This is a genomic window from Agarivorans sp. Z349TD_8, assembly GCF_050870825.2.
GTDB lineage: Bacteria > Pseudomonadota > Gammaproteobacteria > Enterobacterales > Celerinatantimonadaceae > Agarivorans.
In genome coordinates, this window is sequence record NZ_CP194037.2 from 288,358 (window position 1) to 346,028 (window position 57,671).

The 57,671-nt window shown below is 45.8% G+C and carries 50 protein-coding genes (2 of these 50 only partly in view); 26 read left to right on the forward strand and 24 right to left on the reverse strand.

Annotated elements, in window-relative coordinates; genetic code table 11:
- A protein-coding gene (locus tag ACRRS1_RS01260; RefSeq protein ID WP_432468554.1) for a DUF4124 domain-containing protein crosses the window boundary here: on the reverse strand, nt 1–337 show its 5' portion. Its footprint begins 206 nt before the window's first position; the window shows 337 of its 543 coding nt (coding positions 1–337); its start codon is at nt 335–337; its stop codon lies off the left edge, out of view.
- A gap of 104 nt (nt 338–441) precedes the next feature.
- Nucleotides 442–1,848, reverse strand: coding sequence for a glutamate--ammonia ligase (gene glnA, locus ACRRS1_RS01265; protein ID WP_432455007.1), 1,407 nt, complete (start codon nt 1,846–1,848; stop codon nt 442–444).
- Nucleotides 1,849–2,188: 340 nt separating this feature from the next.
- Between glnA and typA the strand changes: the two genes are divergently transcribed.
- Nucleotides 2,189–4,012, forward strand: coding sequence for a translational GTPase TypA (gene typA / locus ACRRS1_RS01270; protein ID WP_432468553.1), 1,824 nt, complete (start codon nt 2,189–2,191; stop codon nt 4,010–4,012).
- A gap of 252 nt (nt 4,013–4,264) precedes the next feature.
- Here typA and cls read toward each other — a convergent pair whose 3' ends face one another.
- Nucleotides 4,265–5,713 carry a cardiolipin synthase gene (gene cls / locus ACRRS1_RS01275; RefSeq protein WP_432468552.1) on the reverse strand — a complete coding sequence of 483 codons (1,449 nt, stop codon included), beginning with the start codon at nt 5,711–5,713 and terminating at the stop codon, nt 4,265–4,267.
- Between the two features lie 105 nt (nt 5,714–5,818).
- Nucleotides 5,819–7,375 carry a SulP family inorganic anion transporter gene (locus ACRRS1_RS01280; RefSeq protein ID WP_432464221.1) on the reverse strand — a complete coding sequence of 519 codons (1,557 nt, stop codon included), beginning with the start codon at nt 7,373–7,375 and terminating at the stop codon, nt 5,819–5,821.
- A gap of 194 nt (nt 7,376–7,569) precedes the next feature.
- Here ACRRS1_RS01280 and ACRRS1_RS01285 point away from each other — a divergent pair, with 194 nt between their 5' ends.
- Nucleotides 7,570–8,454: a virulence factor BrkB family protein gene (locus tag ACRRS1_RS01285; RefSeq protein ID WP_432464222.1), complete on the forward strand. Its 885-nt coding sequence runs from the start codon at nt 7,570–7,572 to the stop codon at nt 8,452–8,454.
- Nucleotides 8,451–8,888 carry a D-aminoacyl-tRNA deacylase gene (gene dtd, locus ACRRS1_RS01290; RefSeq protein WP_432455002.1) on the forward strand — a complete coding sequence of 146 codons (438 nt, stop codon included), beginning with the start codon at nt 8,451–8,453 and terminating at the stop codon, nt 8,886–8,888. The genes ACRRS1_RS01285 and dtd overlap by 4 nt, the downstream gene beginning before the upstream one ends.
- Before the next feature lie 32 nt (nt 8,889–8,920).
- On the opposite strand, the gene ACRRS1_RS01295 is transcribed toward dtd, so the two are convergent.
- The gene (locus tag ACRRS1_RS01295) at nt 8,921–10,189 is read right to left on the reverse strand and encodes a hypothetical protein (protein WP_432468551.1); all 1,269 of its coding nucleotides are present in this window, start codon (nt 10,187–10,189) and stop codon (nt 8,921–8,923) included.
- Nucleotides 10,190–10,299: 110 nt separating this feature from the next.
- Here ACRRS1_RS01295 and ACRRS1_RS01300 point away from each other — a divergent pair, with 110 nt between their 5' ends.
- The 3 genes from ACRRS1_RS01300 (at nt 10,300) to ACRRS1_RS01310 (ending at nt 12,765) form a co-directional block, all read left to right on the forward strand.
- Entirely contained in the window at nt 10,300–10,725 is a 426-nt protein-coding gene (locus ACRRS1_RS01300) for a hypothetical protein (RefSeq protein ID WP_432468550.1), read from the forward strand.
- Between the two features lie 81 nt (nt 10,726–10,806).
- Nucleotides 10,807–11,739, forward strand: a complete 933-nt coding sequence (locus ACRRS1_RS01305; protein ID WP_432454999.1) for a YiiD C-terminal domain-containing protein — start codon at nt 10,807–10,809, stop codon at nt 11,737–11,739.
- A 90-nt stretch (nt 11,740–11,829) separates the two neighbouring features.
- Nucleotides 11,830–12,765, forward strand: a complete 936-nt coding sequence (locus ACRRS1_RS01310; protein WP_432468549.1) for a LysR substrate-binding domain-containing protein — start codon at nt 11,830–11,832, stop codon at nt 12,763–12,765.
- A gap of 404 nt (nt 12,766–13,169) precedes the next feature.
- On the opposite strand, the gene ACRRS1_RS01315 is transcribed toward ACRRS1_RS01310, so the two are convergent.
- The 10 genes from ACRRS1_RS01315 to ACRRS1_RS01360 form a co-directional block, all read right to left on the reverse strand.
- Nucleotides 13,170–15,434: a hypothetical protein gene (locus ACRRS1_RS01315; RefSeq protein WP_432468548.1), complete on the reverse strand. Its 2,265-nt coding sequence runs from the start codon at nt 15,432–15,434 to the stop codon at nt 13,170–13,172.
- A 128-nt stretch (nt 15,435–15,562) separates the two neighbouring features.
- The gene (gene arnF / locus ACRRS1_RS01320) at nt 15,563–15,997 is read right to left on the reverse strand and encodes a 4-amino-4-deoxy-L-arabinose-phosphoundecaprenol flippase subunit ArnF (RefSeq protein WP_432454996.1); all 435 of its coding nucleotides are present in this window, start codon (nt 15,995–15,997) and stop codon (nt 15,563–15,565) included.
- A complete protein-coding gene (locus tag ACRRS1_RS01325) occupies nt 15,988–16,344 on the reverse strand; it encodes an EamA family transporter (protein ID WP_432468547.1) in 357 nt (118 codons plus the stop codon). The genes arnF and ACRRS1_RS01325 overlap by 10 nt, the downstream gene beginning before the upstream one ends.
- Nucleotides 16,341–17,996, reverse strand: a complete 1,656-nt coding sequence (gene arnT, locus ACRRS1_RS01330) for a lipid IV(A) 4-amino-4-deoxy-L-arabinosyltransferase (RefSeq protein WP_432454994.1) — start codon at nt 17,994–17,996, stop codon at nt 16,341–16,343. Before arnT ends, ACRRS1_RS01325 begins: the two co-directional genes overlap by 4 nt.
- A 13-nt stretch (nt 17,997–18,009) precedes the next feature.
- Complete coding sequence (gene arnD / locus ACRRS1_RS01335) at nt 18,010–18,924, reverse strand: 4-deoxy-4-formamido-L-arabinose-phosphoundecaprenol deformylase (protein WP_432454993.1); 915 nt, start codon at nt 18,922–18,924, stop codon at nt 18,010–18,012.
- Nucleotides 18,925–18,926: 2 nt separating this feature from the next.
- Nucleotides 18,927–20,903: a bifunctional UDP-4-amino-4-deoxy-L-arabinose formyltransferase/UDP-glucuronic acid oxidase ArnA gene (gene arnA, locus ACRRS1_RS01340; protein ID WP_432468546.1), complete on the reverse strand. Its 1,977-nt coding sequence runs from the start codon at nt 20,901–20,903 to the stop codon at nt 18,927–18,929.
- Nucleotides 20,904–20,942: 39 nt separating this feature from the next.
- Nucleotides 20,943–21,941 (reverse strand): undecaprenyl-phosphate 4-deoxy-4-formamido-L-arabinose transferase, encoded by a 999-nt coding sequence (gene arnC / locus ACRRS1_RS01345; RefSeq protein WP_432464229.1) that lies wholly within the window; start codon nt 21,939–21,941, stop codon nt 20,943–20,945.
- The gene (gene arnB / locus ACRRS1_RS01350; protein ID WP_432468545.1) at nt 21,931–23,106 is read right to left on the reverse strand and encodes a UDP-4-amino-4-deoxy-L-arabinose aminotransferase; all 1,176 of its coding nucleotides are present in this window, start codon (nt 23,104–23,106) and stop codon (nt 21,931–21,933) included. The genes arnC and arnB overlap by 11 nt, the downstream gene beginning before the upstream one ends.
- A gap of 221 nt (nt 23,107–23,327) precedes the next feature.
- A complete protein-coding gene (gene glpD / locus ACRRS1_RS01355) occupies nt 23,328–24,863 on the reverse strand; it encodes a glycerol-3-phosphate dehydrogenase (RefSeq protein ID WP_432468544.1) in 1,536 nt (511 codons plus the stop codon).
- 291 nt (nt 24,864–25,154) lie between these two features.
- The gene (locus ACRRS1_RS01360; RefSeq protein WP_432468543.1) at nt 25,155–25,946 is read right to left on the reverse strand and encodes a DeoR/GlpR family transcriptional regulator; all 792 of its coding nucleotides are present in this window, start codon (nt 25,944–25,946) and stop codon (nt 25,155–25,157) included.
- Nucleotides 25,947–26,149: 203 nt separating this feature from the next.
- Here ACRRS1_RS01360 and glpK point away from each other — a divergent pair, with 203 nt between their 5' ends.
- On the forward strand, nt 26,150–27,670 hold the full coding sequence (glpK, locus tag ACRRS1_RS01365) for a glycerol kinase GlpK (RefSeq protein WP_432454987.1): 1,521 nt from the start codon (nt 26,150–26,152) through the stop codon (nt 27,668–27,670).
- A 59-nt stretch (nt 27,671–27,729) separates the two neighbouring features.
- On the opposite strand, the gene recG is transcribed toward glpK, so the two are convergent.
- A complete protein-coding gene (recG, locus tag ACRRS1_RS01370; RefSeq protein ID WP_432454986.1) occupies nt 27,730–29,811 on the reverse strand; it encodes an ATP-dependent DNA helicase RecG in 2,082 nt (693 codons plus the stop codon).
- 183 nt (nt 29,812–29,994) lie between these two features.
- Between recG and ACRRS1_RS01375 the strand changes: the two genes are divergently transcribed.
- The 3 genes from ACRRS1_RS01375 (at nt 29,995) to ACRRS1_RS01385 (ending at nt 31,435) form a co-directional block, all read left to right on the forward strand.
- Nucleotides 29,995–30,228, forward strand: coding sequence for a zinc ribbon domain-containing protein (locus tag ACRRS1_RS01375; protein WP_432468542.1), 234 nt, complete (start codon nt 29,995–29,997; stop codon nt 30,226–30,228).
- A gap of 124 nt (nt 30,229–30,352) precedes the next feature.
- Nucleotides 30,353–30,874 carry a DUF2058 domain-containing protein gene (locus ACRRS1_RS01380; RefSeq protein WP_432464233.1) on the forward strand — a complete coding sequence of 174 codons (522 nt, stop codon included), beginning with the start codon at nt 30,353–30,355 and terminating at the stop codon, nt 30,872–30,874.
- Nucleotides 30,875–31,120: 246 nt separating this feature from the next.
- The gene (locus ACRRS1_RS01385; RefSeq protein WP_432454983.1) at nt 31,121–31,435 is read left to right on the forward strand and encodes a DUF496 family protein; all 315 of its coding nucleotides are present in this window, start codon (nt 31,121–31,123) and stop codon (nt 31,433–31,435) included.
- A 591-nt stretch (nt 31,436–32,026) separates the two neighbouring features.
- Here the strand turns inward: ACRRS1_RS01385 and pntB are convergent.
- Together pntB and ACRRS1_RS01395 are read right to left on the reverse strand one after the other, a co-directional pair.
- Complete coding sequence (gene pntB / locus ACRRS1_RS01390; protein WP_432460676.1) at nt 32,027–33,424, reverse strand: Re/Si-specific NAD(P)(+) transhydrogenase subunit beta; 1,398 nt, start codon at nt 33,422–33,424, stop codon at nt 32,027–32,029.
- Between the two features lie 14 nt (nt 33,425–33,438).
- A complete protein-coding gene (locus ACRRS1_RS01395; RefSeq protein WP_432468541.1) occupies nt 33,439–34,995 on the reverse strand; it encodes a Re/Si-specific NAD(P)(+) transhydrogenase subunit alpha in 1,557 nt (518 codons plus the stop codon).
- Nucleotides 34,996–35,395: 400 nt separating this feature from the next.
- Between ACRRS1_RS01395 and ACRRS1_RS01400 the strand changes: the two genes are divergently transcribed.
- The 8 genes from ACRRS1_RS01400 (at nt 35,396) to ACRRS1_RS01435 (ending at nt 42,338) form a co-directional block, all read left to right on the forward strand.
- Nucleotides 35,396–35,839: a hypothetical protein gene (locus ACRRS1_RS01400; protein ID WP_432454980.1), complete on the forward strand. Its 444-nt coding sequence runs from the start codon at nt 35,396–35,398 to the stop codon at nt 35,837–35,839.
- Between the two features lie 56 nt (nt 35,840–35,895).
- Nucleotides 35,896–36,057, forward strand: coding sequence for a hypothetical protein (locus ACRRS1_RS01405; RefSeq protein ID WP_432454979.1), 162 nt, complete (start codon nt 35,896–35,898; stop codon nt 36,055–36,057).
- 510 nt (nt 36,058–36,567) lie between these two features.
- Nucleotides 36,568–36,693 carry a hypothetical protein gene (locus ACRRS1_RS01410; protein WP_432454978.1) on the forward strand — a complete coding sequence of 42 codons (126 nt, stop codon included), beginning with the start codon at nt 36,568–36,570 and terminating at the stop codon, nt 36,691–36,693.
- 294 nt (nt 36,694–36,987) lie between these two features.
- Nucleotides 36,988–37,407: an Hsp20/alpha crystallin family protein gene (locus ACRRS1_RS01415; protein WP_432454977.1), complete on the forward strand. Its 420-nt coding sequence runs from the start codon at nt 36,988–36,990 to the stop codon at nt 37,405–37,407.
- Between the two features lie 323 nt (nt 37,408–37,730).
- Nucleotides 37,731–37,988 carry a GrxA family glutaredoxin gene (locus ACRRS1_RS01420; protein ID WP_432464236.1) on the forward strand — a complete coding sequence of 86 codons (258 nt, stop codon included), beginning with the start codon at nt 37,731–37,733 and terminating at the stop codon, nt 37,986–37,988.
- A gap of 253 nt (nt 37,989–38,241) precedes the next feature.
- Complete coding sequence (locus ACRRS1_RS01425; RefSeq protein WP_432454975.1) at nt 38,242–38,439, forward strand: DUF4250 domain-containing protein; 198 nt, start codon at nt 38,242–38,244, stop codon at nt 38,437–38,439.
- A gap of 425 nt (nt 38,440–38,864) precedes the next feature.
- Entirely contained in the window at nt 38,865–39,845 is a 981-nt protein-coding gene (locus ACRRS1_RS01430; protein ID WP_432464237.1) for a porin, read from the forward strand.
- Between the two features lie 180 nt (nt 39,846–40,025).
- Nucleotides 40,026–42,338 (forward strand): putative bifunctional diguanylate cyclase/phosphodiesterase, encoded by a 2,313-nt coding sequence (locus ACRRS1_RS01435; protein WP_432468540.1) that lies wholly within the window; start codon nt 40,026–40,028, stop codon nt 42,336–42,338.
- 139 nt (nt 42,339–42,477) lie between these two features.
- On the opposite strand, the gene argA is transcribed toward ACRRS1_RS01435, so the two are convergent.
- Entirely contained in the window at nt 42,478–43,809 is a 1,332-nt protein-coding gene (gene argA, locus ACRRS1_RS01440) for an amino-acid N-acetyltransferase (protein WP_432454972.1), read from the reverse strand.
- Nucleotides 43,810–44,066: 257 nt separating this feature from the next.
- On the opposite strand from argA, the gene ACRRS1_RS01445 reads away from it, so the two are divergent.
- Together ACRRS1_RS01445 and ACRRS1_RS01450 are read left to right on the forward strand one after the other, a co-directional pair.
- Complete coding sequence (locus tag ACRRS1_RS01445; RefSeq protein ID WP_432454971.1) at nt 44,067–44,723, forward strand: TetR/AcrR family transcriptional regulator; 657 nt, start codon at nt 44,067–44,069, stop codon at nt 44,721–44,723.
- Nucleotides 44,724–45,100: 377 nt separating this feature from the next.
- Nucleotides 45,101–45,925 (forward strand): HDOD domain-containing protein, encoded by an 825-nt coding sequence (locus ACRRS1_RS01450; protein ID WP_432464240.1) that lies wholly within the window; start codon nt 45,101–45,103, stop codon nt 45,923–45,925.
- A 70-nt stretch (nt 45,926–45,995) separates the two neighbouring features.
- On the opposite strand, the gene ACRRS1_RS01455 is transcribed toward ACRRS1_RS01450, so the two are convergent.
- From ACRRS1_RS01455 to ACRRS1_RS01470, 4 genes are all read right to left on the reverse strand, one after another.
- The gene (locus ACRRS1_RS01455) at nt 45,996–49,142 is read right to left on the reverse strand and encodes an efflux RND transporter permease subunit (protein WP_432460677.1); all 3,147 of its coding nucleotides are present in this window, start codon (nt 49,140–49,142) and stop codon (nt 45,996–45,998) included.
- A 3-nt stretch (nt 49,143–49,145) separates the two neighbouring features.
- Nucleotides 49,146–50,309 carry an efflux RND transporter periplasmic adaptor subunit gene (locus ACRRS1_RS01460; RefSeq protein WP_432460678.1) on the reverse strand — a complete coding sequence of 388 codons (1,164 nt, stop codon included), beginning with the start codon at nt 50,307–50,309 and terminating at the stop codon, nt 49,146–49,148.
- 17 nt (nt 50,310–50,326) lie between these two features.
- Nucleotides 50,327–51,727: a TolC family protein gene (locus tag ACRRS1_RS01465; protein WP_432460679.1), complete on the reverse strand. Its 1,401-nt coding sequence runs from the start codon at nt 51,725–51,727 to the stop codon at nt 50,327–50,329.
- A gap of 100 nt (nt 51,728–51,827) precedes the next feature.
- Nucleotides 51,828–52,541, reverse strand: coding sequence for a glutamine amidotransferase-related protein (locus tag ACRRS1_RS01470; RefSeq protein WP_432454965.1), 714 nt, complete (start codon nt 52,539–52,541; stop codon nt 51,828–51,830).
- Between the two features lie 135 nt (nt 52,542–52,676).
- On the opposite strand from ACRRS1_RS01470, the gene ACRRS1_RS01475 reads away from it, so the two are divergent.
- Nucleotides 52,677–54,173 carry an aldehyde dehydrogenase gene (locus tag ACRRS1_RS01475; RefSeq protein WP_432460680.1) on the forward strand — a complete coding sequence of 499 codons (1,497 nt, stop codon included), beginning with the start codon at nt 52,677–52,679 and terminating at the stop codon, nt 54,171–54,173.
- Here ACRRS1_RS01475 and ACRRS1_RS01480 read toward each other — a convergent pair.
- Entirely contained in the window at nt 54,151–54,378 is a 228-nt protein-coding gene (locus tag ACRRS1_RS01480; RefSeq protein WP_432454963.1) for a hypothetical protein, read from the reverse strand. The two genes, ACRRS1_RS01475 and ACRRS1_RS01480, sit on opposite strands and share 23 nt — an antisense overlap.
- 690 nt (nt 54,379–55,068) lie before the next feature.
- On the opposite strand from ACRRS1_RS01480, the gene ACRRS1_RS01485 reads away from it, so the two are divergent.
- From ACRRS1_RS01485 to ACRRS1_RS01505, 5 genes are all read left to right on the forward strand, one after another.
- A complete protein-coding gene (locus tag ACRRS1_RS01485) occupies nt 55,069–55,611 on the forward strand; it encodes a hypothetical protein (protein ID WP_432460681.1) in 543 nt (180 codons plus the stop codon).
- Between the two features lie 184 nt (nt 55,612–55,795).
- The gene (locus ACRRS1_RS01490) at nt 55,796–56,764 is read left to right on the forward strand and encodes a CsgG/HfaB family protein (RefSeq protein ID WP_432454961.1); all 969 of its coding nucleotides are present in this window, start codon (nt 55,796–55,798) and stop codon (nt 56,762–56,764) included.
- On the forward strand, nt 56,761–57,087 hold the full coding sequence (locus ACRRS1_RS01495) for a hypothetical protein (RefSeq protein WP_432454960.1): 327 nt from the start codon (nt 56,761–56,763) through the stop codon (nt 57,085–57,087). Before ACRRS1_RS01490 ends, ACRRS1_RS01495 begins: the two co-directional genes overlap by 4 nt.
- The gene (locus ACRRS1_RS01500) at nt 57,084–57,443 is read left to right on the forward strand and encodes a DUF4810 domain-containing protein (protein ID WP_432454959.1); all 360 of its coding nucleotides are present in this window, start codon (nt 57,084–57,086) and stop codon (nt 57,441–57,443) included. Before ACRRS1_RS01495 ends, ACRRS1_RS01500 begins: the two co-directional genes overlap by 4 nt.
- Nucleotides 57,444–57,448: 5 nt before the next feature.
- Nucleotides 57,449–57,671, forward strand: the start of a protein-coding gene (locus tag ACRRS1_RS01505) for a DUF799 domain-containing protein (protein ID WP_432460682.1). 419 nt of this gene lie beyond the right edge of the window; only the first 223 of its 642 coding nucleotides appear in the window; it begins with the start codon at nt 57,449–57,451; the stop codon falls past the right edge of the window.

A 57,671-nucleotide genomic window follows, 5' to 3' on the forward strand; every position in this document is an offset into this window, starting at 1 on the left:
TGTAGCTCATGCTGTTATTTGGTGCGGGGGAGGTAGCGGCTTTGATGGTTATTTTACCTTGATTATCCCTGATTGTTTGTTCATTCAGTGGCTGGCTGATATTTAATTGATATTTGATGGTTTTTTCAGCTTTCTTGACGGCTGCCCGAGGGCTTACCAGTGGCCCTTGAGTTGCTGGAGGGACGGGGTTGACCTCTAATTGAGTGGCACCCGCTTGCGGCTGATCGGAGAAGTGAGTGACACCTTGTGCATCCACCCATTGGTAGACGGTGTTGTTTGCTTGGGCGCTGAACAATATGCAGTGCATCGCTAAAAAGATCGTTAAATATTTACCCATCTTTATTTCCTCTGAGCTAATTAATTAAGGTGGGCAAGATTTACATGAAAAGCAATAAAAAAACCCGCTTAAAAGCGGGTTTTTGAAGCGATTTAACGTTTTGTTTATACGCTGTAGTACAATTCGAACTCAACTGGGTGAGTTGTCATGTTAATGCGTTCAACGTCTGCAGCTTTCAATGCGATGTAAGAATCGATGTAATCATCACTGAATACGCCACCGGCAGTTAAGAATTCGCGGTCAGCATCTAGATTCTTCAGTGCGTCTTCTAACGAAGTTGCAACTTGTGGAATGGCTGCAGCTTCTTCTGCTGGTAGGTCGTACAAATCTTTATCCATAGCATCGCCAGGGTGGATCTTGTTCTTGATCCCGTCAAGGCCAGCCATCAACATTGCAGAGAATGCTAAGTATGGGTTGGCTGATGGGTCAGGGAAGCGAACTTCGATACGACGTGCTTTTGGAGATGGAACCACTGGGATACGAATTGACGCAGAACGGTTACGTGCTGAGTAAGCTAGCATTACAGGGGCTTCAAAACCAGGGACCAAACGTTTGTACGAGTTAGTCGAAGCGTTCGCAAAAGCATTGATTGCTTTCGCGTGTTTGATGATACCGCCAATGTAGAACAATGCAGTTTCAGATAGGCCACCGTATAGGTCACCAGCAAACAAGTTTTCGCCGTCTTTCCAAATAGATTGGTGAACGTGCATACCGCTACCGTTATCACCAACAACAGGCTTAGGCATAAAGGTTGCTGTTTTACCGTAAGCGTGAGCTACGTTGTGGACAACATATTTAAGAACTTGAGTTTCATCGGCTTTTTCAACAATTGAGTTGAATAAAGTTGCGATTTCGTTTTGACCCGCGGTTGCCACTTCGTGGTGATGCGCTTCAACAGTTTGGCCCATTTCTTCAAGTACTAAACACATTGCAGAACGTAGGTCTTGTGAAGAATCGACAGGGGCAACTGGGAAGTAACCGCCTTTCACTCCAGGACGGTGACCAGTGTTACCATCTTCGAAGTGCTTGTCTGAGTTCCAAGATGCTTCATCAGCATCAATTTTGTACATAGAACCTGACATGTCAGTTTTGTATTTAACATCATCAAACAAGAAGAACTCTGGTTCTGGACCAAAATAAGCTGCATCTGCAACGCCAGTAGAGCGCATGTAAGCTTCAGCGCGCTTAGCAACTGAACGTGGGTCACGGTCGTAACCTTGCATCGTTGCGGGTTCAAGAATGTCACAACGAAGGTTCAGAGTGTTTTCTTCAGTGAAAGGGTCTAATACGGCAGTAGATGCATCTGGCATCAAAACCATGTCAGATTCGTTAATGCCTTTCCAGCCAGAAATAGAAGAACCATCAAACATTTTACCGTCGGTGAAGAAATCTTCGTCAACCTGGTGAGATGGGATAGATACGTGTTGCTCTTTACCTTTAGTATCAGTAAAGCGTAAGTCAACGAATTTAACTTCTTGCTCTTTAAGCAAAGCTAAAACTTCTGCAGACATGTTTTTAACCTCCGGTGTCATCAAAATTGATGGTTCAAACGATTTAGTAGTATTTATGACGAATTAACGTTGTTGTGTTGCTTCAAGCTAAAATTGTGCCAACACATAAAGCCTTGATATATATGGTGGTACTACGACTAGGCATCAAATTAGTGCAAACTAACGCACCTTGTTGGTGCTATCTTTGTCCATATTGGTGCATGAGCTTTTGAGCAGATCAATCATACCCTAATTGCTAGTTAGAAAAACCGTGATCAACTTAAAACTATGAGAATTTGTCGTTTATATGTACAATAGCCCACTTTTTGATTTTACCTCATTATATAAAGGGCTAAACGCCGTGCTAGATAAGTTAAGAAACATCGCCATTATTGCTCACGTCGACCATGGGAAAACTACCCTGGTAGACAAGCTATTGCAGCAATCAGGAACTCTAACTACCCGTGGCGATGCTGAAGAGCGAGTCATGGACTCTAACGATATTGAAAAAGAGCGTGGTATTACGATTCTTGCAAAGAATACTGCTATCGAATGGCATGATTACCATATCAATATCGTAGATACTCCTGGACACGCCGACTTTGGCGGCGAAGTAGAACGTGTGATGTCAATGGCTGATTCGGTCTTGCTGTTGGTTGACGCACAAGAAGGCCCAATGCCGCAAACCCGCTTTGTGACTCAAAAAGCTTTTGCTCAAGGCCTGAAGCCAATTTTGGTGATCAATAAAATCGATAAGCCTGGCGCTCGTCCTGATTGGGTGATGGATCAAGTATTTGATTTATTCGATAACCTCGGTGCCACTGATGACCAATTAGACTTTAAAGTTGTTTACGCATCAGCTATCAATGGTTGGGCGACAATGGATTTAGATAATCCATCAGACAATATGGAACCACTGTTCCAAGCGATTGTAGATAACGTTGCACCCCCAGCCGCTGATCCAAACGGCGATTTCCAAATGCAAATCTCTCAGTTGGATTACAACTCTTATGTCGGTGTGATTGGTGTTGGCCGTATCACCCGCGGCAGTGTTGTGCCAAACCAGCAAGTGACCATTATTGGTGCTGATGGTAAGAAACGTAACGGTAAAATAGGCCTCGTGCTAAATTACCTCGGTCTTGAGCGTAAAGAAACTTCTCTCGCGGAAGCGGGTAACATTATTGCTATCACCGGTTTAGGCGAGTTAAAAATCTCTGACACCGTTTGTGATACCAATAATGTAGAAGCTTTAACACCTTTAAGCGTAGATGAACCAACGGTGAACATGACCTTCCAAGTGAACAACTCTCCGTTTGCTGGTAAAGAAGGTAAGTTTGTGACCTCTCGAAATATTTTAGAGCGTTTACAAAAAGAAATGGTGCATAACGTTGCATTACGTGTTGAAGAAATGGATGACCCCGATAAGTTCCGCGTATCAGGCCGTGGTGAGCTTCATCTTGGGATCTTGATCGAAAACATGCGTCGTGAAGGCTTTGAACTTGCAGTATCACGTCCAGAAGTAATTCTACGTACCGTTGACGGTAAACTGGAAGAACCCTATGAAACAGTGACCATTGATGTTGAAGAAGCGCATCAAGGCAGTGTTATGGAGCAAATGGGCATTCGTAAGGGTGACCTCACCGATATGGCTCCAGACGGTAAAGGTCGTGTTCGCATGGACTTCCTGATGCCAAGCCGTGGTTTGATGGGTTTCCAAACTGAATTCATGACTCTCACTTCGGGTTCTGGTTTGATTTACCATACTTTCGAGTGTTACGGTCCACACAAAGGCGGCACCATTGGTCAACGTCAAAATGGCGTATTAATCTCCAATGCTACCGGTAAAGCACTGACTTACTCGTTGTTTAACTTACAAGACCGTGGTCGTTTGTTTGCTAAACATGCTGACGAAGTATACGAAGGTCAGATTGTTGGGATCCATACCCGTGAAAACGACCTAACGGTAAACTGTTTGAAAGGTAAGCAGCTCACCAACGTTCGTTCTTCTGGTACCGATGAAGCTCAAACCCTTACGCCGCCGATTGTGTTAACTCTAGAGCAAGCTTTAGAATTTATTGATGATGATGAACTCGTTGAAGTAACGCCAGAGAGTATTCGTATTCGTAAGCGCCACCTTACTGAAAACGATCGTAAGCGTGCAGCTCGGCCACCAAAAGCGCCATAAGCTGTGCTTATGACTTAAAAATTAACAAAGGCAGCGCAAGCTGCCTTTGTTGTTTCTGGAGCCGATTAAATGCAAATGCCTGTTGTATACCAATCTAACTCATTATCTGTTCACTCTTACTGGCCTCAATCACCGCTAACTGCGTGATGTATTTTGTGATTAGAGCCATTAATTACTGCGCTTCATGCCTGGTTATCTGTGGATTTATTCAGCGCAATAAGTTGAGCATATAATTAATCAGCTTGGTATTACTCAAAGCAGGGGACTCACCACGTGTAATAAGTTTTCGATGAGGCGTCGGTAAAGAGGACGTTTACGCCAGGCGATAGGGTCAATTTGGCTGCTCTGATCTAGATAAGCTCGTACAGTCTGATATAAGTTTTGAGCATATTGATGATCATCGATGATGCTGGTGACTTCAAAGTTTAACCAAAGGCTGCGCATGTCTAAGTTAACGCTGCCCACCAGAGCCACTTGTTGGTCGATAAGCAAGCTTTTGGTATGTAACAATCCTCCTTTGAAGCGGTAAATTTTAACGCCAGCATCTAATAATTGCTGGTAAAATGAATGACTGGCATAGCGAACTAAGAAAGAATTATTTCGTGCAGGTAAAATTAGCACCACTTCTACACCGCGATTAGCTGCGCTAACCAAGGCCATTTGTAGACTTTCGTCGGGAACAAAATAGGGGCTGGTCAATATAATTTGCTGTTGTGCGACATACAAAGAAGTCAGCAGCAGTTGGATGATATGGTCTCCAAAGATGCCCGGTCCCGAAGGCATGATTTGCATTGACTGCTGCCCTTTAACTGCAAATGAGGCTTCAAAACTGATGGCCTCAATCAATGGCGTATCGGTTTCCATTTCAAGATCGTAGGCCACTACCGCTTGTAGGTTGATGGCAGCAGGGCCTTCGACGCGTAGCATCAAGTCGACCCATAGCCCAAAGCCACTGGTTTGCTGAAATAACCGAGGGTCCACCAAATTCATTGAACCGGTATAAGCGATTTTCTGATCGAAAGCGGCAATTTTTCGGTGCAAACGTAAGTCGACACGTTGCAGTAACATCCGTATCGGATTGGCGTGCAGCGCTTCCACAACATTGACCCCCGCTTGTGCCAGTTGTTGTCGTTTCACGGAACGCAGAAACTGCCGAGAGCCGACCGAGTCGGCGAGCAGGTAAACGCTGAGTCCTCGGCTTGCTGCAGCGGCTAATGCATCCAGTAAGGGGTCCACTAAACCGCCCTCCTGCACAATGTAAAATTCAAAATAAATACTTTGTTGTGCTTGAGAGGCATCTTCGGTGAGTCGTCGTAAAGTCTCCAGCGAGTCATCTAAATTGGTGAGTTGATTGCCGCCTAGGATCGGTAGGCCTAGCAGTCGTCGGGTGAGTCGATTGAGTGGCTCTGCTTGGGCAGAGCAGGCATGCTCCTGCACATAAGGAGAGCGACTAAATTGATGGATGCTTTGTTTATACTTTACTTCTATTAAGCGTGCGCGTTTCACGCGTAAGCGTCCTAGATAGCGCTCACCAAATAATTGGTAGCAAATAATACCGAGTAGCGGAATTGCGATAATAAGTAGCAGCCAGCTCAGAGTCACACCGACAGGGCGGCGTTTGATCACCACTTGAAAGATCACCGCAATGATCAGCAGGGAATAAATTAGTAGCGCTAAATCAGATAAGACGGTATCTAACAACAGCTTCTCACCCCAGTTCAAATGATAGAGTTTAAAATTAGCATGAATTCAATAAAAAAGCCGCGACCAGAGAGGCGCGGCTTCGGTGAGCGATAATGCTGAGCGTTAACCTAAGGTGTCACTCGCTACTTTATAGCTTGGATCTTCAATCAGATTCACTTCAACCATGCTTCCGGCTTTACTTAATAGCTTACGGCATTCAGGGCTAAGGTGTTTAAGATGCAGCGTTTTACCTGCTTTTTCATAACGTTCGGCCAAGGTATCGATAGCTTCGATAGCTGAGTGGTCACTCACTCGTGATTTAGCGAAATCAATCACGACATCTTTTGGGTCATTCTCGGGATTAAATAGCTCGAGAAAGTTGGCTGTCGAGCCAAAAAATAATGGACCATCTAACAGATAAACTTTGTGTTCTTCATCAACACTCTCGGTGGTGATATAGATGTGTTTGGCATGTTGCCATGCGAAGACCAGCGCCGATACGATCACGCCAATCACTACGGCGATGGCTAAGTCGGTGAATACGGTGACGACCGAGACCAAGACAATCACGAAAAAATCGGCCTTAGGAACTTTATTCATCATTCGTAGACTGGCCCATTCGAAGGTGCCTAATACCACCATGAACATCACCCCAACTAAGGCAGCTAAAGGGATCATTTCAATTAGAGAAGACCCAAATAAAATGAAACAAAGTAGGGCGAGTGCGGCTGTAATCCCAGAGAGACGACCGCGGCCGCCGGAACGAATGTTAATCATGCTTTGGCCTATCATCGCACAACCACCCATCCCGCCAAAGAAGCCTGTGGTCACGTTAGCAACCCCTTGGCCAATACATTCTTTATTACCGTGTCCTCGGGTGCTGGTCATCTCATCAACCACGGTCAGAGTTAATAGTGACTCAATCAGGCCGATCGCTGCGAGTACCACGGCATAGGGCAAGATGATGGTTAAAGTTTCAAGATTCAGCGGAACACTTGGAATGGCAAAGTTGGGTAGGCCACCAGCAATGGTCGCATCAGCGTGTCCGGTCATGCTACGCACAAAATCGACCACCGTACGGGCGTCTAAACCGAGCAGGTGAACCGCTACAGTTACGCCTACAATTGCAACCAGCGAGGCTGGCACTGCATTGCTAAGTTTGGGTAAAAAATGAATTATAGCCATGGTGGCTGCCACTAAAGCTAACATGGTCCACAATTGGGTTCCTTGCATCCATTCTAAGTCACCGAGGGCATTGCTAACTTTAAATTGGCTCAGTTGAGCTAAGAAAATCACAATGGCTAGGCCATTGACGAAGCCTAACATCACTGGATGGGGCACCATCCGGATAAATTTACCTAAATGACATATACCCGCCAGAATTTGCAGTATTCCCATTAATACTACCGTGGCAAACAAGTATTGCACGCCGTGGTCGGCGACCAGTGCAACCATCACCACTGCTAATGCACCTGTAGCACCAGAAATCATTCCGGGTCGGCCACCGATGATTGCAGTAATCAAACCTACCATAAAGGCCGCGTACAAGCCGACGAGGGGCTCGACGCCTGCAACAAAAGCGAAAGCGACCGCTTCGGGGACGAGTGCAAGTGCGACGGTTAAACCTGAGAGCAGGTCATTTTTAACCGTGGCTCCTCTAAATCTTGGAAATTCAAACATGTAGTTAGGATCCGGTGAACAACGAAACGAAATGGGGCAGGATTCTAGCATCAAATGTGATTTAGTTCAAAAAAACATCACCCAAATAAGTATCTATAGTGCTCGATAAAGATACATAAGCCCTTGTTAAACTTGAGTTGCGCCCTTAACTGAGTCATTCTTTGCAAGAATAATTATTTTTGGGGCAAGGGATCATGGCGCAATGGTTAACGGCAAGTCGCTGGCAAGGGCTGTGGGTTGAGGCGCAGGCCTTTAGCGGATTTCTGCTCGAACGGATTAAAGATGGCAAACTGACCATGATCGCCAGTTCTCTCGCCTATGTGACCTTACTCTCTTTAGTGCCTCTGGTTGCAGTGACTTTTTCCATCATCAGCGCCTTTCCGGTGTTTGCTGGTTTTCAACAATTGATCGAAGATTTTGTGTTTAATAATTTCGTTCCCGCCTCTGGCGATGTGGTGCGAGAGAATTTGCGTGGCTTTGTGGATAACGCGTCGAAAATGACCACCGTTGGGATTGTTGCCTTAGCAGTGATCGCACTGATGTTAATTTCCTCCATCGATAAAAGTTTAAATATGATTTGGCGAGTGACGGTTAAGCGTCGCTGGCGCAGCGCCTTTCCTATTTATTGGATGATTTTGACGCTGGGGCCTTTATTGATGGGGGGCAGTTTGGCGCTGAGTTCTTATATTTTCTCGATACAGTTATTTGCCGATGAGACTCTATTGGGGATCTGGAACCAATTGCTACGGGTGGTACCGTTGCTGTTTTCTATTGGAGCCTTTTGTTTGCTTTATTTATTAGTACCGAATAAGCAGATCCGCTTTGTGCACGGTTTTACTGGTGCGGTGGTTGCAGCCTTGTTGTTTGAAGTGTGTAAACGTGGCTTTGCCTTTTACGTTTCGTCTTTTCCTTCCTATCAAGTTATTTATGGCGCACTAGCCAGTATTCCTATCTTGTTTGTTTGGGTTTATTTAAGTTGGATTGTGGTGTTGTTTGGTGCTGAAATTACTGCCGCTTTAGGTGAATTTACTCAGTTGAAAAATTCATCGCCAAATTCTGTTATTGAGGAATCGTCATGATTGCATTGATTCAAAGAGTGCGCCAAGCTAGTGTTAGCATTGAGGGGGAAATGACCGCAAGTATTGGTGCTGGCTTATTAGTATTGCTCGGTGTAGAGCAAGCTGATGATCAGGCCAAAGCAATTAAACTTTGCGAGAAGGTGATTAAATATCGAGTCTTTCGTGACGCTCAGGGGAAAACCAACCTAAATCTACAACAGGCCGGCGGCAGTTTGTTGGTGGTATCGCAATTTACCTTGGTCGCAGAAACCGATAAAGGTTTACGACCGGGATTTTCTAAGGCGGCCACCCCGGATCAAGCTAAATTTCTTTACCAATTTTTCGTGGAGGCTTGCCGGGACCGAGGGCTGGCGACGGAAACGGGCACTTTTGCCGCCGATATGCAGGTTTCCTTGGTCAATGATGGGCCAATGACCTTCTGGTTGCAGGTGTAATTAGGCTGCCACTTGTTGACAGCCTAATCTACTTAATTCACTGCGATGTTATTCATGCTAAATTCACTGTCGTTGAACACTAGCTGACTCTGGTCTCGGCCTGCTTGATGCTCTAAGTAACCCGCCTGACGTAGTGCCAAAATATAGCCAGCCAAGGGGCTGTAGCTAAATAGCTGGTCACTCACATCGATGTTTAGTTTTAAGTCTAAATAACGTAACAGCTGTAAGGGCTTAGATATCTCGGTGAGCTCAAAGGGCAATAGCTTGGCCAGTCCAGAAAGTTGTAGATCGCCCTTTAGTACGGTTTGCGAGTAATTTGAATCGATGTTCACGGCGAGCTGATCAAGCTGCCAGTCGAGTCCCGCTGCGACGACTTGTTGTACCAGTGGATCCAGCGCGCTTGCTTGGGTCTGCTGCTGTTTGAGTTGGCTCAATTGAATTAAACTATCCATTGGCATCCCCCCTAATTGAGAACGTAAGCGCAGTTTCTCCATCGTGAGATGTTGTTCACCTTCTGAAAAATGGAGCTTACCGAGTTCGCCATTAATCCCCAAATAAGCCTTTTGTTGCTGTTCGCTAAATTGGTTGTTGACCTTCAGTTGCTGTAAATCGAAGCTCATATGAGCTTCGGCGAGTTGAAAGCTGAGGCTGGCGACCGACCAGTTAGCTTGCTCGACTAGTGTCCATTGCTGGTGTTGGGTAAAACGTTCACTGAGCTGTATTTGCCCAATCGAGATGAAATCGCCTTGCTGTTGGTGGTCAGTTAAATGCATTCCTTGCCAATCGAGATTCAACTCTCCTTGCTGCATGGCTAAGTCGCTGGTGAGATTAAGCTGTAAAGGGGCTACGTTTAGTTCGACTTGTTGCAAGGTTTGTTGAAAGGCCTCTAGCTTAAATTGCTGGGTCAGTCGTTGTCGGATAATATTTGCCTGCCAACGCCCTTGATGCGCGAAAGGTGCGAGTTGGTAATGTTGCAGTAGCGCTTGATAGTCAGCTTGCTGCGGGTCAAATTGCCATTCTCCAGTTAACCACAGCGGCCAAAAGGTCACTCGTTGTTGAATCACTAGGTTCACGGCTTGGGGAGCTAAACCCAATTGTTGCAAATCGCCTTGAAGTTGCCAGGTTTCGTTCTGCTGCCACCAGTTGCTGTTGTCGATTTGCCGACTCAGTTGCCATTGCTGTTGCTGTGCGAGTTGAGTGAGCCATTGGCTGACTTGCTGCTGATATTGATAATGGCCGAGGCCTTGAGCAAGTCCAAGTAAGCCGAGTAGTAACAGCGCGCAGAGCAATAATTTTTTCATTTCAGCAGGTCCATTGATGGTAACTAGCGATGCAAAGTCTGGTCATTCTATATGGATTTGCTAAGGAATGCTGTAGGCTGAGCTGTGCTTGGATTTGAGGAACTGAGAGTTTGGATGATTTATTTGCGGTGCTTGCTGATCTTTATAGCCCCCTCCAGGCATTACTGTTGCTTACCGCATTTTACGCTAGCCATCGCCTGAATAGGCATTCTTCGGGGGACGTTTGGTGGCGCTTAGGTTTGAGCCTGGGGATGACTTATGGGCTGATGTTGGCTGACAATTATTATTCGTGGTGGCCAAGTCTGGGTCTTGATTACAGTACCCATACCGCCTTGGCCTTTAGTCTTCAAATTGCGTTGGCGCAGCTGTACCCCCGTTGGCGGGGACTGAGTTGGCTGGCCTACGGGGCTTATCTTTGGTTAATGTATCACTTGGCTTACCACAGCCTGATGGATATGTTAACGAGTATGTTGATTGTTGGTTTACTGTTGTATTTAACTGTAAGATGTAAAGCTTGGCTTCATTTGACAAAATAGTTAATCATCAATAGTGGTTGGCGCGAGTCGCCGCCTGTGTTTAGCTTACTTGTTGGTTGATAAGCGATAAGGAATGAGTTTATGTATAAGGTCGTTTGCCCAGAAGCTCTCGGTGAAATGGACAAATACTACCAATTTCGCTGGGAAGTATTAAATAAACCCTTACAACTCCCTTTAGGGAGTGAACGTGATGCTTATGATGCGCATAGTATTCACCGGATGATCCATGATCGTAATGGTGAAGCGCTGGCTGTCGGGCGTTTATTTCTGAGCGACAATAAAGAAGCTCTAATTCGTCATGTGGCGGTTGCTCCTGAACAGCGGAAAACCGGTTTGGGAACACTATTGATGTTAGCCTTGGAAGCGGCGGCTCACGAAGAGGGAGTGCAGCGTATCGTGGTGAATGCTCGGGGTGAGTCGCAAGCATTCTTCCGTAGTTGTGGTTTTGAGCCCGCAGGGAGCCCAAATTTTGATAAGGTAAAAGTTAAAGTTCAGCAAATGGTGAAAGAGCTTTCTGCTGAGCATCGTTTTGTTCGTCAACCAAAGTTGTGTACAGCCTTACAGCAAATGTTTAATCAGCAGATCCCAATGAGTGAAAAAATGGGCTTGCGTTTACACCAGTATACCGGAAAGCAGCTTACCACCAGGCTCGCGCTGGCGGGTAATAGTAATCCGCATTCGACCATGTTTGCTGGCAGCATCTATAGCCAAGCGGTGTTGTCGGGTTGGGGAATGATTTGGTTAATGTTGGAAGAGCATGGTTTTGCTGGTGATATTGTTTTGGCAAAGGGGGAAATTAAACACCGTAAAGCGATTAGTGACGATGCTCTCGCAACCGTAAATAAGAGTCAAATGAAGGGTAGTTTACTGCCTTTGTTAGACGCTAAAAAATGTAAGATGACGGTCACTGTTGAAGTTTACTGTGAGAAAAAATTGGCCGCTGAATTCAAAGGATTTTACATCATTTTGCCTCGGACCGAGGCAAATCATGAAGCGTCGACGGCTGCGATTTGATGATTGTTCGCTGATTTATTTTTGCTTCGCGGAATTATTGTTATATTAGCTGCGTAAATAGATCTTCATCGATTCATCTGGAAAGCTTATATGCAACATCTTTATCGCTTTAGCCTCAAACAGTTATCGGTTTTTGTCACCATCGCTGAAACTCAAAGTGTGAGTGTGGCGGCACAGCAGCTTGCGATGAGCCAGTCAGCGGCCAGCATGGCATTAAGCCAATTAGAATCAGGTTTGGGGCAACGTTTATTTGAACGTCAAGGGAAGCGCTTACGCTTGAATCATTGGGGCCATTGGTTACGTCCCCGAGCGAAGCGGATATTGATGGAAAGTCAGCATGTGATGCAAGGATTTGCTGGCCAGCAAATTATTAGTGGAGAGTTGGCTGTGGGGGCCAGTCAAACCATTGCTGAGTATTTTCTCGCTCAGATCATTTCTCGTCTCGACCAAGACTATCCGGATTTAGTGATTAGCCCACAGATTAGTAATACCGAATCGGTGGTGGGGGGCTTACTCGATTATCGACTGCAGTTGGGCATGATAGAAGGCCACTGTGTGGATAGCCGGATTGTGCAACAAGTTTGGTGTGAAGATCATCTGGTGGTGGTGGCGGGTCAGCAACACCCACTAGCAACCAAGTCGCAGGTGAACTTAGCCAGCTTAAGTCGGGCCCGTTGGGTATTAAGAGAAGGCGGATCGGGGACTCGAGAGATCTTTAACGGTGCGATTCATGGCAAAATTACTCGACTGAAGGTATGGCGGGAATACAACCACGTCCCCAGCTTGATTGCATTGGTGGCAAATGGGGCTTACTTAAGTTGTTTGCCCTGGCGTAGCGTTGAGCAGGCAGTGCAGGCGGGCCAGCTTGTGCGCTTAACGACTCCCGATTTAGATATGCGTCGTAGTTTCAATTTTGTGTGGCGTAAAGATAGTAGCCAAAACCCATTGCGTGACTGTTTGATTGAACAGGCGCTGGCCCTAAATACCGGCTCTATTCCACATCCCTCTTTAGATTTACTTAGCTAGGGCTGTACTTGGTTGAGAGGATAGCGACACGGCGGTACTTGTGGCGTTTGGACAAATTGATGTTGTTCTACAAGATAACAGCGTTGCGAACGGTGATGCTCGAGGCTCATCGAAGGGGCACCGCAAGCTTAGCTAGGGTTGTACTTGGTTGAGAGGATAGCGACACGGCTGTACTTGTGGCGTTTGGACAAATTGATGTTGTTCTACAAGATAACGGCGTTGCGAACGGTGATGCTCGAGGCTCATCGAAGGGGCACCGCAAGCTTAGCTAGGGCTGTACTTGGTTGAGAGGATAGCGACACGGTTGTACTAGTGGCGTTTGGACAAATTGATGTTGTTCTACAAGATAACGGCGTTGCGAACGGTGATGCTCGAGGCTCATCGAAGGGGCACCGCAAGCTTAGCTAGGGCTGTACTTGGTTGAGAGGATAGCGACACGGCTGTACTTGTGGCGTTTGGACAAATTGATGTTGTTCTACAAGATAACGGCGTTGCGAACGATAGTGGTCGAAGCTCATTGTCGGTGCGCTCCAGCGACCATCAATGGTATGCACTAAGCGCCAACAAGGCTGGTCGGCGACCACAAACTGCAAATTGTCGAAGCGTTGAGCGGCTAAATCGATATCACCTTGGAGGGTAAGTTGGTAGCGCAAACCGGGTAAGCGTTGGGGGGCAAAACTTAACTTCCCTTGACCAATGGTGGCGCTAAGCGCCAGATTAGTAAATTGAGTCAAGCCCTTTGGTAAGCTGTTCGGTGCTTGCCAAAAAACAGCGAGTCCGTTGGCAATCAAGGGATTGGGATCTTCGAAGTATTGCCGGGGGCTTTCGATGATTTGGTCAAGGGTGACTTCCAGATCGACACCGGGGAGTTGCAATAACTGACTATGTAAATCGATACTACCGTCGATATTATGATTAAAGTCTTGCAGCTTGCCGTGCAGTTTGCCGCTAAAGGTCAGATCGCCTAATAACTTGAAATCGCGATTATTGGCTAACCTCGCCAATGAGCTTAAGTTGAGTAACAATCCTGAAATTTCAGCTTTCCAAGGTTTGTGCTGTTGATCTAATAAAGCTTGTCCCTGTAATTCAAATTGGCCCAGCGGTAGTTCCCCGTATAAATTGAAATAGCCTAGTTGTTGTTCTGCTCCGACATCCATGCTGACATGGCTCAGCGCGATCCCTCGAAAGGCCAGTTCTGGCGCTTCAATGAATAATTGAGCACTGGGTTGCCAGAGTTGCTCGATATTCTGCCATTGACCATCTTTGAGCAGCGCTAAATGACGTAACTCAACATTTAAGCCTTCAGCCGAGAATGGAAACTGATCCAAATAAGACAGCAGTTTTACCTGTTGTAAATTGACCTGCTCAATATTAAGTTGTTGTAATCGAGGGCCTGTCGTCAGTGCTTGGGAGACTTGTTCAGTAGCATTGTCCTTCGTTTGCATCAGGCTTAGCCAACTAGGTTGAATTGGGATTTCACTATTGCTCAAGGTGAGCTGTTGGATGTTTAGCGCCGCTTGTTGCCAATGGTAGTCTAGCGCTAAGCTCAGTTTTCCTTTAAAGACATCGCTGCGGAAAGCATCGAGGGTAAAGCGCCCTTGAGCGACCGCCCCGCTGGCGGTGAGTTCACTTAATTGAAATTGGTCGAAGGTGACCTCATCAGCGATAAAGGCATAGTTAGCGGTGACTTGCTCTTGCTTGAGAGGCCAGCGGCTGTGAATATTTTCCAACTCACCGGTAAAGTGGTTGAGCACCAGATTATGCCCCGAAACTTGCGTGGCCATACTGATTTTATTGAGCAAGATACTATCGATATCAATTTGCTCAAGCCAACTGAAAGAAGGGAATTGTTGGCCCTGAGTGGATGCTTGGTTGGCTAATGGTGATTTATCTTTAGGCTGAGTAAAGTGCTCGATTCGAGCATTGTTCAATACCAGTTGTTGAACTTGTAAGTGTTTGTTGCTCAGCTCTCCTGAACCATAAAATGAACCTTGCCAGAGGTCGGCTCCAAGATGTGTGATGCTTAGCTTTTGGTTGCTATATTGAAGGTTGAGCTGTGGCAGTTGCACCTCTTGATAGGGGTTGTCCAGCTTTTCAGCACTGGCTTGTAAGCTAAATTGCCAATCGCTGGGGGAAGGATGAGCTAAGTCTACGGCAAAGTCTTCGATCCTTAATTCAAGCTGTTTTAGGTGATAACTTTGTTGGCCTTGTTGCCATAGTACGTCGCTGTCTTTGAGTTGTAATTGTTTGATCTGTAATTGATTTATCCAAAGCAGCGAAAAGTCTTGTTGGGTTGAGTGACCATCCGCGGGCTTGCTTGCTTGCAGCAGCTCGGGCCTCATTGCCAGTTGAGCATTTTCTAGAGTCACTAATTTTAAGCTTAACTGGCCCTTTAGAAGTGGTAGGGCTGCAAGCTCTAGCTGAACGCTTTTCGCCATGAGAGCGGCTTGCTCTGATTTGGCGAGTTCTAGACCGTAGATTTCAATACTCAGCGGATCAGTCAAAGACCAGTTACTACTTTGGTAAGTTAACTGCCAGTCACTTTGTTGATTGAACCAACCCAGGAAATCGCTTTTGTAGCGATCGGGGTGAAAAGAAAACAAGAAAAAGACTGAAGTTGCCAGTATTAGCAATAAAAAAATGGCAAATAAGTCAAGCAGGCGTTTCATGTAGGCAGCGTTTCCTTGCGACTAATTAACGTAATATTAATAAGTTGGCTATGTAGCTACAATACTTGAGTCTGCTTATTATTCATAGCCGCTTAGCCCTAGCTTAACTAAAACTGAGTCTTTAATCGTTAATCACCTTTATCTTTGCGTTTAGAGCTTGGCACAACCAAGGCTATTCCGCATAAGATAAAGACGATGCCAAGCGCTTTTAGCCCGCTAAATGTCTCGTCTATCCAAGGCAGGCTAACAGCCGCTATATAGACCAAGACATAACTTAAACTCAGCAAAGGGTAGGCTAATGACAGGGGGAGATGTCTTAAGGCCATCACCCAGCAACACATCGACAGCCCATAACAGCCAAGTCCAAATATCACCGCGAGTAAGTAGTGGTAGCTCGCGCTGAATAATAAGCCCCATTGCTGCTGAAGCCAAAGCTCGCTCAGTGATGAAAAATGCAGGTTGAGTTGGCTCATGCCCCATTTCATGGCCAGTTGTGCTAATGAAATAAATAGCACACTGAGTAAGGCCAGGCTGAGGTTATATGGGGGCGCTTTTATAGCCATTGACTGGCGCCTCCTAAAATAGCTACGCCGATCACAATCAAGAGCACGCCCCACCACTGGCGAGTATACACTTGTTCCTTAAAGGCGAACTTGGAGACCAACAACATAATCACAAAGTTGCTGCTGAGCAGCGGATAGGCCACTGAAACATCCCATTGGCTGAGCACGCCTAGCCAGGAGATGGCCCCGAGCGCCAGAAACACGATCCCCAACAATAGCGGTTTTGCCAATAGTTTGCTGCGGATCCCCATATTGGGCTGCGCAACGAATAGTAGCGCGGCTCGTTTCTGCCAGTATTGGCTCAAGGAACTACAGGCGATTGACGTCAGTAATAAAAAAATGCTCACGGCTGACTCTGCAAGGCTTGATAGTAAAGTACAGTGTAGCGGCCGCGTTGAATGCGTTGGTCGGTGGCAGGAAGGGTATCGCCGAAATGGGGTTTATCACGAAAGTAAATCAATACTGGTGCTACTTTACGGTGTTGTTCAATGAATGTCGCTAGCGCAGCACTGGGGACAAACCGTTGCTGTGCATCGGGGTAGCTTAGACCATATTCGAGTTCACCTTTGGCGCTGGTTAAATACACATCACTGCGTTTGAAATACCAATTAAGGGCTGACATGGTATCGGGGTAATCGGCAACCAAAACGGTGTTAGCATCGACCAAGTGTTCAATTTGTTGAACAAATTTGGCCGGCATTTTTGAATAAATACTGAGGTTGGGGAAAGTCGCCCAAGCCAGCATAAATAGCGCCAAGGGCATCAGCATGTAACTGGCTACCTTACCATTTAAACTGTTGGCTTTAACTGCGACGACCGCCATTGCTGACCAAAAGGCGAAGATGCTAAATAGCAGCCAAGGTCGATAGCTTTCATCGGCGTCTAAGGGTAACTTGCCACTGAAATTAAGAATTAAAGTTGCTATTGCCAAGAGTGCGAACAACAGCGCATTTAGCCAGGATCCCCAATTGAGCCCACGACAGGAACGCGCAAAGGCTTGCTGAATGCCAAAGGCAAACAAAATCGCCAAGGGTGCCATAATAGGCAGAATGTAGGTGGCCAATTTACCCTTTGCTAGGGAGAAAAACAGCAAGGGTAATATTGCCCAGAGAAGGGCATAGCGTAACAGGGGAAGATGCATTTGCCCTTTTAAGTGACGCAGTGCACTGGGGGACCAAAATAGCCAAGGTAATACTCCGGCGGCAACAAAGGGCAAGTAGTACCAAATTGGCGCCGAGTGCTGGGCATTTTCCGCAGCAAAACGCTGAATATGCTCAATCCAAAAAAAGTAATGCCAATAATCGACCTCGGCAGCATGAATGGCCAAGGCCCAAGGGAGGCAAGCCAGCAGTGCCAGTAACATCACCCACCAGCCCCATTTAATAATTTGTTTAAATTGCTGACTCCACAGCATATAAGGCACGACCACCAGCACCGGTAGCGCTAAGGCCAGAAAGCCCTTGGTGAGTACCGCAAAACCACAATATAAACCGGCCAAACCATAATATTTAGCGCGTTGCCGGGTCGTGTCACTGCGGATGGCAAAATAGAAAGCGGTAAAACTGGCGGTGAGCCAAAGGTTTAACATGCTGTCGAGCACACTATAAGTCCCTATCCCAGAGACCATGAACATACTGAGATAGATCCCACTAGCGAGCCAGGCAATTGAGCGTGAAGCAAACCGCCAGAGTAATAACCATAGGCAGAAAGCTGCGCCAAGCGCGCTAAAGGCTGATGAGGCTCGCACTGCAAAATTGTTTTCGCCAAATACCAGCTGCGCCAAAGCGTTCATCCAATAGCCCATCACGGGCTTCTCGAAATAACGTAGACCATTAAAGTGCGGTACGATCCAGTCGCCGGAGGCGACCATTTCTCGTGAGATTTCGGCATAACGTAATTCGTCGGGAGACCAGAGATCGCGCAGCCCTAAAGGCAGTAAATACAGTAGGATAAAGAAAATGGGAACCCAGCTAGATAATTTAAGTTGTGTGTGACGCATGTTTGTTCCTAGCTTAGCTACTGATTGGTCTCACAAGCGAGGCTTGGTGACTCAGCCAGCCCTCACGACCCTCTATTTCAATGTTTAAGATACTGTCCTGCGGCCAAGTCTCGTAATGCTGATCGAGTAGGTCGCTCAGTGGCACAAACTCAATGTTGTGCTGCTTCGCTTGGATCAGCAATTGCTCAAACATTTCCGCACAAACAATGCCTTCCACTTCAGCGTGGATGGTATAAACATTGAGTGCATCCGGTTTAATTTTGTCGAGAATGGCTTGGTTATAGTTATGCTCGTCTACGCCTTCTTGACCGATCAGTTCATCATAGGTGGGTAGTGTCACTGGAATTTGGGGGGCCATGCCCGACTTGGGAACAAAGATCGACTTGCCTCTACAATCACTATTGTAACGAAATGGGAAGGCTTCCTTTTCATCGAGGGTCGTTTCGGTGCAGCGCCAGCCAGCAACGGCGCTGCAGCTGATCTCTTTGCCGATAATATCGGAGAGCATCTGGTAGCCTTTGCTGAGCTCTTTGGCTAACTCGGTGGGTGACATACTGTCGGTTTTCATTTGCCACTTGTGATGATCCCAAGCGTGCAAGCCAATTTCATGGCCAGCCAAATCTGCTTGCTTGATGACTGACGCGAGCTTGTGACCGATCACTGGCCCTGGCCAAAATGTGCCACGCAGAATGATATCCCAGCCATAAAGGCTGGCGGCCTTAGAGCGTAACATCTTCTTTAAGAAGGCTGGACGCAGCAGCCGCCAAATATGGCGGCCCATATTGTCTGGACCAACAGTGAAGAAGAATGAAGACTTAATTTGGTGCTCTTGGAAGATGTCTAATAGCTTGGGTACGCCTAAACGCGTGCCTCGAAAGGTATCAACATCGATCCGTAGGCCAACTTTAATCGTATCTTGGACACTCATGGTTATTCGTCAACAGCCGTTTTTAGGAAGAAATCGAGGGTTTCTTCGATGGTATCTCCCATCTTGATGGTCGGCTCCCAATCGAGTAAACGCTTGGCGTTGCGAATGCTAGGTCGACGGTGCTGAACATCTTGGTAACCATCCCCATAGAAGGTTTTACTTTCGACTAAATGGTAACCCGCAAAAGGAGGGAAGCGATCGCGTAGTGGATGCACGGCAAATTTTTCAACCAGAGTTTCCGCCATTTGCTTAATACTTGCCTCGTTGTCTGGTGAGCCAATATTAATGATTTGCCCGTCACACAGACCATCCTTATTTTCGATAATCCGGAATAAGGCTTCAATGGCTTCGGAGATATCTGTGAAGCAACGTTTTTGCTCACCGCCATCAATCAATTTAATTGGCGTACCTTCTACTAAGTTTAAGATCAGCTGAGTAATCGCCCGGCTGGAACCCACCCGCGCCGAGTTTAAGCTGTCTAGGCGAGGCCCCATCCAATTAAAGGGACGGAACAGGGTAAACTTCAGGTTGTCTTTTTTACCATAGGCCCAGATCACTCGGTCGAGTAATTGCTTAGAGGTTGAGTAAATCCATCGCTGACGGTTAATTGGACCGGTAATTAATGGCGAACTATCTTCGTTAAATTCTTCATCGGTACACATACCATACACTTCCGAAGTGGAAGGAAAGATGATGCGTTTGTTGTATTTGACACACTCGCGAACAATTTTGAGATTCTCTTCGAAGTCTAATTCGAATACGCGCAGTGGATTACGGGTGTATTCGATGGGCGTTGCGATGGCGACTAAAGGTAACACGATGTCACACTTCTTAATGTGGTATTCAATCCACTCACTGTGAATGGTGATATCACCTTCGACAAAGTGAAAATCGGGGTGGGTTAAATGTTGTTCTATCTGGTTGGCGCTCATATCCATGGCGTAAATTTCATACTTGCCATCGTCGAGTAAGCGTTTAGTTAAGTGATTACCAATGAAACCATTGGCTCCTAAAATGAGTACTTTTTGCCGTTTTTTGGCGGCGATCAGTGAACTGGCTTGTGGGCCAAAGCGCATGCCTGCGACGAGGTGTAACTCGCTGGCGAGTTGCTGGCCATTGAGATATAAACCCTGTTCACTTTGGCCAGTATTGACTACGATGGAGCCTTGAGTGCAAGCAATGGTTAGTGGCGTGGTCGCGACAATGGTTCCTGGGCTTGCATCATAATCTTGCTCGCTGATGCTGGTGCTCCAAAAAATCACCTTGCGTTCACCTAAGAAGGTAAATGCGCCAGGGTAAGGTTCGGTGACCGCGCGACAAAGATTGAAAATGGTTTGGGCGTTATCGGACCATTTAATTTCACCGTCGGCCGGGGTTCGGCGACCATAACAGCTGGCGAGGCTTTCATCTTGGGGGATTAAGCAATGACTACCCTCGATAATACTGGGCAAGGTTTGTGCGAGCAACTCACCACTGAGTTTGGTGAGTCGTTGGTGCAAAGTGGCAGCCGTGTCATCAGCATCGATGGGCAGTTTATGCTGTGCCACAATGTCGCCAGCGTCTGCTTTTGCGGTCATGGCATGGAGTGTGACTCCGGTTTCGGTTTCGCCATTCACTAGGGCCCAATTTACTGGCGCGCGGCCACGATAAGCCGGAAGTAAAGAACCATGTAAGTTAAAGCCACCTTTGGGCGCAATCTCGAGAAGCGATTGGCTAAGCATTGAACGGTAATAGAACGAGAACATCACATCGGGCTGTAGCGCCTTAATTTTTTCCAGCCATAGCGGGTGATTGACGTCTTCAGGTGCAAATACCGGGATCCCCTGTCGTGCAGCTAATTTGGCGACCGAGTCAAAAAATACATTTTCTTGACTGTCGTCGAGGTGGGTAAAGACTGCGGCAATATTGATCCCCGCATCGAGAAGACTTTGAATGCCAATACAACCAATGTTGTGATAGGCAAATACCACTGCTTTCATGGGTTATTCCTTAGAAGTAATCGCTAAATTTAGTTATTGCTATTGTTTTTTTTGAGTTTCATTGTGGGTCCGCGGCTGCTTAGTCGCTTCACCTAGTAGTACATCTTGCACATAGTAACGTGGTCGGGCTCTCACATCAGAATAGATCCGGCCGATATATTCACCCAGTAAACCAAGGCCTACAAATTGTGCCCCGACAAAAATAAATAGCAGTGCAAATAAGGGGAATACCCCATCTACGCCCCATTCCGCGCCATAGATAAGTCGCATTAATAACAATACCAAGCCAAATAATCCGCCGAGGGTGGCAATGACCCCACCCATAATGCTGAGCATTCTTAACGGTGCGGTGGTCATACTAGTGAGTAAATCAAACATCAAGTTGATTAAGCCCATTACGTTGTACTTCGACTCTCCCTGTTGGCGTTCACTATGCTCTACGTCGATTTCAACGGTGCGTCGAGCAAAACCATTGGCTAAGATGGGAATGAAAGTACTGCGTTCGTGACACTGTAACATTGCATCAACCACATGTCGGCGATAGGCACGCAGCATGCAGCCGTAGTCGTTCATGGCTACGCCAGTAGAGCGTTTGACTATTTTGTTGATCAGCATCGAGGGGTAACGACGAAGTCGGCTATCTTGACGATTTTTACGTACGGTCCCTACCGCATCGTAACCTTCTTCGGCTTTGGCCACCAAGTTAGGAATTTCTTCGGGAGGATTTTGTAAGTCGGCATCTAGTGTGACGATTAGATCACCGCGTACATGCTCAAAGCCCGCCATAATTGCGTTATGTTGTCCATAATTACGGTTGAGGATGACGCCCACCACGTGGCTGCCTTCTTCGGCTGCGGCCGCTTCAATTTGTTCGGCGCTGTTGTCTTTGCTGCCGTCATCGATCAGTAGTAACTCATAATCCTTGCCCATGCTATCGGCTGCGGCACAGGTGCGCTTAATTAGTTCTGGTAGACTTGCGGCTTCGTTATAAACCGGAATCACGATGGAGACGAAGTGAATCTCTTGCTTATGTTTCATTAGAAGTTCCAATAAAGTGGGTGATGGCGTTTACCACTCGTTCGACATCGCTCCGTTGCATATCGGGGAATAGGGGTAAGGAGCAGATCCGCTGACTGTTAAACTCGGTATTTTGTAGATTAGGGTTTATTTCACCGAAGCGGTTCAGGTAATGGTCTCGATAGTATTTCTGGCTATGGCAGGCTTTGAAGTGAATGCCAGCGCCGATGTTGAGTTGTTTTAATTGGCTAATTAATTGGTCACGGTCAAAGCCACAAAGATGAGGCTCGACTCGGATAATCATCAGATGGCAGCAGTGTTGGTGGTCATATTCGGGGACTTGCAGAGGGCGAATGCCGGGCAGCTCAGCTAACAATTGACGATAATGGGCGACCAGTTTTTGGCGTTGTTGAGTGATCCTTGTTAAACGTTGCATTTGTCCGAGGGCAAGTACAGCGCAGAGATCCGGCATGTTGTATTTGAAGCCGGGTTCGATCACTTCGGCTTGGGGCGCGCGGCCTTGGTTCTCGCGATCAAAGGCGTCAACACCAAGGCCATGAAATTTAAGACGGCGGATCCGTTCTGCCAGCTGCGCATCGTTGGTGGTGAATATCCCACCCTCCGCTGTTGTGACATTTTTAATAGCGTGTAAGGAAAAGATGCAATGTCCTGTTTGACCGATGGGGCGGCCTTTATATTCACAACCGATGGCATGAGCAGCATCTTCAATTAATGGGATTTGGTAACGCTCTGCCAAGGCATAAATGGCATCTAAATCTAAGGGGGCGCCAGCATAATGCACAGGGATGATCAACTTGGTATTATCGGTGATAAGGGACTCGATCCGCTCTGCGGTGGTCATCAAGGTATCGGCATCTACATCCACAAAGACTGGTTTTGCTCCGACGAGGGTAATCAGGTTCACCGTCGATACCCAAGTCATGGATGGGGTTATTACTTCATCACCGGGGCCGATCCCTAAAGCGACTAAGCTCAGATGAAGACCCGCCGTCGCACTGCTTAAAGCCACTGCGTGTTGGGCACCAGTATGGGCTTTGATTACGTTTTCGAGCTCAGCATTTTTGGGGCCAGTGGTTATCCATCCCGATTTTAATACCTCAATTACGGCATCGATTTCTGGTTGCTCGATCGCGGGGCGACAAAGAGGTAGAAATTTTTGTTCCATCGGTTTCTCTCTAAGCGTTTTAATATTTTTATTTAACAATTACTGTTAAAACGCAGAAAGTCTAACCGCCTAGCCTGCTTAAAGAAAGCGCCAAAGACTTGCTCAGGCTATTGTTTTGTTAAAAACAATAGCCTGAGCAAGTAATTAAAAGAAAGTTTGCAGCTTGATTAGAAGGTCGATCCTGTGCGGCCGTCTGTTTATAGCATTATTGGGTTTTAACACTACAGTGTGACTACATTTTTAAGGTCGTGATAGGGGACGTTTCGAGACTCTTGTAAATAGTCCGCTAAAGCCTGTTGTTGGTCAGCATTAAGCTGTAAACCCTGTTTGGTGCGTCGCCATAAAATATCTTCGGCGGTGAAGGCCCATTCTTCAGCTTGCAGGTAGTCTACTTCAACTTGGTAGAGCTGGCCGCCAAAGTGTAGGCCTAGACCATGATGTTTTACCGCCGCAAGTAATGTTTGAATTTGGCGACCAAATTGGTGACACCAACGTTCGATTAAGGCTGGGTCGAGCTCTGCCGCGAGCGCTTGTTGTTGTGCGATAAATTCTGCGAGCGGTTGTTCTAATTTGCCGCCAGGTAAGGTCGCTTTACTGGTCCAGGGGGCTCCCATCGCTGATAGGCGAGGGGCCAATAAGGCTAAGGCTGCCTCGGCGAGTTTACGATAGGTGGTGAGCTTACCGCCAAATACAGACAATAGTGGCGCACCTTGTTCGGCTTCGCTGAGTTCTAAGGTGTAATCGCGGGTGACCGCAGAGGGGTCGTCGGATTCATCCTGACACAGTGGGCGCACCCCAGAGAAACTATGGATAACATCGTTGCTGGAAATTTGCTGCTGAAAGTGCTGATTTACCACATCGCACAAGTAACTTATTTCTGATGTGGAAATTGCCACTTTGGCGGGATCGCCGTGATATTCAAGATCGGTGGTGCCTATCAGCGAGTAGTCTTGCTGGTAGGGGATTACAAATACGATCCGTTTATCGCTATTTTGTAAGATGTAGGACTGGCTTTGGGCATGAAGTTTGGGCACCACAATATGGCTGCCCTTGACCAAACGAATACGACGTGGCGGCATGAGGTGCATTGCCTGCTCGATGAATTGTTGTACCCAAGGTCCTGCAGCGTTGACCAGACTATCACAGCGAAGTTGTTGGCGTTGATGGGTATTCTGGTTGAGTACTTCAACCAGCCAGTGCTGTGCTTCGCGTTTTGCCGAAATGACTTGGTGGCGAGGTGCGATATAGGCGCCCTGTTGCTTGGCTAACAGGGCATTACTAACCACTAGGCGGGCATCGTCGACCCAGCAATCGGAATACTCGAAGCCCTTGCTGATGTCGTTTTTTAGCACGCTGTCTTGGCCAAAGTACAAGCCCTTACACGCTGCTAAAGTACTGCGTTTGGCAAGATGATCGTAGAGAAATAAACCCATGCGAATCAATAGCCAAGGGCGAAGATGAGGTCGATGTGGTAGGCGAAAGCGCATCGGCTCAACTAAGTGAGGCGCCATGTTTAATAATACTTCTCGCTCTTTTAATGCTTCGCTTACTAAGCGAAACTCGTAATATTCTAAATAGCGCAGCCCGCCATGAATTAACTTCGAGCTGGCTGAAGAGGTGGCGCTGGCGAGATCATTTTGTTCGAATAAAGCGACTTTGAGGCCACGGCCTGCCGCGTCTGCGGCGATACCGACACCATTGATGCCTCCGCCAATCACGATCATCTCATAGTGACTTTCAAGCTCAGTAGTTGGCATGGCTGGCCTCTTGAATGTATTTTCGTTTATGTTCGTTAACGAACATAATAGAACACATTCAGTTTAAAAAACAATCAACAAACGACATTTATTGATTAAATTAAGAACAATTTTATAGATGCTACAGCTTGGGCGCTATCGGAGCGGGAGTGGTGAGATGAGACGCTTGCTTTGCGCGATTGAGGTTCTGGGGATGGCGGACTGCTCCAGTTGAATTTCATGGCTGATAGGCTGCGCTTTTATGCGCCGTATTTAAGCCATGCCGAAAAAGTAGGCAGGGCATCAATAGGGTTAAGTTTCAGTAAGTAAATTAATCGGGTCTGGACATAGCACCAACGGTATTTGTGCTCGCTTTAAGATATCTGCGATGGCTTGTGGCACTGCTCTGTCACTGTAGAACTGGTCTACTTGGGAGATATTGCCGATGTTGATCATCGCATTACGACCAAACTTGCTGTGGTCTGCAGCAAGGATCACCTTGCGTGAGCAAGCGATGATGGCCTGAGTGACCCGTGCCTCATGATAATCAAAATCGAGTAAAGAACCGTCTAAATCAATGCCACTGACGGTGATCAATCCATAGTCGAGACGAAACTGATGGATGAAGTCAGTGGTGGCTTCGCCAACAATCCCTCCATCTTTATTGCGCAGAGTGCCGCCCGCCAGAATGACTTGAAAGTCATCTTTAGACATTAATATGTTTGCCACATGAATGTTGTTGGTGATGATGCGTAAGTCGCGGTGTTTAAGCAGAGCCTTCGCGAGGGTTTCCGAGGTGGTGCCGATGTCTAAAAATAGCGATGCGCCGTTGGGGATCTGTTCGGCGAGTTTACGTGCAATACTTTGTTTTTCTGTCGCTTGTTTAATTTTTCGCTTGGCGTAAGAGTCGTTCACGACGCTGCTACTGAGTAAAGAGGCCCCGCCATGATGGCGATGGATGAGTTGTTGCTCGGCTAAGTTATTCAGATCACGGCGAATGGTTTGTGGGCTGACGGCCAGCGATTCAACGAATTGCTCGGTCGCTACAAAACCTTGAGTTTTTAATATTTGCAATATTTGCTGGTGGCGTTGGGTTTGTTTCACGACACGTGCTCTCATTTTCTTAGGAACATGCAGTTTAGCTTTTATTTGTGGCTTTGACGGAACTGCAGCGTTATTTGACTTAAAACTTAGCAATAAATGTAGCGAGTAAATTGAACCGTAGTCACGGAAACTTGCCAAATATCAGCTTAATGTTCGATTTCGAGCATAATATACAAATAATTCCTCAATATAGTGGAGTCTTTATGGAACCGGCACGTTATATCGTGGCTCTCGATCAAGGCACAACCAGTTCTCGGGCGATCATTTTTAATCATCAATCTGAAATTGTGGGTAGTGTACAACGCGAATTTACTCAGTATTTCCCGAAACCAGGCTGGGTAGAGCACAATCCAATGGAGATATGGGCTAGCCAAAGTGCGGCTCTTACTGAGGTGATGGCCAAAACTGGCATCACCAGCGAGCATATCGCCGCGATTGGTATTACCAATCAGCGTGAAACGACCATTGTCTGGGACAAACACAGCGGTCAGCCAGTGTATAACGCAATTGTTTGGCAATGTCGCCGAACCACCGAATTGTGCGAACAATTACGAGAGCAAGGCTGGCAAGACTATGTGCAAGAGAATACCGGTTTGGTATTAGACGCTTACTTCTCTGCTTCAAAGTTGAAATGGATCCTCGATAACGTTGTTGGTGCGAGAGCTAAAGCGGAAGCGGGAGATTTATTGTTTGGGACCGTAGATACTTGGTTACTCTGGAAATTAACTGGTGGGCGAGTGCATGCCACCGATCTGACCAATGCGTCCCGTACCATGTTGTTTAATATTCATAGCTTACAGTGGGATGAGACTTTACTGGCGCTGTTTGATATTCCCAGACAAATGTTACCGGAGCTAAAGTCTTGTTCCGAGATCTATGGAAAAACCAATATTGGGGGGAAGGGAGGAACTCGGATCCCAATCGCCGGGATCGCTGGCGATCAACAGGCTGCTTTATTTGGTCAGCAGTGTTTGCACCAAGGAATGGCCAAAAATACTTACGGGACTGGTTGCTTCTTGTTGATGAACACGGGTGATAAACCGGTGAAGTCGAGTCATGGTTTGCTCACCACCATTGCGATGTCCCTGAATGGTCAATTGAGTTATGCCTTGGAAGGCAGTGTCTTTATGGGGGGAGCTACTATTCAGTGGTTACGTGATGAGTTGGGCTTGATCCGCGAAGCCGCCGATACCGAATATTTTGCTGCTAAGGTCGCTGATACAAATGGCGTTTATTTGGTGCCTGCCTTTGTGGGTTTAGGCGCTCCTTATTGGGATCCACATGCTCGTGGCAGTATTGTCGGTTTAACTCGTGGGGCCAATCGTAACCATATAATTCGAGCAGCACTGGAGTCGATCGCCTATCAAAGCCGTGATTTATTAGATGCGATGCAGGCCGATGCCGGGATCCGTTTACAACAACTGCGAGTGGACGGTGGTGCCGTGGCCAATGATTTCTTATTGCAGTTTCAAGCGGATTTGTTGGCTACGGAGGTATTACGCCCCTCATTGATCGAATCAACCGCTTTAGGTGCGGCTTATCTTGCTGGTTTAGCGGTGGGCTATTGGGATGGCACTGAGAGTTTGGCTGAGATTAACTCGACAGAGCGTTGCTTTACGCCGAATATGCAAGCGCAACAGCGTCAGCAGTTGTATCAAGGCTGGCAGCGGGCAGTAGACAGTTGTCGTTCATTTTCTAATCTAGATGCGGAGCAGCCAGCATAGCGCATATTCTCAGGACATGGTGCGGTATGTCCGAACAGTGATTGTAAGTTTGGCTGTTGTTAGGCTTGGGCAAATTGCTCGCGTTCGGCTAACCAGCGGCTAATGAGTGGCGTAACACTAGCACTGTGTTGTTGCAGTAGTTGTTTGGCGAGGCTTTGCGCCTCGTGAATTAGTGCTTGGTCTCTGACTAAGTCGGCGATTTTGAACTCGGCAAGGCCAGTTTGTTTGGTGCCGAGTAGTTCACCGGGGCCTCGTAATTCCATGTCTCGCTGAGCGATCACGAAGCCATCGGTACTGTCGCGTAAAACACTTAAGCGCGCGCTTGAAGTCTTTGAGAGCGGACTGTGGTACATCAATACGCAGTGACTTTCTACCTCACCTCGTCCCACCCGGCCACGAAGTTGATGTAATTGTGCTAAACCCAGTCGTTCTGGGTTTTCAATAATCATCAGACTGGAGTTTGGCACATCGACACCGACTTCAATGACCGTGGTTGCGACGAGTAGATCGAGTTGGTGGTTTTTAAATTGCGCCATCACCCATTGCTTTTCTTGGGCTTTCATTCGTCCATGTACCAGCCCAATACGCAGATCCGGTAATTGTTTTTGTAGGGTTTCGGCGGTGTCTTCGGCAGCTTGACACTGTAATACTTCCGATTCTTCAATTAAGGTACAGACCCAATAGGCTTGACGACCATCTTTGTGGCAGGCTTGGTAGACTCGCTCAATCACCTGTTCCCGCCGAGTATCGGGCAGTGCTACAGTGGTTATGGGAGTCCGCCCCGGCGGTAATTCATCGATGATCGAAAGCTCTAAATCGGCATAGGCAGTCATCGCTAAAGTTCGCGGAATTGGAGTGGCGGTCATAATTAACTGGTGAGGTAGGGTATTGCTGCCTTCGATAGCTGCACCTTTTTCCCGTAGTGCCATCCGTTGATGCACCCCAAAGCGGTGTTGCTCATCAATAATCACCAAAGCCAGTTTGTGGAACTGGACTTGTTCTTGGAAAATCGCATGGGTGCCCACCACCATTTGCGCTTCGCCTGAGGCGATCTCGGCGAGTGCTTGTTGGCGTGCCTTGCCCTTTTGTTTTCCAGCGAGCCAGGCCAGCTTAATACCTAAGGGCTCGAACCAGCCTTGAAAGTTAAGCGCATGTTGCTCTGCCAATATTTCGGTGGGAGCCATGAGAGCCACTTGGTAGCCATTGCCCAAGGCCTGTATGGCTGCCATCGCTGCGACCAGTGTTTTACCACTACCCACATCACCTTGCACTAGGCGCATCATCGCATGGGCTTGTTGGGTATCTTGCTTTATTTCGGCGGTGACCTTCTGCTGGGCCCGAGTGGGTTTGAAAGGCAGCGCGCTTAGAAATTGTTGTTCGAGTTGGCTCACCAAGGGTAGGGCAATAGCCGCTTGGCGTTGCTGTTGTTGGCGTAGCTTAAGCATGCTGAGCTGGTGAGCGGCCAATTCCTCTATAATTAAGCGTTGCTGGGCCGGATGACGGCCTTCTTCCAATAGACTGAGTTGGCAATCTGGTTCCGGGCGGTGTAATAGCTTTAAGGCTTGGTTAATGTCTAAACCGTGCGGGCGCAGGTGGCTGGGGAGCCAGTCGACCAGCGGATATTGTTCTAGTAAGGCGAAGGCCTGCTCGCTAAGTTTACGTAGATTGAGTTGCTTGAGTCCTTCGGTGGTTGGGTAGACAGGAGTGAGTTTTTCTTCAACTAAGGGGGCGCTAACATCGCTCACAATGCTGTATTCGGGATGAATCATCTCCCAACCGTGCTTGCCGCGTTTCACTTCACCAAAGCAGCGCATCCATAAACCCTGTTGCATGGCTGCTTGCTGGGCGTTATTGAAGTTAAAAAAACGTAAGGTGATACTGCCACTGCCATCATTGATGCGACAGGTGAGCATACGGCGACGTGCATAGATTAATTCGGTTTTAGTGATCTCGCCATGAACAGAAACATGGCTGCCATGCAATAAGTCGTGAATAGGCCAAATATGGGTGCGATCTTCGTAGCGCAGGGGTAAATGGGTGAGCAAATCACCGACGCTACGAATCTCCAGTCGTAATAACTTTTCGGCGAGTCTATCGCCAACACCTTTCAGGGCCGTTACAGGCAGGCTGCTAAGTTCCACGGGAAACCACTGTAAATATGATCATGTAAGAAGTATATATGAATTTTCTCCTGAATATTACTTGCTTGCTCAACTTGCTTGTTGGTCGCTTAAGTATTGTAGTGGTTTAATATTTGCCAAGATCATATTTACCAATAATGGCATATGCTATATATTGACGGAAAAATTCAACAGGAGTCGATCATGAGTGCGAATAATGACTGTCCCGATTGTGGGAAAGCGCTGGACTGGGATGGGCAATACTATTGCGAAAGTTGTCAGCTGCATTATCAGAAGCTGGCCTATTGCCCAGACTGTGACGCAGCGTTAGAAAAGCTAGCAGCCTGTGGGGCTGCCAGTTATTTCTGTAATTCTAGCTCTTGTAATGAACTTAAGTCGAAATCAAGAGCCAGAGTTGAATTTAAGCCGATCGCCTAAAGCCGATAGCTTGTTTGGTTTAAGTGACTTCAAGGTTCAATTTACAAGTGGCTTGGCGTATCATTCAGGACTACGGCGGTACCGCCATTTTTAATTCCAACTTAGTGAAGGTAGTTCAGTTCTCATGGCCAAATTATCACTGCAAGAGCAAATGCTTAAAGCAGGTTTAGTTGACAAGAAAAAAGCTAAGAAAGTCGGTAAAACCAATAAGAAATCACGCACTTTGGCTAAAGAAGTGAAAGCTGCCGCTGAACAAGTCAAAATAGAACAACAGCAACGGGATGCCGAATTAGCTCAGCAGCAAAATGCTGAAAAAGCAAAAAAAGCGGTTGCCGCACAAATTAAACAGCTGATCGAAATGAATATGATTGATCGGAAGCGCGGAGACGAAGGCTATAACTTTACTCACAACGGAGTGATTAAAAAGATTTTTGTCACCGAAGAGTTGCGCAAGCAGCTGAGTAATGGTCGCTTAGCCATTGTGACTTTAGGTGAGGCATACGAAGTGGTACCGACGATCGTGGCTGAAAAGGTTGCCCAGCGTGATGAAAACGTAGTGGTGCTGATCAACGATCCTAGTCAGGATGTGATTGACGAAGATGATCCTTACGCCGATTACCAAGTGCCTGACGACTTGATGTGGTAAGCCAAATATAGCGCCTTGAGGAGCTTTATTTTTATTTGTAACGGATGATATTGCGCTCAGGTAGCGACATTGGACTGGTTTGTGTGGTTAATCAGGGCCGCCTATCAGATGATTCTGCACTGGTATTATTTTGATCTAGCTAAAGTCGAATAGACTTTTGTTGAAATAAACGTTGCTGAAAAAACTTAAGCGGGTAAGTTAAGCTTAGAGTGTGCATTTGTGAATTCTCACCACTTAGGAGTAGTAATGGAAAACAAAAATGTAGAAAACGTAGCGCTGGTTTTGGAGTTTGTTTCTATGAGTCGTCGACGTAACAAATTGAAGCGTGAAATGGCCGATGTGGACAAAAAAATTCGCGATAACCGCAAACGGGTTGAGTTACTCGATAACCTAAGTAACTACATTCAAGCGGGTATGAGTGTCGAAGAAATTAAATTGATTATTGAAAATATGCGTGGCGACTATGAAGATCGCGTGGATGAATATACGATCAAAAATGCTGAATTGTCGACAGAACGTCGTGTATTAGCGCAAAAGCTGAAAGAAACTAAATTCTCATAAGTTCTATTTTGGTGATTGGCTTGATGTGATTGATTGGAAGCTCCCTCGGGAGCTTTTTTGTTATGGTTTGGGGGGCTTATTTCGCATTAGTTCTTATGGTGCGTTTGGGTTTCACGTTGACGGCGATACACGAGCTTTGCTGGCATACAGAACAAAGGTCACCCCGTATTCCCTTAAATTTTGCGTTTCTCATCAACCAACGCGCCTAAGGATACTTGCTACGCCCAAGTCGTCTGCTGCCTAGTACTCCACTTCATCGCTGATTGACTGCGATACTCCGTGGGCATGATGGTGATTAAAGAGTGAAGTGAAAGCCTTCGCTTGATGAGTTGAATTGGATCAGTGTTAAAATCAGGCCTTATAGGTTGCGCTTTGCATTGCTCTAATTTAGCGGAGTAAAGCTTAATCCTGTCCTTTAGCTTCCTGTCTAGCGAAGATTTATAATTATCGGATATTTCTTCGTAAAATATTTGAATCCTTTGGCTGATAATTTCAAACCAAACGATAATGATTGAATCATGAACAGTGTTTGATTTGACAATCAAAAAAGCCGCTCTAGGAGCGGCTTTGTTTCATCAACACATTATCTGCTTAGATATGAGAAAGGATCTTCTGTACCGTTTCTTTAGCATCCCCAAACAACATGTCGGTGTTCTCTTTAAAGAATAATGGATTTTGTACACCCGCATAACCGGTGGCCATTGAACGTTTAAATACCACCACCTTCTTGGCATCCCATACTTCCAGTACTGGCATACCTGCAATTGGGCTACCAGGCTCCTTCGCAGCAGGATTCACTGTATCGTTGGCACCAATCACTAAAACGACGTCGGTAGCGGCGAAGTCTTCGTTAATTTCATCCATTTCCATCACGATGTCGTAAGGGACTTTGGCTTCGGCTAACAACACATTCATATGGCCCGGTAAACGACCAGCAACGGGGTGGATCGCAAAGCGAACCTTAATGCCTTTCGCTCGTAATTGCTTAGTAATTTCAGCCACCGGATATTGTGCTTGTGCGACGGCCATGCCGTAACCTGGAGCAATAATGACCTCGTTGGCTTCTTTCAGCATTTCGGCGACGTCTTCGGCCTGAACTTCGGTATGCTCGCCTTGGTCTACATCGGCAACCACGGTGCCGCCTTCGGTGCCAAAACCACCTAAGATCACGCTCACAAATGAGCGGTTCATCGCCTTACACATGATGTAAGACAGGATTGCACCAGAGCTACCCACCAAAGCACCGGTGACGATTAATAGGTCGTTGCCGAGCATGAAACCTGCGGCGGCTGCAGCCCAACCAGAGTAGGAATTGAGCATTGAAACCACGACTGGCATATCTGCACCACCAATCGCCGACACTAAGTTATAACCAAATACAAAGGCAATGAGGGTCATGAACACCAGCGCCCACATTGACTCTGAGTCCATGAAGATACTACCTAGGTAGATTGAGACCACAATCATGCCTAAGTTTAACCAGTGTGCGCCTGGTAGCGCTTTAGGGGCACTACTGATCAAACCGCGAAGTTTACCAAAGGCAACCACTGAACCGGTAAAGGTGACCGCGCCAATGAAAATGCCAAGGAAAACTTCAACGTCGTGGATTGATTTGGCGACAGGGTCGATCAGGCCTGTGACTGTGTCAATTAACGAGCTGTGGTCGATAGCGCTGGAAAAGCCAACTAATACCGCAGCCATACCTACGAAGCTGTGCAAGATGGCAACCAGCTCTGGCATTTCGGTCATTTCAACTTTAAGCGCTAAGCGTATACCAATGGCCGCACCAATCGCCATGGCGATGGTGATAATCCAACTTCCACCGGTAACTTGGGTACTGGCGAGGGTCGCGAGTACCGCGATTACCATCCCTACGATGCCAAAGATGTTGCCGCGTTGAGCGGTTTCTTGCTTACTGAGGCCTGCCAGGCTGAAAATAAATAATAAGGCAGCGACTAAATAAGCGGCTGATACAATACCTTGAGACATGTGACTATTTCTCCTTAGACGTCTTTACGGAACATTTTCAGCATCCGCTGAGTCACAGTAAAACCACCAGCAATATTAATGCTGGCAATCAGTATGGCAATGCCTGAAAGTAGTAAAACTACCCATGAGGTATCGGCTTTCATTTGCACCAAGGCACCCACAATAATAATACCGCTAATGGCGTTGGTGACACTCATTAGAGGCGTATGTAGTGCATGGCTTACATTCCATACCACGTAGTAACCCACCACACAGGCCAGCATAAATACCGTGAAATGTTGTAGGAAGTCACTTGGAGCAGCATCGGCTATCCAAGCAAACGCCGCCGCTCCGGCAGCTGCAATCAATGGCTTAAGCCATGGCTTGTTGGGTTTCTCTTCAACTGCTTCGACTACGGGAGTCGGTTCGGCAGCTTTCGGTTGAGCGCTGACTTGAATGGCTGGCGGTGGGAAGGTAATCTCACCGTCTTTCACTGAAGTCACACCACGTAGTACTTCGTCTTCGAAGTTGATGTTAATTTCGCCGTTTTTCTCTGGGCTTAATAGCTTGAGTAAGTTGACTAAGTTGGTGCCGTATAGCTGGCTAGCTTGTGCCGGTAGGCGACGCGAAATATCGGTTAGGCCAATGATCGTCACATCGTGTTTTACTGCAATTTCACCGGGTTCGGTTAATTCACAGTTCCCGCCAGTCGCAGCCGCTAAGTCGACAATTACACTGCCGGGCTTCATTAACTCAACCATGTCGGCCAAAATAAGTTTTGGTGCAGGGCGTCCGGGGATTAAAGCCGTGGTAATGATGATATCTACGTCTTTGGCCTGTTCACGGAATAGGGCCATTTCGGCTTCGATGAAGGCGGCGCTCATTTCTTTAGCGTAACCGTCACCACTGCCAGTGTCTTCTTCTTCGTATTCAAGTTCGAGGAATTCGGCGCCCATCGAATTGATCTGCTCTTTCACCTCAGGACGGGTGTCGAAGGCACGTACAATCGCTCCTAGACTACCTGCTGTGCCGATGGCGGCCAAGCCCGCGACGCCAGCACCAATAATTAATACCTTTGCAGGGGGAACCTTACCTGCGGCGGTGATTTGACCGGTAAAAAAACGACCAAAATGGTTGGCCGCTTCGATGACTGCGCGATAACCATCAACGTTGGCCAACGAGCTACGAGCATCAAGAGATTGAGCGCGAGATATCCGTGGCACCATGTCCATCGCCAGCAGGTTTACTTTTGCGGCTTTAAATTTCTCAAGTAACTCTGGATTTTGGGCTGGCCAAGCAAAGCTCGCTAAGGTTGCGCCTTCCTTTAATAGGGCAATTTCATCGGTGCTGTTATCACTGCCATCAAGCGGAGCGTTCACCTTAAACACCAAGTCAGCTTGAAAAGCTTGCTCTGTGCTTACAATTTCTGCGCCTGCTTCTATATAGGACTCGTCATTAAAGCTGGCTGCTGTTCCAGCGCCGCTTTCCACTGCCACAGAAAAGCCAAGTTTTAATAGCTGTTCCACGGTTTTTGGGGTGGCGGCTACCCGGCTCTCCTGGTCGAAGATCTCCTTAGGTATTCCGATTTGCATAGTGTGTTCCTGCTAATGGTTGTTTTGTAGAGTTGCGATTTAACAACATCTTTTTACTTATTGAATAAATGTTAGCGATTGCCAAATGGTGAATTTTATCCATTTGGTCTGATATGAAAGAAAACTACGGGCCAACAGTCAAGTAACTTCGCACAAAACTTGAAGTTAGTGCCAATGGTAGACGCTCTTTTGTAACAAACAAGGTCTTGAGTGTTATCTGGAGGTTGCATTAGGTTGCGAAAATGTAATGCGAGCAGCGTGCTGGCATGAAAATAGCACTAATCAGTAGCGTCAACTATTCTTAAGTATAGGTATTAGCCTCTTGGTGATGAGTCGTTGGTTAAGCATCGCATAAGAATAGTCAGTTGTTGAATGTTTCATTCACGGGGGAGAGCTGGTTATGGGTATTATATTATCGATATTAATAGCGGCATTATTGTGGGCGAGTAACTTACAGGCTCAATCTAAAGTTGGGTTTGATTTTAGTCTCGAAAATCAATTGAAACAGCCGCCATCTACTGGTGATTTATTTAGCAATATTAACTGGTTACAAGAGCAACAAAGGGTCGCATTTCGAACTAATAAAGTCTTGGAACCGAGTCAGGATTATCAACAAAAAGCCTTATTACAGTACCAACAAGTGCCGCAATGGCGCTCCAGTTGGCGTGGAGGCGTACGCTGGCAAGCTCAGCAAAATTTGCTCTTTAAAGTGAAAGGGAACCGTATATCGGGTCACTTAAGCTTGCCAACTCGAATGCTATGTGCAATTTGCAAAACGCATTTAGAGACGACAGTTTGGAAAGATGGTTATGTCCAACTACAGTTGAAATCTTATTTCGAATAAGCTTTCTACCGCATTCCCAAGTCGATATAATAGCAACAAAAAATAAGGGGGATCCTGTGGGCTATTTGCTGTTGGCCTTATTGCTAGTTGTTGTACTTCCTTTGGTGAGTTTTTTACTGGGTTATATCGAAATATATATCAATTATGGTGCCTCCGTGTCAGCGGTTATTTTGGCGCTATGGTTACTGATGGATATTACTCGTATGAAAAAGCGTTAGCCCTTTTGGTTAGGGGCTTACAGCAGAACTTTGTTAAAGTCTTATTTGTTAGTAACGATTTTTGTGAATATCTATTCACACCTCATCTGCTTATTGTATTCTCACAGTAAGTGATTGATTCAATTGTTCTTATTTTTATCATCATGATTTCATTTCCGCAGTGTTTGCTGTCGTTGTGCTTGGCACCGCCGGAGTGGGTGTTTCTGGTCGATTTACACTTTACCTAGTATTTCTAAGGCTTTGTTTTTATTGGGTATTTTTTTATTGCTGGTTTTGGGCAAATTGAAGCCTATTAAATTAGCACTTCACATTTTGGAAAAAAACCTATAGATTAGTCCCCGCAAGACTGAGCTAGATCAAGAAATCATAAGCAAAGGAAGCGCTTTTCATTTTATTTCTTGTGTAATTTTTATTCACTAGCTAGCCTTACTTTCGCAAGTGGCAATAACGAAGAATGAACCGAAAATTTGTCTTTTTACACTTGTAATAACTTTAGGAGGTATATCCATCATGGAACAAGAACAGCAACCAACGATGCGTTGTTTTGCCACGGGCAAGGGCTTTTTTGTCCGCCTGCCCATCACTGAAGAAATGGAAGCAAAAGAATGCGACTCAGATGTTGAAGCGGCCGAGTAAACTACTTTGGTAGTTGCCTTTTAACTCGTGACTTAATATAACGCTATTCACATCAAAAACCGCTAGGCTAATCCCTAGCGGTTTTTTTTATCTCTTGTTTGCAAGCGAACGCCTCTCTGGATCATTGGCATAAACCGTACCGATTACTCTCTCTTGGTTACCTTGTCTCTGCACAACTTGCGGCATATCAAATCTGACTATTTTGCAAGATCTATGGTCTATCTAAAATTAGCGTAATGGACTAGATTTAAACTATGGATCGGTTCTGTTAATCGTGTGACTAAGGAGGTTGACATGAAACTCGTTCCTAGAGACCGCTGGTTTGATTCTGACCATTTTTGGAATGAGCTTGTCGGGTCTGATTTTTTTAATAGTCGAGATGGGTTTTTTGAACCGCGTGTCGATATCATCGACAAAGATGATAGTTATTTGTTTGTGGCTGAGTTACCCGGCGTCGCGAAAGACGACATTGATGTTGACTTAGAGGGTGGTGTGTTGACTATCCAAGCGAAGATAGCTGAACAGCATCAATCTGATGTCGATAACGTATTGCGTAAGGAACGTCGCTCCGGTTTTTTTAGTCGCAGTATCAATGTCGGGAAGTCTATTCAGGCAGATCAAATAAGCGCCGAGTTAGTCAATGGTTTATTGATGCTCAGAGCACCCAAAGTCCAATTAGAGGAGGCAGAAAAACATAAAATCAAGATCCGTTAGTCTAGCCTTGGCGTTTAATCGCTAACCAATAGGTGTTTACCCAACGCCCAAATTAAACCAAGTCTCGTGCTTGGTTTAATTATATAGGCCTAGGCTTATTACACGGAGGCTTTTGTTGGCAGTACTTTTTGTAGTGGCACACTAGATTTTAGTCTCGCTCAAATATACGTCAGCTTGAATGACTTCTTCGCCTTAAGTATTTGCCATAAAGTGAGATCGTTGCTTTGATAGCCGTGACCTATCACTGTAAAAGTAAGATACAATTTTTATTTATGTTTGAGCCGTTATAGTATGATTGCATCTTGTTCTCATGGAGTTTAACAATGTTTGCTGTAATTTTTGGTCGTCCAGGTTGCCCTTTTTGTGTTCGTGCTAAACAGATTGCTGAACAACTTAGTGAAAAACATGAAGATTATAAATTTCGTTATATCGATATTCATGCCGAAGGGATTTCTAAAGCAGACTTAGAAAAAACGGTTGGTAAACCTGTAGAAACCGTGCCGCAGATCTTTGTTGATGAAAAGCATGTTGGCGGTTGTAATGAATATGAAGCTCTCATGCGCGAACAGTTTGAGTTTTAAAGCTAAGTTGATAATAGATGAAGCCAGAGGCCACTCTGGCTGTTAGCCATAAGCCTGTTATGGACACACGGTGCAGATCATTTTGAACGGTATTTAATAACAGTCGGCTTCGTTAATCATGGCTTAAGGGCTTGTTTGCCCCTTCTTATTCGCTTGTTCTCGCTCAAATCCTATAATTTTTTACTTGTTCAGCATCAATTGTTTTATTTTTGGCTAAGCTCAAACAGAGAGGTACGTTGCGAAAAAGGAGCCGATGATGGACGCCAGTTATTTGCTTAACTTAGATGCGAGTATTTTGTTGGGCATCGTGAATGAAAAATTACGTTTGGAATGTCATAGTTTAGAAGACCTTACCTTAACCTTGGGTTGTGAGGAGCGCTCTTTGTCGCGCCGCTTAGAAAGTATTGGTTATCACTATGATGCGATCAGTAATCAATTTAAGGCGATTTAATTCGTCCCATTGAGTGGTTTAGTGGACCATAGCCTATTGAGTCGTTAACCGTGACGACTCGAAGGCCCTGCTGCGCTGAATCGTTGTTTTCCCTTCTTGGAACTAAAGTTCGATGGCGAGTGATGTGGAGATTGAAACTGCAGAGAATCAAATCTGATTTTCTGCTTTAATTTTATAGCCGCAGTGTTTGTTATTCGCTTCAAAATTAGGCATTCACGATGGTTTTCCGTTGACTGGCGTTATCCACCTAGTCATTTTTAAACCTGGATTTTCAATAAAGTTTATTATTATCAATGGCTTACATTTATCCGTGAATGGTTCCTATGTCATAAATCTTTAATTTTTCAGTCACCTGCCTGTCATCCGTCAACCCTAATATTTGCTCAACTTTTAGTTGATGTAGTTCACATTTTTTAGGGAATAAAATGAAAAAGCTAACTCTTATTGCACTTGCGGTTGCTGCCGCTGCTGGTTCTGCTAACGCTGCTAAAGTATACGAAGATGATACGCATGCGGTCGATATTTATGGTCGTGTATATGCGGGTTACATCTCGGGTAGCGAAAATTCAGATATCGGCCAAGATGGTGAAAATGATTCCTATGTTCGCTTCGGGGCGAAATTAAAATCGGCCATGACCAGCAATTTGAATGCTATTGCTCGTTACGAATTACAGCATGACATTACCGATGGCGATGCCACCGATGATAAAAATGGCAATATTAAAACACGCCTAGCTTACGTGGGCTTGGGGGGTGACTTTGGTAAAGTCACATACGGTCGTCAAAAAGATGCTTTAGACCCTATCTCTGGTGATATCACCGATGTATCTTTTACGAACCAATATGGTTACGTAAACAATGGTGGTAAGCGTTTAAGCAATGTCCTGAAGTACCAAGGTAATTTCGCTAATATAAACATCGCTGCCGATTATCAACTTAAAAATAATGACTCTCAATCAGATGATATTAAAGCCGACTCATCTTATGGCGCGTCTTTGGTTTATAACTCTGATTTTGGCCTAAATGTTGGTGCTGGTTATCGTGCGCAAAACAACAGCGCCGATGGCGTAAAAGATGGTTCTTTATGGATTATTGGTGCTGATTATTCAATTGCTAATGCTTATATGATGGCGGCCTACAGCGAACGTGAAGCTTATCGTGGTAAAGATGATAAGTTTAAAGCAACAGAAGCCGCATTGGGTTACAAATTTACCAAGGCATTACGCGCCCAAGTGGTTTATCAAAACGATAAGAATGACACCAAGAATAAAGATGCAAAAGATCGGGTGATGCTTGAAGGTCGTTACGACTTAACCAAGCAAGCACGTGTTGTTGCTGCTTACGCGCTTGATCAAATCGACGGTGCAGATGATGAGTTTACTTTAGCGGTACGTTACGACTTCTAAAGGTTTGTTCTTGCTAGATTAGCAATATAATAAACGACCTTTTCCTGTTTACTTCTCAAGGCTCCTCTTAAGGAGCCTTTTTTTGTTTTTTAGCGATAGCACACAAGTAAAATAATGTTGAATTAGTGAAGGGATCGGGTAAGGTAAATTTGTCATTAATTAGTATATTGGGAAATGGGATTGCTTAGTTCAGTCGGTTTATGGATAAAGGCTTGGCTGTTGCTTGACGATAGTGAGCAAGTCCATCCAGTGATTGAAAATTGGAAAATTAGCGCACTTCGGATCATTTTGCTCGCTTGTCTGATTCTTACTGCTGCGATTGTCGTTGATAGTTCTCGTGTGGCTTATGCCCTTGGCTATTATCATATTTTTGTCATTACTCTATTTTTCTATACCTTGCTTATCCTGCAGTTAATATGTAGTTGGCGTTATTATCATCAAGTTTCGTGGCTGTTATTACTGACTATTGGCCTTTCTGGAATATGTATTCATCTATTTATTTCTGACCCCCATTTGGTGTTATTCGGTTCTATCGTGGTTTATTCGTTACCGATGGTGGCCTTGGTTTTATTGGGGATGCGAGCAGCGATAGCTTGTATGCTATTTAATCTATTTCCCTTATATATCTCTGCCGAAGGGATTACGTTTTACCAATGGCTTCCTTTTGATATTGTTTTAGAAAATACCAATTGGTATTTAAATAGCTTGATTTTTTTGGTGTTTAACATCTGTTTACCTTTAGCGGCTGCTCGAACCATTGCCGCCGCAGCTAAGCTTGGCAAGCAACAGAGATTTAAAAATGAAGCTTTATCGATGCATCATGATCTATACCGCTCCTTGTTTGCCGATGCCGCAAATGCGCATATTATGTTGGATCGACATTGTTGCTTGGTCGACTTCAACCAGGTGGCCAGTCGTTTATTTAAGCTGAACAGCGAGCAGATAAAGAAAAGTGAAACCATTAGCCGCTTGTTACCCCAGCTCAATATGGCAAATAAACAAGGCATTATTCATCTTAGTCAAGCAGGGTCTGATATCACGTTACGTTATAGCGTGAAAAGTATGTCGCGTAAGTATTATAGTTTGGTGAGTTTTGAAGATGTATCGAGCCAAATTGCCCTCACTAAACAGTTAGAGTCGGAACAAAAAAATAGCGAGCAAATGAAGTCTTTGGATGCCTATTCTGGCTTACCCAATAGTATGTGGTTTCGGCAGCATATCGAGCGATTAATTGAACGTTACACCACCGGCTTATCGATCGTGGTGGTTGAGTTGGCCAATAGCCAATATATTAAGCAAAAATGTGGCTCAACAGGTGTATCTTTAGCCTTGCAGACCTTAGCTAAAACTATACGTCAATTACCTATTGCCCCCATGGCTGTGGCGCGGGTGGGCGAATTTAGTTTGGGTTTTATTTGCATTGGCGATAGTCAGCAGCAAATTGTAAACAAGATGAATCTACATCACCAAAGTTTGTGTGCCAGTTTTATGTTCGAGGACAAGCCAATTAAGTTTGAGGTGAAGTGTGGTATTGCTCTGATGCCACAGCATGGGCAAACACCGAACGAGCTGATTAGCGCGGCCATTTACGCTTCATCCAACGCGTTTCCTAAACATGCTTGTGTGTTTAACCCTCAGGAAATGAATTTGTTTTTTGCGCGTCAGGAAATCGCTGATGTATTGGCGGATATGCTTCAGAGTGAGCAACAGCAGCTGTACTTAGTCTATCAAGCGAAGGTTAATCAACGCGGCGAGCTGATTGGTTTGGAAGCCTTGTTACGTTGGACTTCACCGCAATTAGGCCCGGTATCGCCAGCGGTGTTTATTCCGATTGCTGAAGAGCGCGGTTTGGTGGTCGCTGTTACCCGTTGGGTTATCGAACGAAGCTGCAAACAGATCCGGGAATGGTTGGATAAGGGCTTAACGCCAGTATCGGTGGCAATCAATCTTTCGGCGGTAGATTTAGAACAAGCTGATTTTGTAAGTTTTCTATTGAACCGTTTGACTAAGTATAAGATCCATCCGCGCTTTATTGAACTCGAATTAACGGAGTCTGCCTTAGGTATGAGTACTAAGCGAGCCAGCGAAGTGGTTGAGGTGCTATATAACTGGGGATTCACCATTACTATTGATGATTTTGGTAGCGGCTATTCTAATCTGTCACGCTTGGTTCTTTTTCCGGTGACTCGCTTGAAAATTGACCGACAGTTTGTCGTTAATATTCATCAAAATAGCAAACACGCACAAATGGTCAAAACTATTATTGCCATGTGTGACAGCCTCGATATTGAGGTATTAGCGGAAGGGATTGAGCTAAGAGCGCAACTCGACCAATTGCTGCATTTAGGTTGTCAGCAGTTTCAAGGTTTTGGCTTTGCTAAGCCTTGTTTGCCAGAGCATGTTGAAAAATGGTTAGCCTCGCCAGCCACGGAGTTGAAGTTTAATCCGGTCGAGCTGCCTGTGCAGCAGCTAACAATAGGCGAGAAAGTCTAACTTTAGGATTTGTTGTGCTTCTGTGGTTCATTTATGGCTGCAGCTCGAGTATTCATTCATCGCGGTGAAAACGCTGGCGTTTTATGTTCTAAGTCAATACCGCTCAATTTTCCTTGAGCGGTATTTACCCGGTGTGTGATTAAGCGGTAATGTCCATCAATAAAATCTTAGAACGGCGTTGCAAATTATAGATAGCCTGTTTTTCTGCGGGTAGGTCGCTGAAATCGGCAGGCGAAAATCCACGCTCTCTAAACCAGTGAATACTTTTGGTGGTGAGTACAAACAATTGATTTAAGCCTTTGCTTCTCGCCCGCTTAATAATAGCTTGGAGCAAGCGGTCGCCGCGGCTAGATTGACGATATTGTGGATGGCTCACCAGACAAGCAAGCTCTCCCATACTCTCGCCAGCAAACAAATATAGCGCGGCACAGCCGATAATCATGCCATCGCGTTCAACAATGGTGAAACGCTCTATTTCCATTTCTAATAATTCTCTAGAGCGCCTTACCAATATACCTTGTTCTTCTAAGGGGCGGATCAGTTCGATAATACCATTAATGTCATCCAGCTTTGCTTCGCGAACTCGCTCGTAACTGTATTGGACCAATTGAGTTCCACTGCCATCTCGAGTGTACAATTCGTTTAATAGCGAGCCATCTTGTTGATAGCTGACCAGATGACAACGTTGGATCCCTCGGTCACTGCAGCGAATGGCTGCCGCTAAATAACGAAGTGTGTCTTTATCTGTTGCTTTGAGAAACGCCTCAGAACACATCAGTTGATTGGCGGCATCGGGAAGTAGCTCACTCACCAGTTGGCCGTCTTCGTCATGGATCCCTTGTTCTGGACAGAAATAGATGACTTTATCGGCGTTTAAGGCGACCGCGATTTCAGTGGTGATATCTTCAGAGCAAATATTAAACAACTCGCCAGTTACCGAGACTCCCAGCGGTGACACCATGAGAATTTCACCATGATCGAGCTGGCGCCTAATGCTTTGATGGTTAATTCGTCTAACCTTACCAGTATGTAGGAAGTCGATGCCGTCTTCTATGCCGATCGGTTGTGCGACCACAAAGTTACCACGAACCACATTAATGTGTGCTTGATGTAAAGGTGAGTTAACCAAGCCCATCGATAATTGCGCTTCGATGTCCATTTGGATCTGACCGACCGCCTGTTTAATGATGTCAAGGCTGCGCTCATCGGTGATACGCTGCTCGCCTGCAAACTCACAACTGTGGTGATGTGCTTGGATTAATGCGTCGATTTGCGGACGTGCGCCACACACCAGAACGATTTTCACGCCAAGAGTTTTGAGCAGAGCAATGTCTTGAATAATATTGCTAAAGTTGGCACTGCTGCTGGCTTCACCACTGAGCATGATGACAAAGGTTTTACCGCGATGGGCATTGATATATGGGGCTGATTGGCGAAACCAGCTAACTAAATCTTCGGCCGAGTGGTCCAATGTATTCTCCGCGAATAGCTATTTATAAAATTCGATTAAAAAATCAAATATATAGTTATTGTTGCATATATGCGTACATTGTCGAGAATAAAGTTTGTCAATTTTACTAAACTTATCTCGCAATGAGTTAAATCACAGTTGTTTCGTAAGGCGAGGTGGAGTATAAGCTGCTGTAAATATTTTAAGGAATATTTTATTTAATCTTAATTTTAATTTTGTCAGTCGTTGAGCTGTTTTTATAGAAGAAAGAGGTAATTATGGAAAACTATGTCGTTCCTGAGCATTTGGCGATGCGTAAGCAGCCACGCCAAGAGCGTACTAGACGACTAGTCGAGCACATTTTAGATAGCACATTAACGCTAATTAGAGAGCAAGGCATGGCTGCGGTGAATACTAATTTAATTGCTCAGCATGCAGAGATTGACATTGCCTCTTTATATCGTTTTTTTCTGAATAAAGAGTCGATCTTTTTTGCTTTAGCTCATCGATGGTTTGATAAGGTGCTGGTGGTGCTTGATGAAACTAATTTTCATTTGGCTTCCGGCGGTATTAAAGATTACTCAGATAGTGGTCAGCGTCGCGTGAATGAGTTGCCAGAGACGGCTGTGATGTTAGTCAGCTTTCATGAATTATTTACCCACGATAATGACTTCAAGGCGCTAGAGGATTGGTATCGGGGAATTATGATTACTCAGGCAAAACAATCTTTTGTCGAAAAAGGGTCCGCTTGGGATGATGAAGCGCTGACTAGCGTGTGTATCTATTTCTATAACTTTACGCGAAACTTCATGGCAGGCACCATTGGCATGAGTCGGCAAGAACACTTACAACAATTTAACTGGTTTCAGGTGATGTTAGATAAAATTCGTTTGATGGTATTGCAGGATCCTGTTCCGGCGAGCTTCTTACGTTAAGGTGTTATTAATCATTTGGTTTTGCGGAACGCTGGGATATTCTTGGGAATCGACCAGTTGTTCAGCGCCTAAACAATCTAGCCAATGGCTGTAGTCTAAAGTTCTGTTTTCTATAATTAAATTTGTAAGTCGTTGATCTGACAAATGTTGTGACGCGAGCTTATCCTTGGCCCAAGCTTTCCTGTCATTTTGTGCAATAATCACTATGTTTTCCATATTTATCAGGTCAAACTAGCTGTTGATATAATGTTCAGTTTGGGTCAATTTAACAATTTGAACCTTCGCTAGCTTACAGATTGTGAATTAGGGCTTAATATTTGAGTCATCGGGGTGTGAAAGCAGGGCGCGCTTCACACTTATTTTTGGGAGAGCCATACATGGAACTGGAAGCCTTTTTCCAGCAAGTAAAGAAACTGCCAGTGATGCCGCAAATCATGCAGGAATTGCTGATGAGCATTAACGATGAAAATGTCGACCTGCATCATTTGGGAAGGAAGCTTGCGACCGATCAGTCCCTCGGGGCGAATGTATTAAAGATGGCTAACTCGGTCGCCTTCCGCGGGATCAAGCAAATTGATTCAATTGAGGCTGCTGCCATTCGCTTGGGCTTAAAAAGGGTTCGCTCGTTAGTGGTTGCGGCGGGACTGAACGGCATGATGCCGCATAAAAACTTCGATCAAAAACAGTTTTGGACACAGGCGATGTACGTAGCGATGCTGGCTCAAGCCCTCGCTAAATGTACCGATGTTGATCCAGATACAGCTTTCACCTGTGGCATGCTACATAATTTTGGTGAGCTGATGATTGCCATTGCGACTCCCGAAGAAGCGGGCCTGATTGAGCTGAGTTTAGAATCGGGAGAAACTCGGGTATCGGCGCAGCGCCAAACTCTCGGTTTAGATTATGCCCAGATCGGTGGTGAATTGGCGCAGCGTTGGAACTTCTCTCCGGTGATTACCGATGCCATCGAACAGCAGTTGAATCCGGTGGATTTTGATCCAGTATCAAAACCAGCGGTGTTGATCCGTTTAGCTATTTTTGCTCATCATGCCCTTGATGCCGGTTTAAGTGCTGAGTTGGTCGCGAATAATTTGCCAGCACCGCTTTGTGAGTTAATCGCACTGAATAAGAGTAAGGCACCTCGCTTGCTTGAAGAGGCCACCGAGCAAGCTCATCATGCGGTGACCATGAGTAACATCTAAGAACATAATTGTCGCGAGCCCGGTTTGCTTGATTGCTCAACTTTGTGTGCGTGGGCTGGTACGCCGTAGATTAATTCTTTGGTTTTTCGAAACCAGCCAGCCACCACCTTTTGGCCTTCGTTCCTGCCTGACGAGCATCTTCGAGTAACAAATAATTTACTGGTACGATCAATAGAGTCACGATGGTGGCAAAAATAATCCCAAAACCAAGTGAGACAGCCATTGGAATTAAAAACTGTGCTTGAGTACTCTTCTCGAAAATCAGAGGCATTAAACCAGCAAAGGTGGTTAACGAGGTGAGGATTACAGCTCTAAAGCGAGCAACCCCAGCCTTAGTGACCGCACTGAACAAGTCGATTCCCTTGGCTCGTTGCTGGTTAATGTAGTCGACTAGCACAAGGCTGTCGTTGACTACAACGCCGGTTAAAGCCAGCATGCCCATCATGCTCATAACCGTTAGCGACATACCCATGATCATGTGGCCGAGTACCGCGCCGACTAAACCAAAGGGGATGATCGACATCACCACCAGTGGTTGCAAATATGATCGGAAAGGAATGGCGAGTAGTCCATAAATTACAAATAGCACAAATGCTAAGCCAATCGCCAGACTGGTAAAGGATTCGCGCTGTTCTTTGGCTTCACCTTCTAAACTGAAGTTAACTTCTGGATAGCTGGCAAGTGTTTGAGTGAGCCATTGTTGGAGCTCGCTCTTAATCACTTCGATGTTGGCTTGCTGTTTGTTGACGTCGGCGCGAATATTTTGGGTACGCAAGCGATCGATCCGGGTAATCGTGGCCGGGCTTTGTGAAGGGCGCAATGTGGCAACTTCATCGAAGGGCAGTTCAGCGCCGCTGGCTGTTCTAATTAGCATTTTATTGAGATTATATTGCGAGTGACGCTCATCCGCTGGATAACGGACATAAACTTTGACATCTTCACGTCCTCGCTGGATCCGCTGTACCTGATAGCCAAAAAAGGCACTCCTCACTTGTTGGGCGAGCTCGTTTAAGCTTAAACCTAAGGCTTGTGCTTGTGGCTTTATGTTTAGTTGTAGTTCTTGTTTGCCGTTGGCTAGACTATCTTCAATATCAAATACCGCAGGATATTCGGCTAATTTTTTTCTAGTCAGTTCGGCAACTTGTGACATGGCCGAAAAGTCATTGCTACTCAACTGAATGTCTAAAGGTGAGCCGCCTCGGCCGATTTCAGCTCGGAAGGTAAGGCTCTCTGCTCCGGGAAGTGGGCCGATGAGTTGCCGCCACTGACGCACTAAATCGGCGCTGGTGACTGGGTTGGTTCTGCTCTCGGGGGGTTCAATTTCAAACATTACACGGCCAGTATTACTTTGGCCGCTACCAGAGCCGCCGCTAGAGCCACTAGTGGCTAAAATGTTGAGAATGATGCTCTCGCCACTTTCTGAGTCTCGGTATTGATCTTGTAACTGACGGGCGGCCTCAAAGATCCGTTGAATATAATTATCGGTGATATTAAAGCTTGTGCCTGCTGGTAGTACTAAGCTGGCCCGTGCCGTTTCGCTTGGCACTCTTGGAAAGAAAACAAAGCGTACCCAGCCAGAGGTTGCTAAGGATAGCACGACTAAGAAGATGCTGATGGCGAGACTGAGGGTTAATAAACGGCGGGATAGTGCACGTTTCAAGAGTGGCTGATAGAAGCGTAAAATTGCATTTTCAAAGCCATCGGCGATGGCATGTTGCCAGCGATTAAAGCGGCTAGAATGATTCTTATTGAGTGGTTTGAGGTGCTTCAGGTGGGCTGGTAAAATTAGTTTTGATTCGATCAAAGAGAACAACAAGACCGGGATCACAATCATCGGGATTTGCGCAAATATCTTGCCTCGAACCCCATCAATCATCAGGAGTGGCAGGAAGGCGGCAACTGTAGTTAAGACGCCAAAGGTCACTGGAACTGCGACTTCTTGGGTCCCCTTAATCGCTGCATATAGTGGTTCTTCGCCAGCTTTAAGGTGAGTATAAATATTCTCCCCAGTGACGATGGCATCGTCGACCAAAATTCCCAGTACCATGATGAAGGCAAATAACGAGATGATGTTGATGGTGACATCGAGGGTAGGCATCACCAGTAAACCGCCCATAAAGCTTAGCGGAATGCCAACACAGACCCATACTGCAATGGCCGGACGTAAGAAAATAGCAAGCAGTAAGGCGACCAATAAACAGCCTTGCAGGGCGCTGTTCTTGAGCGTATTGAGACGGGCTTTTACCACGCTGGAGCGGTCGCGCCAATAATTGACCGATACTCCTGCGGGCAATTGACTCTGTTTTTCAAGGATGTAGTTTTTCACAGCGTCAGCCACGACAATGGCGCTTTGATCGCCGACTCGATAGACTTCAATCATCACTGCGGGTTGTTTATTAAATCGATTCACTATCGGTGTTTCTTCGAAACCATCCACCACTGTGGCGATATCAGCGAGTTTAATACGAGTACCATCGGCTTGACTGATGATTAATAAATTCGCGAACTCTTCGCCAATATAAGCTTGGCCTTTAGTGCGCAGTAAAATTTCCCCTCCCTGTGTTTTTACCGAGCCTGCAGAAAGATCTAAGGAGGCGAGTCGAATGGATTCGGCGACCTTACTTAGGCTTAAGCCATATTCACGCAGCTTTCTTTCGGAGACTTCGATAGAAATTTCGTAGGGGGCGACCGCATCCAGTTCCACCTGACTTAGTTCCGGGAGTTGCAATAGTTCGTCACGGATCTGTTCCGCCAGTAGCCGCAGTTCTTTGGTTTGAAGGGCACCAGAAACAGCTACCGAGATGGTTTCACGTTTGCGCTGACTGAGGCTGACGACAGGGCGCTCGGCATCACTCGGGAAGGTATTAATTGCGTCGATCCGAGATTTAATGTCGTCCATCACATCACGAGTGACGTAGTGAGGATTTACTTCGGCACTGACGCGCGCGGCACCTTCCTGAGATATCGAGGATATTTGGTCAATGCCTTCGATATCGCTGATCGCTTCTTCAATGCGGATCGCTAAACTTTGTTCACTTTCTTCGGGACTTGACCCGGGCAAGGCGATACTCACGTTCACCATATCCAGCTCAAATTCAGGAAATACCTCCAAAGGTAAACGGTAGCGGGCGGAGTATAAACCCAAGCCGACAATCAGCACCATCAACAGATTGGCGGCTACGTGGTTACGGGCGAACCAAGCAATTAGACCATGCATCGCTTAGTCTCCTATGACTCTAGCTGGGGTGCCACTGATCACCCTGCCTAGCGGGGTGGTGACTAATGTTTGACCAGGATTTAAGCCGCCATCGATGATATAACTTTGTGGATCTTGCCAGATCAGTGAGACTTTTTTACGCTGTAATAAACCATTTTCCAGGATGACTACCTGCTGGTCTGGATATAAGGCGCTACGAGGGATCACATAGACTTGTTTTAAGGTTTTCCCTTGAATATTGGCGCTGACAAATTGACCGATTTTTAGAGGCGGTTTATTTTCATTGTTGGGTCCGTAGGGGTCGTCGATTTTTGCCACTAAGTAAAGTTGGCGGCTGGTGCTATTGAGTGCTGCCTCGCTACGTTCGATTTGAGCTCGCCATTGGTATTGTTGCGTTCCTAATTGAGTATAAAGCTTGACCAAGGGCTTGCTGATGCTGCTGTGACTTTGGCGAAAGTTCTCGGGAATGTTCAGTACCGCTTGATCGCTTAAGCTAAGCGGTAAACGCAGTTCTAGGTAGTCGATGGCATAGCTGCTTGCCAGTTGTTTGCCGCTGCTCACGTATTCACCAAGCTCGACATTCTTGTCGATCACCCGTCCCGCGTAAGGGGCTCGGATCACGGTCCGTTCTAGTTCCAATTTGGCTTTACTTAACTTGGCTTGAGCCGAGGCTAAAGCGGCTTGTTTGGCGGCGAGTTGTGGTTTGCGTAAAACCAAATCGTTGGCTGGTTTACCTTTCCCTAAACGCTGCCAATCGCGTAATGCTTGGACGACTTTGGCTTGCTCTTCGGCGAGTTGCAGTTGCGTGGTTTGTAGTTCGGCAGCGGCAATGGTGATCGCATTTTGGTAATCTCGCTGATCTATTTTGAGTAATTGTTCGCCTTTTTTAAAAAACTCCCCTTCCCGAAAATTATCGGAAACATTAGTGATGGTACCCGCCACCTGAGCGATCAACTTGGTTTCAGTATGGGCTTGAATACTACCATAGGAGGCAATCCATACCTGATAATCCTGCGGTTGCAAGCGGCTGACTTCTACTGCTAATTTGGTTTGTTGTTGGACAGTTTTTTTCTGAGCTTGTGGTTTGTTTTGTTTAATATACTGGCTAAGCAAAATACCCAAGATGATGATCAGTACTGGCAAGCTAAGTCGTAGTAATTTGGCCATATTGGCAGTACTCCTGGTTAACGTAAGTCGTCTGAGGAAAAGATTTGGCGGCGGGTTTGTGAATGATTGAGGTCGCCGCCTAAGGCGAGGTAGAGTTCAATACGATTTTGTAACTGCGAATTGAGTGCACTAATTGCGCTGCTACGGGCGTCGAAGGCACGCCGCTGCGATTCCAGTACCGTCACGTATTCGTTGAGGCCTGCCAGGTAACCTTCGAAGGCTAACGTCTCGGCTTGCATCGAATCCTCCGCTGCGGCAGCCAGCAATTGAGCACTTTGATAGAGACTTGGTTCCAAGCTGAGGCTGTTTTCCACTTCGGCAAAACTATTCAATATTTTCTCTAAGTAAGACTGATTCAAAGCTTGCGCCTTGGCATATTGTTGCAGTTGTATATTTTTCCGTTGGCCAGCATCAAACATGGGGGCTGTCAGGCCTGCAAACAGCGACCAAATAAGTGACTCGCCATTCACTAATTGCTGCAATTGTGGGCTTTGACTCCCGCCGCTGGCGGTGAGTTTTAGGCTGGGGAAGCGATCTCGATAAGCCGCATAAACGCGCAGATCGGCGGCAGCCAATTGATACTGCGCAGCTTTCAAATCATGACGACGTAGTAACAGTTCGGAGGGTAAACCTGCAGGCATCGCTGGTAGTGCTTCGGCCAGTTCGCCTTGCACTTTGATGCTGCCACTTGGGTAGCGACCGAGTAGTAATTCCAGTTGGCGCTGGGCTTTGAGTAATTGTTGTTGGCGGTTATTTTGCTGTACTTGAGCTGCACTTAAGTCGGCACGGGCGAGGTAGACGTCGAGCGCACTGTTGAGGCCGCTTTGGTAGTTTTCTTGAATGATTTGCAGGTTAGCACCAAGGTTTTCGTAACGTTGATTCACCAAGGCGAGTTGCATTTGTGCTTCAATAAGGCTGAACCACTGCTTTGCGGTGGTCGCTGCCAAACTAATTTGTGCCTGTTGCCATTGCTCAAAGCTGACCTTAGCATCCAGAATAGCGGCTTGTTGGCGCGCATCGAGCTTTGCTAACCAATCGATTTCCCAATTGAAGTTAAGTCCCAGTTTAAATTGAGCATTGCTGGCTGCATCAGTACCACTGCGTTGTCCTGAAATAAAAGCTTCAATATTGGGCCATTGCTGAGCTTGTTGAATTTGGATCTGGTAGAGCTGTTGATCGAGGGCATAGCCGCTTTGCTGTAAATTGGGATTATTCTGAAAGGCTTCTTTGAGCAAGTTTTGTAGCGGTGCCGGGAGCGCTTGTTCAAAATGATGATCGGCAAAGGTTCCTTGCCGATAATGGCTACTCCAGTGACTGTTGGCCACCAGAGGAGCCTGCTGAGGTGGCGATGCCTTAAGGCTACAGCCGAATAACACTGTGCTTGCCAAGATTGGCCAGATCCATAAAAGCCGCAGCATCTTATTCCTTGTGACTTAACTATCCATTTATTAAGTGCTATTTAACGTGGCTAGCTGGCTGATGTCGAGTGTTGTCGCATAAATTTTACGACTATTTGCGCTAGCACTTAGCATGGCGATACATTTGTAATATCCAATTAAACACCAAATCGGCATCAAGCGCTTGCTGTAGGCTCTGTTTGGCGCAGCGAAAGGCTTCGGGAGACAATAACTGCTGTCGTTTGTCGATCAGCGCCTCAGCGTAGCCATATTCAAATTCTGGATGACCTTGAATTGCCAATATATGCTGCCCAATCTGAAACATAAAGTTAGGGCAAAAATCACTGCTGGCTAAGCGTTCGGCATGTTCGGGAAGTTGCAGCACTTGGTCTTGATGGCTGACTAAGATATGTAGTCGTTCTGGAGCCGTTTGTTGTTCAGCCCAAGACGGAGCCTTGATGAGTTGATTATTCGCAACGCCTAAGCCCCAGCCTTTGTCTGACTTAGCGACTTCGCCACCCAAAGCGCGCGCGATCAGTTGGTGACCGAAACAGATACCAGCTAAGGGCGCCTGTACTTGCTCACACTCTTGCACCCAGCGAATTAACGCGTTGATCCAAAGGTCTTGGTCATAGGCATTATGACGGCTCCCGGTAATCAGATAGCCGTCGAAATCAGTCAAAGAGGGCAGCTGTTGCTCTAAGGCATTGAATACTTCAAAAGTTAAACTGGCGTCTTGGGCACCGAGGTGGGCAATAAACATATCAGAATATTCACCGTAGTGCTTGGCTAAATTGGAGTCAACTTTGTCGCAATTAATAATGGCTATATGCATGTTACCAGTCCAATGGTTAATTTAAATTTAAAAGTTCGCTGTTAAATAAATCGTATCAAGTCTGGAATAATATGCAATATTTGTGTAGTTTTGTTAATTATTAAACAACGAATGATGATTTAGCCCGGAGGGAACATGGCTCAGTATGATTTGCAGTATTGGCAAAAACAGGCACTCGAATTAGATTTTCCAACACAAGCATTTATCAATGGAAAGTTTGTCGACGCGCAATCAGGAAAAACGTTTACGAGCATTAATCCGGCCAATGGTCAGCCCTTAGCTGAGGTGGCCGAATGTGATGCCGCCGATGTGGAACTGGCGGTGAGCGCCGCTCGAAAGGCTTTTAGCAGTGGTTCTTGGTCGGGTAAGGCCCCATCCGAGCGCAAGCAAGTGATGCAAACCTTTGCTCAATTAATTGAACAACATCAGCAGCAGTTAGCATTGTTAGAAAGCTTAGATATGGGGAAGCCAATTGGCGATGCTTTATCTTACGATGCCACGGCAACCGCCCGCTGTATCGCTTGGAATGCTGAGGCTATTGATAAGATTTATGATGAAGTGGCCCCCGTCACCTCAGACGCTTTGGCCTTGGTCACCCGTGAAGCTTTGGGGGTGGTTGCCGCGATTGTGCCGTGGAACTTCCCTTTGGTGATGGCCTCATGGAAGCTTGGACCGGCATTGGCTACGGGCAATTCGGTGATCCTGAAGCCTTCTGAAAAATCACCATTGAGTGCATTATTTTTGGCAAAATTAGCTCAGCAAGCTGGGATCCCCGATGGCGTCTTTAATGTATTGCCCGGTTATGGTCATACTGCAGGACAAGCGCTGGCCTTGCATATGGATGTGGATTGCATCACCTTTACTGGCTCTACCGGCGTGGGTAAAAAACTGGTGGAGTTCTCAGGACAATCGAATTTGAAGCGGGCCTTCATGGAATGTGGTGGCAAAAGCCCTAATTTGGTGTGTGCCGATGCGGCAGACTTGGACAAGGTAGCCGAAACTGCGGTGGGATCGATATTCTATAACCAAGGTGAAGTCTGTACCGCTGCTTCGCGCTTGCTGGTACATCGCAGCATTCACCAACAGTTGATTGAGAAAATGCTGCCTTTAATTGAGCAATGGCAACCGGGTCATCCGCTGGATCCAAACACCAGTATGGGCGCAATGGTTGATCAAACCCAGATGCAACGGGTATTAGCGTTTATTGAAGGCGCGAAAGCTCAAGGTGCTAAATTGTTATGTGGTGGCGAGCAGGCGTTGCAAGAAACTGGTGGTTATTATGTGCAGCCCACTATTTTTGATGATGTAGCGGCCGACTTAGATATTGTGAAGCAGGAAATATTTGGCCCAGTGCTGGTGGTGCAAGTATTTGATGATTTGGAGCAGGGCATTGCACTGGCCAACGATACCGATTTTGGCTTGGCTGCCGCAGTATGGACCGCCGATCTGAATACTGCAGTGCGTACCTCACGTGCTTTACGAGCCGGAACGGTATTTGTGAATAACTGGGACGGCGGGGATATGACCATGCCCTTTGGTGGTTTTAAACAATCCGGCAATGGACGTGACAAGTCATTGCACGCACTTGAAAAATATACCGAACTTAAATCTACTTGGATTGATCTGACTTAAGTTCTAATGAGCCTGAGTTGCCCGACTCGAGGGAGTCGGGCGTTTCAATAAAATGATCTAAAATGAACTGCTGGTCGAGCGGATTCAAGTCGAAACGAAAAGCCACCTCGTTTAGCGAACGATAATCATGGCAATGGTGTTCTCCGATGTACTTCACCGCACGGATCAGATCTGTTCCTTTGGGCAATAAGCAGCAATCACTCATGTTAGGCACCTCTCTAACAACCGCTTTAAGTATAGTTTGTTACTTCTATTTATGTTTTGTGGTTAAATTTTGTTTAATGTTGATGTGTTTTGTTTGCGGCGAAAATCGTGGGTTATTGTGGCAATCTCTCTGAACAAGGTGGCAAGCTTTTTTGGGAGGGAAGCTTTCGGGTCGTATTTAGTGGTTTTCGAGCGAGTGTCGCTACATAGATCATAGGCCTAGCGGTGAAATCACGTTAATGTTCTCCCGGTCTGGATGACTGGGTAGTTAAATGGTTTTATTTGTTACTTTTTCTCGCCTTATTTGATATTAAATAAATGTATATTTATCACATAAAATCAATGCAATACGATTTATAATTTGCTTCGCTTGAATATTCTGAAGCTGAGCCATGCTTGCGTGGTAAAGAACTAGATTGTGGGGGAAGCTGAAGTAAACGCGGTGAAATCGACGCTTGCTTTATGCTTGTGTCTCATCTGATTATCTCCTTTCATATAGGCTCGTTGGGCATTCTATCGTGTCTAAAGCATATCCGAATGTTTTTACAAGTATTGCTGGAGGTCTAATTTTATTATTTCTCATTCAGTAAGGTGTTGATCAATCGATAGTTGCGATTGGAGGACGATGAGTATTTACCAGTAACACCTTTACCAGCCAAGCATGGTGCGCGGCTTATGCAGGAATAAAACAGTGAAATATTTAGTTGTATTGTTAATGTATTTAAGTCTTTGGACTTGTGCTGCAACCAGCAAAACGGAGGATTTAACTCAAATAGCTGCTGAGAATCATCAGCTTGCTGACTTAGTGGCGGGGATACAGGATAAACATCCTAGTCGTTACCTAGAATTAGCCGGAATACTCTTTCAACAAGGCTATAAGCGGCAAGCGGTGAAGTGGTTCTATGTGGGGCAAATTCGCTATCGTGCCTATTTAAAGGCCAGACCTGATCTGGATCCATCTGCAGATGCCGCACTATTTGCTTCGTTAATGGATACGCTTGGTCGACCATTAAATGAGTATATTGCTGGTGATGTGGATGAATGGGTTGAAGTGATCAACCAGGCCATCGATTGGCATCATTCACATGCCGATGGATTTTTAGGTAAGGCGTCAAATCAAGCGGTTTATGCGGCAGTGTTAAACGGTTTAGTGGGAATGCGCGATCATATTGCGGTAAACAAAGATGCAATTCGGCGTCAACGAGTAGAGAACGGCTTACAGAATCGCGAGTAAAGTCGCTCAGGTTCATTAGCAGTGCTCCTACTCAACGGATTAACTTTCTATAGATTGAATCTCAATGAAATGAATATATTACAATAATATCTATGCTTTCATATGGATATTGTTAATAATATGACGATCGATGTTGTTTCAATAAATTCAACGCATTATCGCATTATTATTAAGGAAGTTTTTAATGAAAAATAAAGGTGGCTGGATAGCGGCTTTTTTTATCACCTTTTTGAGCGGATGTTCAACCCAAAGCCCTCAAATTGAATCAGTTGAAAGTGCCCACTCTCAGGAAGCACAACGGGAAGCGCAGACCTTGCAACAGCAAGCCCCAGCCAAGCCAACTTTGAAACGAAAGGTCGCTCTAGGCAGGATCTCTAATGAAACGATTTACGGTAAAAGCTTATTAAGAGATTCAAAAGGGGACGTGTTGGGAAAACAAGTCACCGATATGCTTTCTAAAGCGTTGACTGAGTCGGGACAATATCTTGTATTTGAACGCCCTGACATCGCCAGGTTGCAAGACGAAGCTCAACTAACCGGTGGAAAAACCGATTTTGTTGGTGTTGATACACTGATTATCGGTTCTTTAACCGAATTTGGTCGAAAAACCGTCGGCGAAAGTGGCTTTTTATCGTCCACCAAGAAGCAGATTGCTTATGCAAAAATGGATTTAAGGCTTGTTGATAGTAAAACTGGCTTGGTATATCACTCGTTATCTGGTGCGGGCGAAGCAAGCACTGAGTCAGCTTCGGTTGCTGGTTTTGGTTCTAAGGCATCCTATGATGGCACGCTTAACGACCTTGCAATCTCTAATGCCATATCTGATGCAATCAGTAAGTTAACCCAAGAGATCCAATCGCGGCCATGGAAGACCGACATTTTAGCTTTAGAAGATGGGTTAATTTATTTAAGCGGTGGTAAAAGTCAGGGAATAACGGAAGGCATGGCTTTTTCAATTGAAACTCAAGGTAAAGAAGTTAAATCAAAGCAAACTGGATTTATGATTACTTTACCTGGTAAGTCAGTAGCAGAAATTAAAGTTATTCAATTATTTGGTGATAATGAAACCAATGAAGGCTCGGTTGCTACATTAACGGGTGGTTCGATAGTTGACATGGATCTAACTAAATTAAATGTAGTGGAGATGAAATGATGATAAGTAAAATATTAGTTTCAGCTCTAATTCTTGGGGCGCTTAGTGGTTGTGTTCAAATGCCCACATCAACCAGTAGTACGCTTGATAATCGTCCTCAATTAATCTTTTCTTCGGCAGGAAGCACTAAAGATTTGGCTACTTATACTTTGCAGGTCGATGGCTTAGAGATGGGAAGTATTGTGGATTATCATGACGGAAATAAGGCTCTTAAGTTATTGTCTGGCACACATGTGGTAGAGGTATTCGATGGTGATAAGTCGGTATTAAAGCAAAAAATATACCTTGGAGATGGTGTGACTAAAACGGTAATTATAAAATGAAGACGCTTAAATTAATTTTTTTTATGACATCAATGGCCTTTCTATCGGGATGTCAAACGACCAAAACGATGTATGACTGGGGCGGCTACGATGAAAGTTTATATGAGTATTATCATGATCCTGTCGCAGCTGAGGAGTTTCCATTAGCCTTAGAAGAACATCTTCTACAAGTTGAACAGAATGGCCAGAAAGCTGCACCCGGCTTATATGCCGAAGTTGGAACTTTTAATTTGAAGTCTGGAGATGTCCCTAAGGCAATTAATTATTACACCAAAGAATCGGAAACCTGGCCGGAGAGTAAACCCTTGATGGACGCAATAATCCAAAACTTAGAAAAGCAGCTTCCTAAAGAGTAGTTATTATGTATAAATTAGTTATCATTTTATTCGGCAGCTTATTGCTTGCAGCTTGTCAAAGCGTACCGACTGAGCCTCGACAAACAGGGTTTGAGGACATTAAGCCTCGTTCAATATTAATTTTACCAGTGATTAACCATAGTGTAGATGTTGATGCGCCACTTGCTGTATATAGTTCTTTACCAGTGATGCTCGCTGAAAAAGGCTACTATGTTTACCCCTCCAATA

Excerpts from the sequence above, each read along its gene's own strand:
- glnA (WP_432455007.1), bottom strand. The coding sequence starts at position 1,848 with ATGTCTGCAGAAGTTTTAGCTTTGCTTAAAGAGCAAGAAGTTAAATTC.
- ACRRS1_RS01280 (WP_432464221.1), bottom strand. The coding sequence starts at position 7,375 with ATGTTTGAATTTCCAAGATTTAGAGGAGCCACGGTTAAAAATGACCTG.
- ACRRS1_RS01285 (WP_432464222.1), top strand. The coding sequence starts at position 7,570 with ATGGCGCAATGGTTAACGGCAAGTCGCTGGCAAGGGCTGTGGGTTGAG.
- dtd (WP_432455002.1), top strand. The coding sequence starts at position 8,451 with ATGATTGCATTGATTCAAAGAGTGCGCCAAGCTAGTGTTAGCATTGAG.
- ACRRS1_RS01295 (WP_432468551.1), bottom strand. The coding sequence starts at position 10,189 with ATGAAAAAATTATTGCTCTGCGCGCTGTTACTACTCGGCTTACTTGGA.
- ACRRS1_RS01305 (WP_432454999.1), top strand. The coding sequence starts at position 10,807 with ATGTATAAGGTCGTTTGCCCAGAAGCTCTCGGTGAAATGGACAAATAC.
- ACRRS1_RS01310 (WP_432468549.1), top strand. The coding sequence starts at position 11,830 with ATGCAACATCTTTATCGCTTTAGCCTCAAACAGTTATCGGTTTTTGTC.
- ACRRS1_RS01315 (WP_432468548.1), bottom strand. The coding sequence starts at position 15,434 with ATGAAACGCCTGCTTGACTTATTTGCCATTTTTTTATTGCTAATACTG.
- arnF (WP_432454996.1), bottom strand. The coding sequence starts at position 15,997 with ATGGCTATAAAAGCGCCCCCATATAACCTCAGCCTGGCCTTACTCAGT.
- arnT (WP_432454994.1), bottom strand. The coding sequence starts at position 17,996 with ATGCGTCACACACAACTTAAATTATCTAGCTGGGTTCCCATTTTCTTT.
- arnD (WP_432454993.1), bottom strand. The coding sequence starts at position 18,924 with ATGAGTGTCCAAGATACGATTAAAGTTGGCCTACGGATCGATGTTGAT.
- arnA (WP_432468546.1), bottom strand. The coding sequence starts at position 20,903 with ATGAAAGCAGTGGTATTTGCCTATCACAACATTGGTTGTATTGGCATT.
- arnC (WP_432464229.1), bottom strand. The coding sequence starts at position 21,941 with ATGAAACATAAGCAAGAGATTCACTTCGTCTCCATCGTGATTCCGGTT.
- arnB (WP_432468545.1), bottom strand. The coding sequence starts at position 23,106 with ATGGAACAAAAATTTCTACCTCTTTGTCGCCCCGCGATCGAGCAACCA.
- glpD (WP_432468544.1), bottom strand. The coding sequence starts at position 24,863 with ATGCCAACTACTGAGCTTGAAAGTCACTATGAGATGATCGTGATTGGC.
- glpK (WP_432454987.1), top strand. The coding sequence starts at position 26,150 with ATGGAACCGGCACGTTATATCGTGGCTCTCGATCAAGGCACAACCAGT.
- ACRRS1_RS01375 (WP_432468542.1), top strand. The coding sequence starts at position 29,995 with ATGAGTGCGAATAATGACTGTCCCGATTGTGGGAAAGCGCTGGACTGG.
- ACRRS1_RS01380 (WP_432464233.1), top strand. The coding sequence starts at position 30,353 with ATGGCCAAATTATCACTGCAAGAGCAAATGCTTAAAGCAGGTTTAGTT.
- ACRRS1_RS01385 (WP_432454983.1), top strand. The coding sequence starts at position 31,121 with ATGGAAAACAAAAATGTAGAAAACGTAGCGCTGGTTTTGGAGTTTGTT.
- pntB (WP_432460676.1), bottom strand. The coding sequence starts at position 33,424 with ATGTCTCAAGGTATTGTATCAGCCGCTTATTTAGTCGCTGCCTTATTA.
- ACRRS1_RS01395 (WP_432468541.1), bottom strand. The coding sequence starts at position 34,995 with ATGCAAATCGGAATACCTAAGGAGATCTTCGACCAGGAGAGCCGGGTA.
- ACRRS1_RS01400 (WP_432454980.1), top strand. The coding sequence starts at position 35,396 with ATGGGTATTATATTATCGATATTAATAGCGGCATTATTGTGGGCGAGT.
- ACRRS1_RS01410 (WP_432454978.1), top strand. The coding sequence starts at position 36,568 with ATGGAACAAGAACAGCAACCAACGATGCGTTGTTTTGCCACGGGCAAG.
- ACRRS1_RS01415 (WP_432454977.1), top strand. The coding sequence starts at position 36,988 with ATGAAACTCGTTCCTAGAGACCGCTGGTTTGATTCTGACCATTTTTGG.
- ACRRS1_RS01420 (WP_432464236.1), top strand. The coding sequence starts at position 37,731 with ATGTTTGCTGTAATTTTTGGTCGTCCAGGTTGCCCTTTTTGTGTTCGT.
- ACRRS1_RS01425 (WP_432454975.1), top strand. The coding sequence starts at position 38,242 with ATGATGGACGCCAGTTATTTGCTTAACTTAGATGCGAGTATTTTGTTG.
- ACRRS1_RS01430 (WP_432464237.1), top strand. The coding sequence starts at position 38,865 with ATGAAAAAGCTAACTCTTATTGCACTTGCGGTTGCTGCCGCTGCTGGT.
- ACRRS1_RS01445 (WP_432454971.1), top strand. The coding sequence starts at position 44,067 with ATGGAAAACTATGTCGTTCCTGAGCATTTGGCGATGCGTAAGCAGCCA.
- ACRRS1_RS01450 (WP_432464240.1), top strand. The coding sequence starts at position 45,101 with ATGGAACTGGAAGCCTTTTTCCAGCAAGTAAAGAAACTGCCAGTGATG.
- ACRRS1_RS01455 (WP_432460677.1), bottom strand. The coding sequence starts at position 49,142 with ATGCATGGTCTAATTGCTTGGTTCGCCCGTAACCACGTAGCCGCCAAT.
- ACRRS1_RS01460 (WP_432460678.1), bottom strand. The coding sequence starts at position 50,309 with ATGGCCAAATTACTACGACTTAGCTTGCCAGTACTGATCATCATCTTG.
- ACRRS1_RS01465 (WP_432460679.1), bottom strand. The coding sequence starts at position 51,727 with ATGCTGCGGCTTTTATGGATCTGGCCAATCTTGGCAAGCACAGTGTTA.
- ACRRS1_RS01470 (WP_432454965.1), bottom strand. The coding sequence starts at position 52,541 with ATGCATATAGCCATTATTAATTGCGACAAAGTTGACTCCAATTTAGCC.
- ACRRS1_RS01475 (WP_432460680.1), top strand. The coding sequence starts at position 52,677 with ATGGCTCAGTATGATTTGCAGTATTGGCAAAAACAGGCACTCGAATTA.
- ACRRS1_RS01480 (WP_432454963.1), bottom strand. The coding sequence starts at position 54,378 with ATGAGTGATTGCTGCTTATTGCCCAAAGGAACAGATCTGATCCGTGCG.
- ACRRS1_RS01490 (WP_432454961.1), top strand. The coding sequence starts at position 55,796 with ATGAAAAATAAAGGTGGCTGGATAGCGGCTTTTTTTATCACCTTTTTG.
- ACRRS1_RS01495 (WP_432454960.1), top strand. The coding sequence starts at position 56,761 with ATGATGATAAGTAAAATATTAGTTTCAGCTCTAATTCTTGGGGCGCTT.
- ACRRS1_RS01500 (WP_432454959.1), top strand. The coding sequence starts at position 57,084 with ATGAAGACGCTTAAATTAATTTTTTTTATGACATCAATGGCCTTTCTA.